At 37.5% G+C, this 43806-nt stretch carries 40 protein-coding genes, 1 rRNA gene and 2 pseudogenes; 27 read left to right on the forward strand and 16 right to left on the reverse strand.

Annotated elements, in window-relative coordinates; translation table 11 throughout:
* A partial coding sequence (locus tag C7Y47_RS22295) for an IS110 family transposase (protein ID WP_142510752.1) occupies positions 1–535 on the reverse strand: 535 nt, incomplete at its 3' end.
* Positions 536–1119: 584 nt separating this feature from the next.
* Positions 1120–2388: an MFS transporter gene (locus C7Y47_RS22300; protein WP_142510753.1), complete on the reverse strand. Its 1269-nt coding sequence runs from the start codon at positions 2386–2388 to the stop codon at positions 1120–1122.
* A gap of 156 nt (positions 2389–2544) precedes the next feature.
* On the opposite strand from C7Y47_RS22300, the gene C7Y47_RS22305 reads away from it, so the two are divergent.
* On the forward strand, positions 2545–3303 hold the full coding sequence (locus C7Y47_RS22305) for a TrmB family transcriptional regulator (protein ID WP_142510754.1): 759 nt from the start codon (positions 2545–2547) through the stop codon (positions 3301–3303).
* A 202-nt stretch (positions 3304–3505) separates the two neighbouring features.
* On the opposite strand, the gene C7Y47_RS22310 is transcribed toward C7Y47_RS22305, so the two are convergent.
* Positions 3506–4729: an IS110 family transposase gene (locus tag C7Y47_RS22310; RefSeq protein WP_142510755.1), complete on the reverse strand. Its 1224-nt coding sequence runs from the start codon at positions 4727–4729 to the stop codon at positions 3506–3508.
* A gap of 669 nt (positions 4730–5398) precedes the next feature.
* On the opposite strand from C7Y47_RS22310, the gene map reads away from it, so the two are divergent.
* The gene (map, locus tag C7Y47_RS22315) at positions 5399–6154 is read left to right on the forward strand and encodes a type I methionyl aminopeptidase (RefSeq protein WP_142510756.1); all 756 of its coding nucleotides are present in this window, start codon (positions 5399–5401) and stop codon (positions 6152–6154) included.
* 26 nt (positions 6155–6180) lie between these two features.
* Here map and C7Y47_RS22320 read toward each other — a convergent pair whose 3' ends face one another.
* Positions 6181–6894 (reverse strand): hypothetical protein, encoded by a 714-nt coding sequence (locus tag C7Y47_RS22320; protein WP_142510757.1) that lies wholly within the window; start codon positions 6892–6894, stop codon positions 6181–6183.
* A 200-nt stretch (positions 6895–7094) separates the two neighbouring features.
* Here C7Y47_RS22320 and C7Y47_RS22325 point away from each other — a divergent pair, with 200 nt between their 5' ends.
* Complete coding sequence (locus tag C7Y47_RS22325) at positions 7095–7925, forward strand: polyphosphate kinase 2 family protein (RefSeq protein ID WP_142510758.1); 831 nt, start codon at positions 7095–7097, stop codon at positions 7923–7925.
* 162 nt (positions 7926–8087) lie between these two features.
* The gene (locus C7Y47_RS22330; RefSeq protein WP_142510759.1) at positions 8088–8675 is read left to right on the forward strand and encodes a GNAT family N-acetyltransferase; all 588 of its coding nucleotides are present in this window, start codon (positions 8088–8090) and stop codon (positions 8673–8675) included.
* Between the two features lie 49 nt (positions 8676–8724).
* On the opposite strand, the gene C7Y47_RS22335 is transcribed toward C7Y47_RS22330, so the two are convergent.
* Positions 8725–9288 (reverse strand): beta-class carbonic anhydrase, encoded by a 564-nt coding sequence (locus C7Y47_RS22335; RefSeq protein ID WP_142510760.1) that lies wholly within the window; start codon positions 9286–9288, stop codon positions 8725–8727.
* 193 nt (positions 9289–9481) lie between these two features.
* Positions 9482–9616 (reverse strand): hypothetical protein, encoded by a 135-nt coding sequence (locus C7Y47_RS25915; protein ID WP_255505301.1) that lies wholly within the window; start codon positions 9614–9616, stop codon positions 9482–9484.
* A gap of 865 nt (positions 9617–10481) precedes the next feature.
* On the opposite strand from C7Y47_RS25915, the gene motA reads away from it, so the two are divergent.
* A complete protein-coding gene (gene motA, locus C7Y47_RS22340) occupies positions 10482–11285 on the forward strand; it encodes a flagellar motor stator protein MotA (protein WP_079562711.1) in 804 nt (267 codons plus the stop codon).
* Positions 11269–12039, forward strand: a complete 771-nt coding sequence (motB, locus tag C7Y47_RS22345) for a flagellar motor protein MotB (RefSeq protein ID WP_142510761.1) — start codon at positions 11269–11271, stop codon at positions 12037–12039. The genes motA and motB overlap by 17 nt, the downstream gene beginning before the upstream one ends.
* A gap of 67 nt (positions 12040–12106) precedes the next feature.
* Here motB and C7Y47_RS22350 read toward each other — a convergent pair whose 3' ends face one another.
* On the reverse strand, positions 12107–12328 hold the full coding sequence (locus C7Y47_RS22350; protein ID WP_142510762.1) for a DUF1128 domain-containing protein: 222 nt from the start codon (positions 12326–12328) through the stop codon (positions 12107–12109).
* 434 nt (positions 12329–12762) lie between these two features.
* Between C7Y47_RS22350 and C7Y47_RS22355 the strand changes: the two genes are divergently transcribed.
* Both C7Y47_RS22355 and C7Y47_RS22360 read left to right on the forward strand, forming a co-directional pair.
* A complete protein-coding gene (locus tag C7Y47_RS22355; protein WP_142510763.1) occupies positions 12763–13089 on the forward strand; it encodes a YtxH domain-containing protein in 327 nt (108 codons plus the stop codon).
* A gap of 23 nt (positions 13090–13112) precedes the next feature.
* Positions 13113–14051, forward strand: coding sequence for a YihY/virulence factor BrkB family protein (locus tag C7Y47_RS22360; RefSeq protein WP_142510764.1), 939 nt, complete (start codon positions 13113–13115; stop codon positions 14049–14051).
* A 55-nt stretch (positions 14052–14106) separates the two neighbouring features.
* On the opposite strand, the gene C7Y47_RS22365 is transcribed toward C7Y47_RS22360, so the two are convergent.
* Both C7Y47_RS22365 and C7Y47_RS22370 read right to left on the reverse strand, forming a co-directional pair.
* A complete protein-coding gene (locus tag C7Y47_RS22365) occupies positions 14107–16011 on the reverse strand; it encodes a heavy metal translocating P-type ATPase (RefSeq protein ID WP_142510765.1) in 1905 nt (634 codons plus the stop codon).
* A 509-nt stretch (positions 16012–16520) separates the two neighbouring features.
* The gene (locus C7Y47_RS22370; protein WP_142510766.1) at positions 16521–18062 is read right to left on the reverse strand and encodes a fumarate hydratase; all 1542 of its coding nucleotides are present in this window, start codon (positions 18060–18062) and stop codon (positions 16521–16523) included.
* A gap of 413 nt (positions 18063–18475) precedes the next feature.
* Here C7Y47_RS22370 and C7Y47_RS22375 point away from each other — a divergent pair.
* Positions 18476–19117 (forward strand): annotated as a pseudogene (locus tag C7Y47_RS22375) (YwqG family protein).
* Positions 19118–19302: 185 nt separating this feature from the next.
* Here C7Y47_RS22375 and C7Y47_RS22380 read toward each other — a convergent pair.
* Positions 19303–19488, reverse strand: coding sequence for an SE1561 family protein (locus C7Y47_RS22380; RefSeq protein ID WP_049668848.1), 186 nt, complete (start codon positions 19486–19488; stop codon positions 19303–19305).
* A 369-nt stretch (positions 19489–19857) separates the two neighbouring features.
* Between C7Y47_RS22380 and C7Y47_RS22385 the strand changes: the two are divergent.
* Positions 19858–21002, forward strand: a pseudogene (locus tag C7Y47_RS22385) (MFS transporter).
* Between the two features lie 413 nt (positions 21003–21415).
* On the opposite strand, the gene rlmD reads toward C7Y47_RS22385, so the two are convergent.
* Together rlmD and C7Y47_RS22395 are read right to left on the reverse strand one after the other, a co-directional pair.
* Entirely contained in the window at positions 21416–22795 is a 1380-nt protein-coding gene (gene rlmD / locus C7Y47_RS22390) for a 23S rRNA (uracil(1939)-C(5))-methyltransferase RlmD (protein ID WP_142510767.1), read from the reverse strand.
* Positions 22796–22839: 44 nt separating this feature from the next.
* Positions 22840–23658 carry a polysaccharide deacetylase family protein gene (locus C7Y47_RS22395; protein WP_142510768.1) on the reverse strand — a complete coding sequence of 273 codons (819 nt, stop codon included), beginning with the start codon at positions 23656–23658 and terminating at the stop codon, positions 22840–22842.
* Between the two features lie 259 nt (positions 23659–23917).
* Between C7Y47_RS22395 and recX the strand changes: the two genes are divergently transcribed.
* The 3 genes from recX to C7Y47_RS22410 are packed head-to-tail and all read left to right on the forward strand — an operon-like array spanning position 23918 to position 25317.
* Positions 23918–24721, forward strand: a complete 804-nt coding sequence (recX, locus tag C7Y47_RS22400) for a recombination regulator RecX (RefSeq protein ID WP_142510769.1) — start codon at positions 23918–23920, stop codon at positions 24719–24721.
* Entirely contained in the window at positions 24718–25047 is a 330-nt protein-coding gene (locus C7Y47_RS22405) for a YfhH family protein (protein ID WP_142510770.1), read from the forward strand. Before recX ends, C7Y47_RS22405 begins: the two co-directional genes overlap by 4 nt.
* Positions 25048–25317 (forward strand): YfhJ family protein, encoded by a 270-nt coding sequence (locus tag C7Y47_RS22410; RefSeq protein ID WP_142510771.1) that lies wholly within the window; start codon positions 25048–25050, stop codon positions 25315–25317.
* Between the two features lie 39 nt (positions 25318–25356).
* Here C7Y47_RS22410 and C7Y47_RS22415 read toward each other — a convergent pair whose 3' ends face one another.
* Positions 25357–26343, reverse strand: coding sequence for a metal-dependent hydrolase (locus tag C7Y47_RS22415; protein ID WP_142510772.1), 987 nt, complete (start codon positions 26341–26343; stop codon positions 25357–25359).
* Positions 26344–26551: 208 nt separating this feature from the next.
* On the opposite strand from C7Y47_RS22415, the gene mutY reads away from it, so the two are divergent.
* The 9 genes from mutY to nikC all read left to right on the forward strand — a co-directional run bounded on the left by mutY (position 26552) and on the right by nikC (position 36971).
* A complete protein-coding gene (mutY, locus tag C7Y47_RS22420; protein ID WP_142510773.1) occupies positions 26552–27586 on the forward strand; it encodes an A/G-specific adenine glycosylase in 1035 nt (344 codons plus the stop codon).
* Between the two features lie 84 nt (positions 27587–27670).
* Positions 27671–27850 (forward strand): gamma-type small acid-soluble spore protein, encoded by a 180-nt coding sequence (locus tag C7Y47_RS22425; RefSeq protein ID WP_142510774.1) that lies wholly within the window; start codon positions 27671–27673, stop codon positions 27848–27850.
* A 368-nt stretch (positions 27851–28218) separates the two neighbouring features.
* Entirely contained in the window at positions 28219–28764 is a 546-nt protein-coding gene (gene ntdP / locus C7Y47_RS22430) for a nucleoside tri-diphosphate phosphatase (protein ID WP_132363336.1), read from the forward strand.
* Positions 28765–28968: 204 nt separating this feature from the next.
* The gene (locus C7Y47_RS22435) at positions 28969–30714 is read left to right on the forward strand and encodes an ABC transporter ATP-binding protein (protein ID WP_142510775.1); all 1746 of its coding nucleotides are present in this window, start codon (positions 28969–28971) and stop codon (positions 30712–30714) included.
* 463 nt (positions 30715–31177) lie between these two features.
* A complete protein-coding gene (locus tag C7Y47_RS22440; RefSeq protein WP_142510776.1) occupies positions 31178–32191 on the forward strand; it encodes an ABC transporter ATP-binding protein in 1014 nt (337 codons plus the stop codon).
* Complete coding sequence (locus C7Y47_RS22445; protein WP_142510777.1) at positions 32166–33155, forward strand: ABC transporter ATP-binding protein; 990 nt, start codon at positions 32166–32168, stop codon at positions 33153–33155. The genes C7Y47_RS22440 and C7Y47_RS22445 overlap by 26 nt, the downstream gene beginning before the upstream one ends.
* A gap of 21 nt (positions 33156–33176) precedes the next feature.
* Positions 33177–34793 (forward strand): ABC transporter substrate-binding protein, encoded by a 1617-nt coding sequence (locus tag C7Y47_RS22450; RefSeq protein ID WP_142510778.1) that lies wholly within the window; start codon positions 33177–33179, stop codon positions 34791–34793.
* A 264-nt stretch (positions 34794–35057) separates the two neighbouring features.
* Positions 35058–36062, forward strand: a complete 1005-nt coding sequence (locus tag C7Y47_RS22455; RefSeq protein ID WP_142510779.1) for an ABC transporter permease — start codon at positions 35058–35060, stop codon at positions 36060–36062.
* A gap of 15 nt (positions 36063–36077) precedes the next feature.
* Positions 36078–36971 (forward strand): nickel transporter permease, encoded by an 894-nt coding sequence (gene nikC / locus C7Y47_RS22460; protein ID WP_142510780.1) that lies wholly within the window; start codon positions 36078–36080, stop codon positions 36969–36971.
* 195 nt (positions 36972–37166) lie between these two features.
* Here the strand turns inward: nikC and C7Y47_RS22465 are convergent, their stop codons facing one another.
* Together C7Y47_RS22465 and C7Y47_RS22470 are read right to left on the reverse strand one after the other, a co-directional pair.
* Entirely contained in the window at positions 37167–38255 is a 1089-nt protein-coding gene (locus C7Y47_RS22465) for an FUSC family protein (RefSeq protein WP_142510781.1), read from the reverse strand.
* A 194-nt stretch (positions 38256–38449) separates the two neighbouring features.
* Positions 38450–39736: a glutamate-1-semialdehyde 2,1-aminomutase gene (locus C7Y47_RS22470; RefSeq protein WP_142510782.1), complete on the reverse strand. Its 1287-nt coding sequence runs from the start codon at positions 39734–39736 to the stop codon at positions 38450–38452.
* 131 nt (positions 39737–39867) lie between these two features.
* On the opposite strand from C7Y47_RS22470, the gene bcp reads away from it, so the two are divergent.
* The 3 genes from bcp to perR all read left to right on the forward strand — a co-directional run bounded on the left by bcp (position 39868) and on the right by perR (position 41834).
* A complete protein-coding gene (bcp, locus tag C7Y47_RS22475) occupies positions 39868–40344 on the forward strand; it encodes a thioredoxin-dependent thiol peroxidase (RefSeq protein WP_142510783.1) in 477 nt (158 codons plus the stop codon).
* Complete coding sequence (locus C7Y47_RS22480; protein WP_142510784.1) at positions 40341–41285, forward strand: D-2-hydroxyacid dehydrogenase; 945 nt, start codon at positions 40341–40343, stop codon at positions 41283–41285. Before bcp ends, C7Y47_RS22480 begins: the two co-directional genes overlap by 4 nt.
* Positions 41286–41390: 105 nt before the next feature.
* Positions 41391–41834 carry a peroxide-responsive transcriptional repressor PerR gene (perR, locus tag C7Y47_RS22485; protein WP_142510785.1) on the forward strand — a complete coding sequence of 148 codons (444 nt, stop codon included), beginning with the start codon at positions 41391–41393 and terminating at the stop codon, positions 41832–41834.
* A 25-nt stretch (positions 41835–41859) separates the two neighbouring features.
* Here perR and C7Y47_RS22490 read toward each other — a convergent pair whose 3' ends face one another.
* Positions 41860–42210 (reverse strand): YgzB family protein, encoded by a 351-nt coding sequence (locus C7Y47_RS22490; protein ID WP_142510786.1) that lies wholly within the window; start codon positions 42208–42210, stop codon positions 41860–41862.
* 209 nt (positions 42211–42419) lie between these two features.
* Between C7Y47_RS22490 and C7Y47_RS22495 the strand changes: the two genes are divergently transcribed.
* Complete coding sequence (locus C7Y47_RS22495) at positions 42420–43313, forward strand: nucleotidyltransferase-like protein (RefSeq protein WP_142510787.1); 894 nt, start codon at positions 42420–42422, stop codon at positions 43311–43313.
* Between the two features lie 341 nt (positions 43314–43654).
* A 16S ribosomal RNA gene (locus C7Y47_RS22500) occupies positions 43655–43806 on the forward strand; the annotation flags it as partial.

Here is a 43806-nt window from a genome sequence, read left to right on the forward strand (position 1 = left end):
TTAATGAAATCTCTGCGTACAAATCACCAAAAACTCCTTTATACTCAGGGAAAACTTGATCTAATACAGCTTGAAATTGTAGCTTTGTTTGAACCATAATTCCTGTCATATTTTCGTGTTGCCTTGTCAGATGCCGAAGGTTTAAAAGCCGAATACCACGTTTTTTCTGAGGCTCTAAATCCTCTTTGTAATATAGTTCGCCTAAGTGATAAGCATCAATGGCATCTGTTTTGGTTTTTCGTAAGCTAGAACTTTTTGCTCGGTAAGATATTAGTGGATTTACGATAATGGCAACGTACTCTCTTGCTTCTAAAAACTGAACAACTGGGGCATGGTAGTGTCCTGTGGACTCCAAAACAACAGGTGGTTTCATCCCTGTTTGATGCTCTAAATCTATTAAATAAGAGTGTAACTCTTCAAGCCCCTCCACCGTATGTTCAACTTTCACACTATTTTTATAGGGCATTTTTTTATCCAAGAACATTTGAATCTGACTTTCACCTTTTGCGACATCCAGACCAACTACTGGATTCATGTTTATCTCCTCCTAAGGTAGTGTATTGACCGGTAACCTCTATCTAGCTTGTTATTCATATCTTCGCTTGTTATACGAGATCGTAATGTCCCAACCAGCCTAATCATGTGTTAACAAGTAGAGGGCGAACAGTTTAGTTGTCGGGATCTAGTCCCACGGGTGCTTCCGTTCGACCCCGGCTACTATCAATCTATAAATTGAATAAAAAATAGTCAACCAGATTACTCTGGCTGACCTTATAATACGAACGGGTGCTTTACTTCAAGATGGGATTAAACTGCGATCCCATCTTTTTCTTGTTCAACTCCCATGAAAGAACTTAATCATCTTTCATTTTCTGTGGTGAAGTGCTGCTTTTTGCACTTCATGGATGGCTAACGGGGCAGTTTAGTTGAACAAGAAGGTTACTTTAAACAGATATACCAATGCGGAATTTTAAATTCCATCACTACAGAATCCACCTAAGATTAGAGCGGAAACCTTTACTATAATATCCCACTTTTTAGGGTATATATAAAGAAGTCATCTAGTGCCACTAGATGACTTCTTTTAAAAAACAAGTTTAACTTAGAATAACTGATATTTTATTTATTTGCATTTAACTTATCATCAAAGTTAATTTTAGTAATCCCTGGTTCTAAACCTTGAACTTTCTTGTAGGCGGATTGTGAAAATTCAGGTCCAGCTTCATTTTTTTGAGTTTTCTTACCTTTAATCATAGTTAAAGACACAACAAAAAGAGAAAATAATGCAAATATTGCACCAACTATAGGATTAATTTCGATTCTAGAATATTCAATTACAACTCCACCAATCATAGAACCCAGTGCAATACCAAGATGTGTGGCTGAGTTATTTATACTCTGCTGAATATCAGAATTCTCTCGAGCAGTGACGATTAAGTAACTTTGTATGGCAGGTGTTAGTGCCCAACTTAGCATACTCCACATCATCAATACAACAATAAATAAAGGGAAAAACTTTATTGAAAATGGAATTGAAATAAGCGATATGGTGAAAAATATAATTATACCGATTATGCATCTTTGAGGGCCGAAGCGGTCAGATAAAAATCCTCCAAGGCCACCGCCAATGATGGCAGCTACTCCAAAAATCAATAAAATGATACTAATCCAGTTACCTTCTAATCCCAAAGTTGCTTCCAAGTATGGAGTGAGGTAAGCATATAGTATTAAATGTCCAGATATGAATAAAAATGACGTTAACTGTATCAATACAATTTTCCTGCTTTTCAATGAGCTCAGCTGTTCTTTTAGTTGTTTTTTTAATGGTATACCTGATTTAGGCTCAATTTTATCCATAGAGAAATAAATAAAAATAATGGATATGACAGTAAGGATAACTATAAGTAAGAATGGCGCATTCCAGCCAAAAGAATTACCAAGCACTAATCCCAACGGAACACCAAGCACTAATGACCCGGTTACACCCATAAAGACGACTCCTATTGCTCGAGCACGATATGCTTCCGATACGATATTTGAAGCAATAGTTACGCATAAAGAAATAAGTAAGGATGCGCTTATGCCCGACAACACTCGAGCAAGCAAAAGCATGCTATAGCCTGTGCTTAACCAAGCAATTACATTCGCAAAAAGAAATACAAGCAATGTAATCAATATGAGTTTTTTTCTTTCAACTTTAGAAGTTGTTGATAAAAGAATCGGTCCAGAAATGGCATACACAAAGGAAAAAATTGAAATTAACATACCTGCTCGTCCAAGTGAAACATTAAAATCTTGGGCAACTAAGTGAAGAATACCCCCTAAAATTAATTCTGCTAAACCAACAACAAAAGAAACTATTGTTAGTAAGTACACTCGCTTATCCATAAAACACCTCGTTATTTTTGATATTATGTTACCACCGCAAGGGTAACAACTTTTGTAAGTATATCATTTGGATTTATAAAAACAAGTGGAAATTACTTTGTAGATTGGTTTATGCTAGTTGAAGGAACTAAAATTATTTATAAAAGAGGAGATTTTATGCTTCAAAAATTTGGTTTTACACAATATGAAAGTCAAGTGTATACATCACTTATTACCGTTAATCAAGCTCTTGATGCGACGGCAATTGTAAAACGATCAGGCGTACCTCGTACAAAAATCTATGAAATTTTAAATAGGCTTGTAGTTAAAGGGATTTTGTTAGAAGCAACTATTGAGAAGAAGCGCTTATACACTGCATTGCCGATGGATGCATTAATTGAAAAATTAAAAATAGACTTTGATTCAGATATAGAAGAACTGAAAAAAATAGAAGTAGTGGAAATGGAAGTGGATGATCGAGTTTGGACATTAAAAGAGAATCAATCAATTACCTCTGTGATAAAGGAGTTATCACAGAAAGCGACAAAATCTATTTTAATCTTCATGTGGGGAGATGATTTACAAAATTATTTGCCTTTACTGGAGAAAAAATATCAGGATGGTTTGGAAGTAGTTATTCACGTAATTGGAAAAGTCAATACTATTATCCCAACTATCTACACTCTAATCCCAAATCAAAATCATAATATGTTGGAACGAGGCAGAATTTTAATTGTTGATGAGGTTGAAATGTTGTTTGCTGGAATGGAAGAAGACAGTTGGCAAGCAATTCGAACTCAATCGCCGCCACTCGTAAAGTTTTTTACAGATTTTTTCCATCACGATGTCGCTCTAACTAAAATCACGCAGCGCTATCATAACATTTTAATGGAAGATGAAGACATAAAAGAAGCACTTCTGAAACTTCGTTATTAAACAAATTTGGCAGCATTACTGTAAAAAAAGAAATTTTTTAGAGTGGGTTTCAATCTTAAAGAATAAACGAATTTTGTATTGTCTTATTCAACTCCCATGAAAATAAAATCTCTGGCACTAAAAAAATCCATGCTAAAACAAACGCGACCTTTATATTCAAAAAAATGGTAGCGCCTAAAATAAAGATCTGGTTTAGTTTGTATTAGGGAGCATCCGTTTCAGTGATGGTCACATCGTAACCCAAACTTTCAAGTCTCCGAACAGAATATCGAATAATAGATTGTTCTTTTTGTTTATCAAAGTAGTCTTCGCCCAAGTCTATATACATTTCTTTCCGTGTTAAAAGGTAATAAGCAATGCGTAAGATGGCATGAGCTACGGATATTCCTGCGCGTTTTTTACCCTTTCGGGTTGCAGTCCGTCTATATAATGCACCTAGATAGGTTCTAGATCCCCTGACAGAATGAGCTGCTTCAATTAGAGCCGATTTCAAATATTTATTGCCTTTCTTCATAGCGGAGGATTTCCTTTTTCCTGCACTTTCGTTGTGTCCAAGTACTAGTCCTGCCCAAGAACAAAGATGTGCTGCACTTGGAAATTGCTTTTCTACATTAGTTCCAATTTCAGCTAGGATTTGTTCCGCCATTCGAGTGGCAATTCCAGGAATGGAGTCCAATCTTTCGATATCTTCTTGGTGTGTGGAAAGCCGGCAAGTTACTTCCTGATTTAACAATTCAATTTGTGCAGTCAGAAAATCAATATGAGTAAGAATGGTTTTAATCATTAGTCGTTGATGTGGTTGGATATAGCCACGAAGTGCGAGTTCAAGCTCTGCTTTTTTCTTTTTCATTGAACGTCTAGCGAAACCAGCTAACTTTTCTGGATCATTTTCACCTTCGGCAATGGCACGAAGCATATCAAGAGAGGAAACCCCCATCACATCTGATACAACAGAACCAAGTTTAATATTCGCACCTTCGAGTACCTTTTGAATGCGGTTATGTTGTCTCGCTCGTTCTTCAATCATACTTCGACGATACCGAACTAATTCTCGTAATTCACGTTGGGTGCGATCTGGAATGAAGCTAGCTTTAAGTAATCCGTGACGAAGTAACTTAGCGATCCATTCCGCATCTTTAACATCAGTTTTACGACCAGGAACCGATTTGATATGTTGAGCATTTACAACTAAAAATTCGATATTCTCAGCCTCGAGTATGTTTACAATAGGCTTCCAAAATACACCTGTACTTTCCATAGCTACATGCGTACAACCGTGTTCTTTAATCCAATCAATTAACTGCAATAGAAAAACAGTTTTAGTAGAAAAGGTTTGAATCACTTTACCTTCTGGTGTCATAATACATGCGGTAATCGAATCCTTATGAATATCCATGCCACATGCACGTTCAATGATGACTTCCATTAGAAACATCCTTTCTACGGCCAATCAAATTAGAGGCTGGTGCAGCAACCTGAGTAGGATGAATCTCCCATGAGTGCTTCCCGTGAGGGAGCGACAGTCAGTGATACACCGTGGTCGTTGGAGTCAGACTAACGGAAGGGCTCAAGGCACCATAGTTTATCGACCTTCCTCTCCCAGCCGTAGTATTCAATACCCGTTCTGAGTACATTTTCATCTTCTGTGGTGTAGCGCTGGTTTTTTGCGCTACATGGATGGCTAACGGGTGCTTTAGTTGAAGAAGGTAGTCAAACCAGAAGCAACAATCTTTGAGAAAACAGCCTTTGTTTTTTAGCTAGCAAGGGATGACATTTGTTGAAAAGTATACATTGTATATTTGTTGATTGGAGTGGAGGATGGGCGACTCCTCGGGGATTAGCGTCACAGATGAGACCCTGCAGCGAGCATCGCGAGTGAAGCGGCTCATCGGACGCCCCCAGGAAACTCTGCTCTGCGCGAAAGCGGAGCGGCAGCAACAAAGCGCTCAGCCGGAATGGAAATCAACCTCACGTTATGGAGATGTCGGCACTTTACAATTTATAATGACATATAATATTTAAAGCGTTTAGCGGTTTATGCAAAGAAAGTTATGTTATATTAAGTTGTATACATTAGATGAAAGGGACGTTAAAAATGATTGTAAAAACGCAAGAAGAGATTGAAGCATTTAAAAAAATCGGCCGTATTTGTGCTGAAATTCGTGAGGCAATGAAGGCTGCTACAAAACCAGGTGTAACAACACTTGAATTAGATGAAATTGCAGGTCGTATGTTTGCTGAAGCAGGAGCAATTTCTGGACCTAAAGGGGAGTATGATTTCCCAGGCTACACATGTATTAGTGTGAATGAGGAAGTCGCACATGGTATTCCTAGTAAACGAGTGATTAACGAGGGAGATATCGTCAATATAGACGTATCTGGGTCACTAAATGGCTACTTTGCTGATACGGGCATTTCATTTGTAGTTGGCGAAGGCTATGAGGATAAAGAAAAGCTATGTCACGTAGCCAAAAGTGCTTTCGACCGTGCGATGACAAAAGTAAAAGCTGGATCAAAATTAAACCAAATCGGTAAAGCTGTTGAACGTGAAGCATATGCCAATGATTTAACAGTGATTATGAACCTAACAGGTCATGGTTTAGGTCGTTCTTTACATGATGAGCCAAATCATATTTTAAACTACTATGATGCTTGGGATTCAACAATTATGAAAGAAGGCATGGTGCTTGCAGTCGAGCCATTTATCTCAGCGAAAGCGGAGCATATTGTAGAATCTGGTGATGGCTGGACATTCATTACGCCAGACAAATCATTAGTCGCTCAAATTGAGCATTCAATTATCGTTACTAAAGACAAACCAATTATTTTAACTTCTCTAGATGAACAATAAAAAAGCTGAAAATCCTGCTAACCAATTTATTTTTGGTAGGCAGGACTTTTTTTAATAAATAATATACCGACAAGTAGCACTCCACATAAAAACAAGGCTGCAGTTGTCACAAGTAGCTCATCGAAACCATTATGTAATGCGACCCCGATATAGGACCAGATAAATACACTTGGGTAGATAATATCAAAATAATGGAATCGAATATGTAGCGCTATTGCTGCTCCAATGGTCAGTAAAATAACTGCCCAAAGTGGATCACTAAGGCCAAGACCATTCCATTGATAAGATGTTAGCATGAAGCTTACATTTGTCATTAGGCTAAATGTAATCCATGCTAAATAAACCGAGAAGGGTATACGACCTGTGAGTGAATTATTGCTAAGAGGGTACGCTTTGTACAACTTAAATAAATACAGTACTAAAACAAACGTACTGATAATTGACATGATAAATAGTTCGTGATGCCAAACAACAATTGCTAACGCCTGCATGATACATATGCTACTAAAGAGAACAGTCTGTTTAATAGATGTCTTTTTTAGGTTCATGACTAACCAATAACCAAGTAACATGTAAACCACAATCCAAATCATATAACTAACATTAAACGGTGCAAATATTACTGGAAAACGATTTAAGATCTCTAAAAAAGAATGATCGTTTATTTTCATGAAATAGGATGAAAAGGTTAGGATGAGTGAGACAATAAAAGTTATTGTCATCAAAAAAAATCGAGGCATGTTTTCTCTCCCTTCGTGTTAAATTGTATAGGGAAAAGACAAATAAGTATAGGACTGAACATTATATTTTCATTATAACGGAAATTTCCAACGATGTATCGCGTGTTTCGTTAAAAATATCTACAATTTACCATTTGGATAGTTATCCATATACTTCTTTAGTACAATGAAAATATTCAAATGTAAGGAGTGAAGTTTTAATGACTCAAAATTTAAATAATCTAGATTTATCAGTGAAACTGGATAAGAAAATGTATAAAAAGAAATTAAAAGTACTCCAATATGAAATGTTAAATGCTCAACAGTTTTTATTAAAAAATAAAATTGGATTAATTCTAGTATTTGAAGGTATGGATGCTGCTGGTAAGGGTGGCGCTATTAAGCGTCTAATTGAACGTGCTGATCCGCGTGGCTATGTCGTGCACCCAATTGCAGCACCTCAGCCTCATGAACTACGCTACAATTATTTACAACGTTTTTGGCGAAAGCTACCACAACATGGACAAATCGCTATTTTTGATCGCTCATGGTATGGTCGTGTATTAGTTGAGCGAATTGAAGGATTTGCAACAAATGAAGAGTGGTCTCGTGCATACGAAGAAATTAATAACTTTGAAAAGATTTTAACAGCAGGAGATTATATTGTTATTAAGTTTTGGCTTCAAGTATCTGATGAGGAGCAGCTTAACCGTTTTAGAGAACGTGAAGAGGATCCATATAAGTCTTGGAAGTTAACAGATGAAGACTGGCGAAATCGCGAAAAAACACCTCAATATATAGAAGCTGCAAATGAAATGTTTGCGAAGACCGATAAGAAAAGTGCTCCGTGGGTTCTAATACAAGGAGATGATAAAAAATATGCTCGTGTACAAGTGCTGCAAGAAACACTAGCACATATCGAATGTGAGGCAAAAAAACGTGGCCTACATTTAACGAATGTATTAGACACAGCACATTTAGAAGATGCGGAATCGTCTAGCCTTGAATTGCTAGAGGAGAAGCCTAAAAAACAAAAACAAAAAGTGAAATAATGTTATAGATGCTGTAACAACAAGACGAGATGTTTTAGTTGTAGCAGCATCTTTTTTTACATACAATAAAGTAAAACTGCAATTAGTGGGTGTTTTTTCCATTGGCAAATGGACGCAGGCATTAAAACGTATTGATAATTATCGGAAGGTTAGTGTGGAAAAATGGTGCTTAAAATTTGGAGATTATTAAGGAAAAAGGGTGAAAATGTGGTATCAATTCAAGGAGGGAAATGCTACATTCGCACATTTTATGAAAAAGATGCACAAAGTTTAACCGATCTCGTAAGTCGCAATAAATACTTTTGGTCTACACATGAGCCGTTACAACGCCCTGAATATTATACAATTAATGCTCAATATAAAAAAATTCAAGAATGCTTATACTTAATGGACTCAAAAAGGGAATTTTCCTTTGGTATTTTTGAGCCGGGTACAAATAATTTAATAGGACATATTGCTCTTTATGCAGTAAAACGTTTACCGTATTCTAGTGCGTTTGTTGGTTATGCGATGGATGAAATTTATATTGGAAAAGGGATCGTCACGGAAGCAGTTAATATGGTCGTGCAATTTGCGTTCGAGCAAGTAGGCTTACATCGAGTAGAGGCTTATGTTTCAACACAAAATAATTCTTCTATCCGAGTCTTAGAAAAGGCTGGATTCCAGCGTGAGGGTCTTTTGAGAAAGCTGCTGTACATTAATGGTAAATGGGTGGATCATTATATGTATGCACGTTTAGAGGGTCAATAAAAAGAAGCGTCTATCTTTCAGTATCGAAGGATAGACGCTTCTATTTTTATTATTGTTTGCTACCGTCTATGATTAAATCAAGGCGACCTGTATTTGGATCAATCACTAATCCATGAACAGGTACGTCTTTAACCATTAACGGGTGATTACGAATTGTATCAACGCTTTTCTTTACACTTGTTGCTACGTCACCAAAGCCACGTAAAAACTCTTTTAAATCAAAACCTGAATATTCGATCGTGTCGATAGTTTCAGGGGTAATCCCTCTAGCAACCATTTTATTTAACATGGCTTCTGGGTCAACTGCACTCATACCGCAGTCGTAATGTCCAACAACATACACTTCATCTGCTTGTAGTTCATAAACAGCTACAAGTAAACTACGCATAATTGCACCAAAAGGGTGACTAACTAATGCCCCAGCACTTTTAACGATCTTTACGTCGCCATTACGCAAATTCATAGCTTTAGGTAACAGCTCTACAAGTCGTGTATCCATACAAGATAACACAACGATGCGCTTATCAGGATACTTTGTTGTAATAAAAGGCTCATATTTCTTTTCTTGAACGAAATCTTCATTAAACTTAAGAATATCTTGTAACATTGTCATGGCTCCCTCCCTTACAGGAATTATTTTAGAGCAAAACTATAAATATGCAAATAATAATGACAATATTCACGCGACTTTTTACGAAAAAAAAAGAAGTTTAGTAATTTGTTTAGCAAATCGAAATAATTAAATAGCCGTAAAATCCGCCGGAAGATAAAAAAAACAGCTACTTATGTAGCTGTTTTCAACAAAATTAAAATTTTTCGTTTGGTTTTGGATCTACAGTTACTGAAGACTTAGAATCTAAACCAACTTGTAGGTAGTGGATGAAGAATGCCAAAGAGATTAATAAAACGACACTAAAGCCTAGTACAGTCGTTACGAACATAATAAAAGCCCCTCTCTACTAAAATAATCTACAATATTATCTAAAGTAATTATACAATAGGTTACTAGGAAAATCTAAGGAGAATTTATGACATCCACAACATACCTAGTTCAGACTAATATTAGTAGGGATAAATTACTTGAATTGTCCAGTTGATAATACGGAAAAGTGATTATTTTTACCTAATAGTAGTGGCGCTTTCTATATTCTGCCTAGAAATAATCTTAAAGTAATGTACTGAGCTTTGTGCATTTCGTCTGTTGAAATAATTGATTTTAAATTTTCTTGTCCGTGCTTAGCCGCGACGTTTTTTGTACCGAAAGCGTAGCGGCAGGTATAGAAGTCTCTCTGTCTTTAGTTGGTGAAAGAAGCTCTTTGTGCCAACAAAAAGCCGAATGATGCAATTATGCCGAGGCATAATTGATTAAATATGAGAAGAAATCAAATGAGTCTTTTGGAGTGTTTTCATAACGAGTGCGAAAAATGTATTTTGTCGGATAAATAGACATTAAACCGTTTCATACCATTTTTATGCGATATTTTAACAATTATTTGAGGTGGTTTTTTGTTTTCAGTCGAATTACTTATATGAACGCGTAGATTTTTTTGGATATTTAATCCTGATTTTATGACTAATCAAGCATTTTTTAGTAATTTTGTGTCGAAGAATAATAACAAATTCTTAACTTTTTTCAAATAAAGACAATTTAGTGTATTATTCTTAATTCAATATAATCAAATATGGTCGAAAGGTGAATAAAAAGTATTTATTTCATCGAAAAAAATGTGAAATACATTTATACTATATTAAAATTATGGAAAAAAGGACGAAATAAAGCTTAATAGGAGATTTGGAGGTTCTAGAATGGATATATCGTCGATTGTAGGGTTAATACTTGCGCTAGTAGCGCTATTAACAGGAATGGTGCTAAAGGGTGTAAGTTTAAGTGCGTTTTATAACCCGGCTGCCATTTTAATTATCATCTTCGGTACAATTTCCGCAGTAACAATTGCCTTCCCAATGAAGGAGTTAAAGCGTGTACCAAAGCTATTTAAAATTCTTTTTAAAGAAACAAAATTAGCAGATGATATTGAGATTATTAAGATGTTTTCACAATGGGCTGATTTAGCTCGCCGCGAAGGTCTATTAGCGCTTGAAAGTAAAGCTTCAGAGATTGAAGACCCATTTTTAAAAAATGGACTTACATTAGCAATTGATGGTCAGAATGCGGACTATATTCGTGATGTCCTAACGGAAGAAGTCGAAGCGATGGAAGAACGTCATGCTAGTGGTTCTGCAATCTTTACACAAGCTGGTACATATGCCCCGACTTTAGGGGTACTTGGTGCGGTAGTAGGGTTAATCGCCGCATTAGCAGATATGAATGACATAGAAAAGCTAGGACATGCTATTTCAGCTGCTTTCATGGCTACATTATTAGGTATTTTTACAGGTTATGTTTTATGGCATCCGTTTGCGAATAAATTAAAACGTAAATCAGCTATCGAAGTTAAGCAAAAAAGAATGATGATTGAAGGCATCCTTTCTGTCTTAGAAGGGGAGGCGCCACGTGTTATTGAACAAAAATTATCTTCTTACTTAACAATGGAAGAACGTCGTCAAATTTCTGATGAAAGCGGGGCGGGCGGCCTTGGCAAAGAAAGCTAAGAAAAAAAAGCATGATGAACATATCGATGAGTCTTGGCTAGTTCCGTATGCAGATATTTTAACACTGCTATTAGCAGTATTTATCATATTGTTTGCATCCAGTTCAGTAGACCAAGAAAAGCTAGAGAGAATGTCAGCGGTGTTTAATCAAGTATTTGATGGTGGAACAAGCTTTTTAGATCAGCCTTCACCGGTACAAAGTCCGAATGCGGATAGTGACCAAACACCACAAACGCAACAAAATTCAGCTTACTTGAAGGATCAGCAGGAGTTAGCTCAAATTAAAGATAGTGTTGATAATTTCATTGCTGTTCATGAGATGGAAGGTCAATTCGCTACAGCGATGACTGATGAAGGATTACTTGTTACAATTCGTGATAGTATCCTGTTTGATTCTGGGAAAGCGGACATTAAACCAGAGTATAAAACAATAGCAAAAGAGCTTGCAAATGTGTTGGTATCTAATCCACCACGTAGTATTGTTATTACTGGTCATACGGATAATGTTCCAGCTGGACCAAACTTCTCTTCTAACTTACAGCTCTCGGCGTTACGTGCGGTGAACTTCGCAGAAATTTTATTGCAGAGTAACTCGAAGTTAGATGGTCGAAACTTTAGTACACAAGGTTTCGGTGAGAACCGTGCTGTTGCACCAAATGATTCTAAAGAAGGACGTGCGAAAAATCGTCGTGTAGAAGTGTTAATACAACCACTTGTAACTGAGGATGGTTCTGCCGTAAAAAGTACAAAATAGAAAAAAGCTATTAGCAAACGGCTTTGGTGCCTTTATTGCTAATAGCTTTTTGTTTAGAAACTTCTATTTATTTGCGTAAAGCGCCTAATTCAGCAACGATTGCTTGCATCTCGCTCGGACTAAATGTATCGCGCTTCATGATCATTTCGTATAAATAGACTAGGTCATCGTAATTAGCCTCATCGAAATTTTCCGATTTCATCGCATCAACATTAACCATGCGAAGCTTGTCTTTCATTTGATCAATCATATAAATAACGTTTTCTTTTGACGGTACTGATAAATCCATTATTTAAACCTACCTTTCGTTATCCTCGAAAATATCATTTCATTGAATAAAAAAAATGTCAACACTGTATTTTGACATTGCTTTAAAAATAGACTGTTATTGGGTAGAATAAGGGCAGTAAGTAGTTTAACATCTGTCGGCAGGTGTTCAAACATCCGCTTAATTAGAGGAACTCAGTCTAAGAACGCCGCGTCCAGTGACAATTTATCTGTGCGAAAGCGAAGCGACAGCAACAACAACAACACACGACTGAGTGACCAACATCATACTATAGTTGTCTCTACGCTTTCGAGCAAAAACATCTGCCGCTGACGCTACGCTTTCGCGCAAAAAATATCTGTTGGCCTAAAGCCTCCGGACGTAATTATGCCGAGGCATAATTAATTTATTACTCTAAAAAACAAATACATTTACTAAAACAGGGGGTATTTAATATGGGACGAAGTAAATTATTAGCATCTATCGTAGTTGGTGCCACAGTTGGTGCTGCGTTAAGTATGTTGGACCGTACAACGCGTGAAAAAACAATAGCTTCAACGAAAAAGATGAAAGAAGCAATATCGTATTATGCAACCAACCGAGAGGAATTACAAGTTCTAGTTGAGGAAAAAGTATTGGCCACTAAAGTGCTATGTGAAAGTGTTTCAGAAAATGTCAACTCAATCATTGATAAAGTTGATGAGTTTAAAGATTTACCTTCCACGATCGAAGGCATGATTAATGACACGAAATCAGCCTTTTCTTTACCTAATAAAGAATAGTTGTCGTACAGGAGGGAATTTGTATGGAGAAGAAAAAAGCTTCGATACATTCAGCTGTCGGTGTGGTGAAATCATTTGTCTCACCGGATGAAGATACTGTAGATGTGATGACATCAAGAGGCTTTATGCAAGATTTACTACTACGCTTACGACGAGCAGAAATATCAGCTCTTGCAGCGCAATTGGCTTATTTCTTTTTACTGTCTTTTTTCCCGTTACTAATTTTTCTAGTTACATTACTACCCTATTTGAATTTAAAGTCGACGCAAGTGTATTCATTTCTAGTGAATATAATGCCGGACGAAGTATATAGGCTTATTGAAAGTACATTAGATGAAATTTTAACAAGCCGAAATAGTAGTTTATTATCTGTCGGGGTACTTGGAACAATTTGGTCTGCCTCCAAAGGAATTAATGCGTTGATTAGAGCCTTGAATAAGGCTTATGATACAGAAACTAGGGCGAGTCTATTAGATCGAGGGCTATCCCTTGTTTTTACCTTGGTATTTGTCGTTGTTATTGCTGTTGTTCTACTGTTACCGGTTTTTGGGCAACAAGTGGGGCATTTCTTATTTTCGATTGTTGGCATTGAGGAGCAGTTTGAAATAATCTGGCATAGAACACGTTGGTCGATCCCACCGCTACTTATTTTTATAGTTTTAATGGGGATATATAGATTTATTCCAAATACAATTCCTCGTTTGAAGTTAAGGGGAGTTTGGCCAGGTGCATTATTTTCAACTATTTCCTGGGTGGCAGTAACATATGCTTTCTCCTTTTATATTAATAATTTCGCGAATTATTCCGCTACATATGGCAGTATTGGTGGCGTTATTATTTTAATGCTGTGGCTATATTTCACGGGAATTATTTTAATTTTTGGTGGCATTTTAAATGCGACGATGCAGAAAAAAGTATTGCAAAAAGAACTTATGAAGCAGGAGACACTAGCAAATAGGTAGGAATATGAAAAGAATAGCCTCGTATCACGCTTTGTGATACGAGGCTGTTTGTGTTTTAGGCGTTTTTATTAAGCATACGTAAGCCATTTAAAATAACTAAAATAGTGCTTCCTTCATGTCCGATTACGCCAAGAGGTAAATCGACGACCTGTAAAAAGTTTGAAGCAATTAATAAAACGATAACGCCTATAGAGAAGAAAATGTTTTGTTTGATGATGCGTTGCATTTTACGTGATAAACGTACAGCATAGGCAATTTTTGATAAGTCATTTTTCATTAAAACGACATCTGCTGTTTCTAAAGCAACATCTGTTCCTTCTCCCATCGCAATTCCGGTAGTTGCAGTTGCTAATGCAGGTGCATCATTAATACCGTCACCGACCATCCCTACAAATTTATGTTCAGAAAGGAGTCGTTTCATCTCAGTCACTTTTGTTTCAGGGAGACATTCTGCAACGTATTCTGTCACGCCTGCTTCTTTGGCAATTACCTTTGCAGTCTTCTCGTTGTCGCCTGTTAACATGACAACATCAATGCCTAGCTCTTTTAGTAATGATATTGCTTTTTTTGCTTCACTGCGAACTGTATCTTTTAGGGCTGCCAATGCGACAATGCCATCTTTGTCACGAATGAAAATAACACTTTTTCCTTCTGAGGCAAGGCTTTCTGCTGCGCCATTTGCAAATTCGATTGCCTCATCTAGACCAACAAAGTCTGGTTTCCCGACAAGATATTCGACCTCATTAACGTTACCTTTGATCCCCCAACCTGGGATATCTTCAATAGTGGCTTGAGGAAACTGTGTGATACCTTCTTGTCTTGCAAATAAAGTAATTGCTTGTGCGAGTGGGTGGTTCGATTGTGCTTCAATACCTGCAAGGATTGTTATTGCATGTTCACGGTCTAATCCTTCTCGAACAATAAAATCAGTAATGGTTGGTTTACCTTGTGTTAAAGTACCTGTTTTATCTACTGCTAATGCACGTAATACACCTAGATGCTCTAAATGTAAGCCTCCTTTGAATAATACACCGTGTTTAGCACCATTTGAAATTGCTGCAAGTGTTGCCGGCATAATGGATGCCACAAGTGCGCATGGAGAAGCAACTACTAGGAGTACCATTGCACGATAGAAAGTTGTTGTCCAGTCCCAACCGAGAACGAAGTGAGGTAGAAACATCATAATGGCAACGGCGAGTAGCGCAATTTTTACATAAGTACCTTCGAATTTTTCTATAAACTGTTGAGATGGAGACTTTTCACTCTGAGCACTTTGTACAAGTTGGATAATTTTTTGGAAAAGTGTTTCTGAATTTGGTTTTGTCATTTCCATCGTAATGGCGCCATTTAAATTCACAGTACCTGCAAATACCTCGTCGCCTTCATGTTTTGCCACTGGGAGTGGTTCACCGCTTATTGCGGATTCATCGATAGAAGACTGTCCTTTGAAGATCACGCCGTCTGCTGGAATACGTTCACCAGGTTTTACGAGTAGGTGATCTCCAATTTGTAATGTAGAGATAGAAACTTTCATTGGTTCAAAGTTCCCTCGTACAAGCCAAGCTTCTTCGGGTTGTAAGTTCATGAGTGCAGAAATTTCACGATGACTTTTATTCATTGCGTATGTTTCCAGAGCACCACTTACGGCAAAAATGAAAATTAGAATAGCGCCCTCTGTCCAATAACCGATTGCAGCTGAGCCAACTGCAGCTAATACCATTAATAGTTCAACATTAAGTTCTTTATTTTCAATGGTTTCTTCGATGCCTTCTTTTGCTTTAGCGAATCCGCCGACACAAAATGCAACTATATATAAAATAATAGAAGCTGTCGTTTGCCCGCTAGTATCTAAACGCCATGCAAGCAAAATAAACAGACCTGCTATAAGGGCAGCAATTAATTCAGCATGCTCTTTTGTTTTCTCAATTAAATTATAATTTTCTCGTTTAGAGTGTTCCACTTTTATTCCTCCTGATAATGAAAATCAATATCAAAACCCATATAAATCAATGTATATAAACAATATCTAATTGAAAATCGCTATCGATTAGCTCCTCTCTAATTTAGAATTATTATAACAAAGGTATTTGGAAAAAGAAAGTAAGAAATTTGAAGGGATTTTTAAAGAGTGGGGATAAAAGCAGGCCGGGATTGAGATGGAGGCGATTTGAGGATTTTTAAAATAATTTTTGAACATAAGAAAAGCACAGTTATTCATAGGAATATTCTGTGCTTCTCAAACTTGTGCAGGCTTATCACTATAAAGTGGGGCTGATTTCCGGTCTGGCTAGGCACTTGGGCGTCTAGTCTTCACTTCAATCAACTGACATACGTTTTAATAAATGTCATACCTAACTTTTGGTGATGAGCCATAAATTATTAAGTTATAAATTCGTTTTTGCAGTATAGCTGATGCTATGTGTACTCCACAGTTTAAAAACTATTGTTACTATTCAACGTAAAAAGCTCTTATTGAAATACTCGTTCTGCGTGTAGGGCAAGTTTTTCTAGGGATGATTTGTCTACATCTGCGTGTAATGAGTTACCGTGAGAGTCCATTGTTACAACAGCCGTGAACTTCTCAACGTTTAAATGCCACATTGCTTCTGGAATACCGAATTCCATTAGGTCAACGCCTTCAACACCTTTAATGCAGTCTGCGTAGTATTGTGCAGCACCACCGATTGCATTTAAGTAAACGCCACCGTGCTCTTCTAATGCAGCAAGTGTTTTTGGTCCCATACCGCCTTTACCAATTACAGCGCGGATACCGAATTTTTTCATGATGTCACCTTGATATGGCTCCTCACGAATAGAAGTAGTTGGACCAGCTGCTTTTACTGTCCAGTTACCTTCTTCGTCTTTTGCCATTACAGGGCCACAGTGATAAATAACTTGTCCATTAAGATCAACTGGAGCATCATGGCTCATTAAATGATGGTGAATTGCGTCACGGCCAGTATACATACGACCAGTAATCGAAACAACGTCACCAACTTTTAGAGCGCGAATTTGCTCTTCAGTAATTGGTGCAGTAAGTTCCACTACATCTGTAGTAGTATCTTCTGTTGTTGCTGCAACTTCATCTTCTTTAAATGTAATTTTTTCGCCTTCTTGATAATGCCAGTTAATAATTTCACCAGTTTGAGGGTTGATGTCCACAGCCATACGACGGTATGCCCAGCAGTTATAAGCTACTGATACGTAGAATGATGCAGGGATACGGTGCATAACACCAATTTTACAGCCTAGTAATGTTGCTTCACCACCGAAGCCCATTGTACCGATACCAAATGTGTTTGCAGTTTTCACTACATACTCTTCTAATTTAGCAAGATCAGCATTTGGATTTGTATCTTCTACATGACGGAATAATTGTTCTTTCGCTAAGTCGTAACCAGAAGAGCGGTCTCCACCGATACCTACACCGATGAAGCCAGCTGAACAGCCTTGACCTTGTGCTTGGTATACTGAGTGAATGATACATTTACGGATACCATCTAAATCACGACCAGCGCGGCCAAGACCTTCAAGCTCACATGGTAGGCTATACTGAATGTTTTTGTTTTCACAGCCGCCACCTTTAAGGATTAACTTAATTGTGATGTAGTCTTTTTCCCATTGTTCGAATTTCATAACAGGAAGACCGTCACCAAGGTTGTTGCCGCTGTTTGCGCCTGTTAATGAATCAACCGCATTTGGACGTAATTTTGCATCGGCAGATGTATCACAAATAGCTTTTTTAATAGCTTCTTTAATTTCTAATTGGTTTACACCAACAGGAGTATAAATTTTGAATGTTGGTAGACCAGTATCTTGACAGATAGGTGATACATTATCTTCTGCCATAATAATATTAGTTGAGATTGTGTCTAAGCTCATTGCAGCACGAGTACCTGAATTCTCAGCTTCTTTAGCTTTCTTAATTGCACGACGTACGTCTTTTGGTAGATTAGTAGATGTTTCAGTAATTAAATCGTAAAGACTTTTCTCCAAAGTTTGGATATTCATTTAGTATTGCCCCCCATAGAAAATTTGATTATTTCCACGATACATTATACTCTTTTCAACTAATGAAAAAAAGAGTTCAACTCATTGTGGTCGGAATTAAAGGTCTATTCTCAAAAAGAGGTAATTTAAATATGAAATTATGTATCTATTGTTTAGGTGGGCGGATCACTTTTGAAGCCGAGCTGATCAAATCACCATAAAGATTGCTGGCGAAGAACGTTTGTTCTATAATAAATATAAAATTTCCTTTAGGAGGTAATATTATGAAGTTACTTAATTTACCTGAAGTATTTGAACAATATCGGACTATAATAGAGGAAACGATACAGCCTACTGTATTTATTGAAACGGAAGAACGAAAAACATCTTTATTTGAAAGTAAGTTTGCGGGTGATCCGTATTTTCCTCTTTCAATGGAATATCCGAAAAGTCCTGAGGGGCAACCATTAAAATTACTAGCACAAATTAATTTTGCAGATGTATCTAAGCATTTACCGAATTTCCCTGAAGAGGGGATTTTACAGTTTTTTATTGATGGCTATGATGATGTATTAGGGATGGACTTTGAGAATGGCCAAAATCAGGAGGGCTTCCGCGTCATTTTCCACGAACATATTGTCAGTGATGAGCTGCAATTAGTTCAAGACTTCTTATTTGTTGAAGAGAAAGAAAAAGAATTATTCTTTCCAGTTGAAAAAGAAATGGCATTGTCTTTTGGAACAAGCTACGAACCATTATCAGCACATGACTTTAGACGTGAAAAACTATATGCGAAGATCCTTGCTAATATAGAAGACAATGATATTTTAGTAGACTCATTTTATGAAACCTTAAATAGTTCAGGTCATAAAATTGGCGGATATCCATTCTTTACCTAAGAAGATCCAAGAGCATATGGCGACTATATAGATTCAACAATTTTGTTACTTCAGATTGATAGTGTAGGCGAACATATTGTGTGGGGGGATGACGGGGTTGGAAATTTCTTTATTACTGAAGATGACCTTAAACGAAAGGATTTTAGTAAAGTTCTATATAATTGGGATTGCTATTAACCGGAAATGGAACAGAAAAAAGCAAGTGGATATAGCACATCCGCTTGCTTTTATCTTCATCCAGCAAATCTTTTCTGTACAGTGAAGAGTCAGTTATAAAAGACTTCCTGAAGATAAGCCTCCGGCGGATGTCACTGGATTTTAATATTCGGACGCAATTACGCCAAGGAGAAATTGATTAGTAGTTATTGTTCACGAGCATTAAATTGCTCCATTTTGTCTTCTAAATCATCCATCATTTGAATTAAACGATCGATATCCTCTAATTCAGTTGTTTCAGGATCAATTGCATCTAAAACTTCTAAAAACATTTCAAGACGCTCTTTTAAGTAGTTCATTTGCTGTTTTTTATCAGTGATTGGATTTGACATAGATACACCTCATTTCATCCCCTTCATCTTAGCTGATTTGGGACTAAATTTCAATGTTTAGGTAAACACCTAGGACTAAGCGATTATTTTGCGAAAATCAATAGACCGAATATTTACAATATTGAGGGCGTGTGTTAAATTAATATTAAGAAAAAGTAAAGGAGCTGATTTCAAAAATCAAAAAAACTCTAACTCGAAAAGGAGGGAGTTTAAACAAGTACTCGGCCGATGTAAAAGCCGAAATTCGTGTTTATACAATTAAATGGAGATAAGTGTTAGTTAGGCCTTAGCGTAAAATCACATGTGGTGAGCGCTAAGGCTTTTTTGTATGCTGTTATTTGGAAAAACGACTTGATGTTGGAGGGAATGATGACATACTTCTCAGATTACAGCAAAAAAAGATTTGCCATTCTAGTGTTAATTGTATCTATTTAAGGCTTTTCACAAGGGATGCTATTACCGCTAATTTCAATTATTTTCGAACGTGATGGAGTATCCTCTGCGTTGAATGGATTGAACACAACAGGTCTATACATAGGAACTTTATTAATCTCACCATTTATCGAGCAGCCATTACGAAAATGGGGCTATTAATAGGCGATGCACTTGTCTTCGCTTCACTGCTTGCGTTTCCCTTATGGAAGAGTGTGACTTTTTGGTTTACCCTCCGCTTACTCATTGGGATAGGGGATCATGCATTACACTTTGCAACACAGACGTGGATTACAAGCACTACGGATCATAAAAGCTTAGGAAAAGGTATGGCCATTTACGGCTTGTCTTTTAGTACAGGTTTTGCGGTAGGTCCTTTGATGGTTAAACTTATACAAGTTTCAGAAGCATTACCGTTTATTGTGTCCTCGATTATGTGCTTATTAGCATGTGCTTTTGTCTTCCTTTTACAAAATGAAAAACCAGAGAGATTAACGGGAGACTTACATGCAAGGGGGTGGCATCGTTATAAAATGGCTATTGCATTCGGGTGGATTGCATTTTTAGGGCCATTTGTTTATGGGTTTTTAGAATCTTCTTTAAATGCCTTGTTCCCAGTTTATGCGTTACGAAAAGGTTTCGACGTGGATATGATTCCTATTATTTTATCAGTCTTTACATTTAGTGGGATTTTGACACAAGTACCACTTGGAGCTATAGGGGATAAAGTAGGACGACGCAATGTCTTGAAAGGTTCATTTGGTGGGACTGTTATTTTTGGCATTGCAAGTTTTGTAGAGCATTCACAAATCGCAGTAGCTGTAGCATTTTTCTTTACAGGTACATTAGTCGGTTCGATGTTTTCATTGGGTATTACTTTTATGGCTGACTTAACACCAAAGGAGTTACTACCAACAGGAAATCTGCTTTGCGGTATTGCTCTTAGTATCGGTAGTTTAACAGGGCCATTAGGAGGCGTTTATTTAGAATATGTAAATTACAGCTTCCTTTTATTAGTGGCGATGCTTTTGCTAGCTATAGCCATTGTTTTATTAGTCTTTGGGCGTTGTTTTTTGGAATGATTCTTGAAGCGGAAAAAAGAGAGTCAGCTCGGAGACTTTTGGGTATTTTAGACAAAATAAAAGAGCGGGGCTCATCTTCCCGCTCATAAAACAAAAAAACGCCCAGCAAATCCGTGCTGTTATGGCGTTCTTTGCGTGACAAGGATGTTCCGTCCAAGTCACATAGGTTTGGCACCTAGAATGATATTATACAGACAAGTTAACATAAAATCAAATAATATTTGTAGATAAGTAATATTTGGACTTTGGATCTCTATATAATAGAAGAACACTAACTCAGATGAATTATAATGAGGAGATATTGACACATCGCAGAATATAAAAAAAATCGATCGATCCACCGTGCATTAACAGAATTAAAGCTGCTAAGATTTTAAAGGGCGTCACTCATTTTTTGAGGACGCCCGTTTTCATTACATATTTTTCAATACTAGCTTCGCCACACATTCCACCTGTGCGGTTTGTGCAAACATATCCACCGGCTGAATATACTCCACATCATAAAACTTCGATAATTCGTTTAAATCCTTCGCTAAAGTTGATGGATTACACGATGTATAGACAAAGCGCTTCGGTTTTAGCTTCAACACCGTGCGGATGAATTCTGGTGCTAGACCTGTACGTGGTGGGTCAACTGTAATAACATCTGGTGTAAACCCTTCTCTGCGCCATTTTGCTAGGACACTTTCTGCTGTGCCGACTGCGTATTTTGTATGCTTGAAGCCATGGTTTCGAGCATTTTTACGTGCATCCTGAATGCTTTCTGGAATAACATCCATCCCACGAACTTCTTTTGCTTTGTCAGCCAGCCATAAGCCGATTGTTCCAACACCGCAGTAAGCATCAACAACTGTTTCTTTGCCTGTTAATGCTGCTGCTTTTTTTATTTCATCATAAAGATGGACCGTTTGTGTTGGATTCAGTTGGAAAAAGGCGCGAGCTGATAAATCAAAGGCTAATTCTCCAAGCTCCTCATGAATTGTTTCCTTGCCATCAAGGACAATTGTTTCATCGCCAAAGATTAACGATGTTTTCTCACGGTTAATATTTTGGGCAATCGAAACAATACTTGGGTCGATTTTTTTAATACGTGCAATGAGTTCCGCTTGATGTGGAATTTCCTTACGTGTTGTAACGAGCACGACTTGTGTTTCACCAGTACGAATTCCTGTACGTACAACAATCGTACGTACTAAGCCATCAAGTGTACGACCATCATAAATAGTAATATTCAGTTTTTGTAAAATTTTACGCGTTGCCACTGTGATTTTAGATGTAATCGGATGTTGAACAAGGCAATCATTGATGTTCAGTAACTTGTTACTACCTTCTGCAAATAACCCTGCATAGACACGCTTACCCTCTTTACGTACTTGATACTGACTTTTGTTACGATAATTCCATGGATTATCCATCCCTAAAGTTTTGCGAACTTCAACTGTATTAGCTAAAGGTTTAGCGTAACGTTCTAATGCTTGAATAACGATATCACGCTTTTCGATTAGCTGTTTTTCATATGTCATATGTTGAAGCTGACAGCCGCCACATTCGTTGTAAACTGGGCATGGTGCTTCCTGGCGATATTTTGAAACTTTGCGAATAGTTACTATTTCTGCTTCGGCAAAGTTTCGCTGTGTTTTAGTTATTTGTGCTGTAATTTCTTCACCAGGAATAGCGCCTTTTACGAATACCACATTACGCTTATAAAAGCCTACTCCTTCACCGTTAATACCAAGTCTTTTTATTGTTAGAGGAAATTTTTGTCCTACTTCCATTGTTGTTTGCTGCGTCAAGCGATCCACGTCCCTGTTCTTTTAATATCATCTCCCCATTATAACTAAGGAGTAGACGATTGCAAAGCGACAGGAGAATCTTCATATTCTAAAACTAAATCGTCAAGGGATAAAAATGTATAGCCTTGTTTTTTCGCTTCGGCAATAAACCTTGGGAGAGCTTCTGCATTATCTTGTGCAACTGTATGCATTAAAATAACAGCGCCTGGGTGAAGCTGTTCCATTAATGCATTATACGCATAATCTGCGCCACGACGGACATCCCTTTCCCAATCCTTAAAGGCAACAGACCAGAAAATATGACGATAGCCCTCAGCATTTGCTACCTCTAATAATTTCGCATTAAATGTACCTTCAGGTGGTCGGAAGTATGTTGTACGCTTTATACCAGTCAATCCCCGTAGTTTATCGTCAAATTTTTTCCATTCTGTACGCATAGCATCTGGCGTTAATCTCGCCATATTTGGATGTCCATATGAATGGTTGCCGATTGTATGGCCATCTTTAATCATGCGTTTCACTAAATCGGGGGCACTTTCTAAATAATGACCAGTTAAAAAGAAGGTGGCTGGTGCTTTTTCCTTCTTCAATGTATCCAAAATGCTTTCTGTAAACCCATTTTCATATCCGTTATCAAAGGTTAAATAAGCAATTTTTTTATCAGGCTTACCTTTATAAATAGCACCATATTTCTCAAGTAGCTGATCAAGCTGTGCTCCAGCTTCAGCTGGTTCACCGTTTTTTGCTTTCTTTAATCCCCAATGGTATTCATCAGAGCCAGAAGCTGAAAATGGATTAAAGCTAATCGCCGCGGCAATAATAAAAGTAGCGATGACCGCACCTACAATATGCTGTTTCCACATATAAAAACGCATCCTTTCTTTTTCATTAGAATGCGTATTTTTAAAAAAATTATCCTATTTAATTTAATGCAATAAATCTTGAAGAGGAAATTAAACGTAAAATGATGTTTTTCTAAAAGAATACCCGCGAAACTGGAAATTACTCGTGAAACGAGAGAATACCGAAGTAAAAGTAAATACCCACGCAAAACGGGAGTATACCTCCCACAGAGCAATACCCTCGAAAAATGTTATAATGGTCAGTAGTGAGGTGTTACAAATGCGTATTATTACGAAAATTGCACGTCAAAAAAACAACCCAGAACGTTATAATATATATTTGAACGAAGAATACGCTTTTCCTGTAGATGAGGCAATTCTCATTCAATTTGGATTAACGAAGGGAAAAGTACTTGAGGAATTTGACATTCAGGAAATTGCCTATGAGGATGAGATTCGAAAAGCTTTTAATAAAGGGTTAAATTTTTTGTCTTATCAAATGCGCAGTGAGCATGAGGTCAAGAAAAAGCTTCTCTCGTTAGAATTTGGGGAAGCGGTTATTTTAGAGGCTATCCAAAAGCTTAAATCATACGGCTTTTTAAATGATGAAACTTACTCCAAGGCATTACTCGATACGAAAAAAGCTACGATGAAAAAGGGACCTAAGGCAATTAGGCAAGACCTTATGAAAAAAGGAATTGATAAAAGCTTACAGGATGAGGTTCTTGCTACGTATAGTCATGCGGAACAGGTTAAGCTTGCCACACAATTGGCTGAGAAGGTCGTTCGATCAGAAAAAAAGAAAACCCCAACACAAATAAAAGCTAAAATTCAAGATTTTTTAATGCGAAAAGGTTATTCTTTTAGTGTTATAGATGATGTGCTCAGTCAAATAGAGATTGAGCAAGATGAAGATGAATGGCAACAGCTACTTGATGGACAAGGCGAAAAAGTTTGGAAAAAGTATTCATCGAAGTATACTGGTTATGAATTGAAAATGAAAATAAAGCAGGCTCTCTATCAAAAGGGGTTTCCTATAGAGGTTATAGATCGTTTTATAGAAGAGAAGGAGAATGAGGAATGAACGAAAAAAATTACGCTGCAATGTCAGAGCACGAATTACGTGAGGAAATAGCAATGATAAAGGAAAAGGCACGTAAGGCGGAACAGCTAGGTATCATTAATGAATTCGCAGTATATGAGCGTAAGGCTTTAATGGCGGCTGCTTATTTAGTAGATTTGGAGACAATAATTCCTGGAGAAATGTATCGTATTGACGGCTCTGAAAATGAATTTTTTCAAGTGGATTATTTAAAAGGTCGCTTTGCTTGGGGACATCGCTTGGGGGGCGAAAAATATCAAGAGGCTTTACCTGTTTCCATGCTATCTCCTGTAAAGGTGGGCAAATAAATGGAAGAAAAAATTGAAAAACTAACTGCTGAATTACTTGCAAAAAACCCGCAAATGTCAGTAGGACGTGCACGAGTATGGATTGAGCTTTTATGGAGTGATTTTGAATCGACTTCTGCAAAAGCAGGCTACTCCTATCGTGGTGCTGATTACACTGAAAATTTAGTGCGTCAATTAATTAACAGCTACGGTGATAAACTTCATGCATTTGCAGGACGCAACCCTAAATACGCACATTTACTCGATGCTAGTGATGATATGGTACAATAACAAAACCCTGACCAATATTTGGTCAGGGTTTGCTGATGTTTAATTACTTGCGCCAACCTGTAATTTTTTCTGGAGTTTATCTTCGGTAAAAATCCAGCCTGTGTATGAAGTGATAATCTCATTGTCATCGTTTAAATGAGCGACAGCAACAAACGGATAGCGATTATCACTACGATAACGCAGATCAATTAATCTTACTTCTGTTAAGCCATTATCGAGTTCTGAAATTTCCCAGCGATACAATGGTGAGAATGACACGAAAGCAGCGAGATTGCGATCTTTCAATGCTATTTCGATAAGAGGCGTTTTCGGTAAAGGTTTTATTTCGAATTTATCATAAATATTAACAGTTCGCCCATAAGCGCGCCCAACGTAATAATGCGTTTTGGATTTTGCTGCAATTCGCCAGTGGAAGAATCTCATTGTAGGGGCTACAATGACATACTCTTCATCTTGTATGGTATTATGCACAGCGTTCTTTACAGCTTTTTGGACTGTAAAGCGTAAAAAGTAGTAAACGATAATAATGAGATACATGATACTAAATGTCCAAACTGGATTTGCACCAAATGCCCAAAGTAAAATGCCAAGGCAATGTAGTGTAAAAATAATTGGATCAAACGTATTAATGACACCAAGTGCAACCCATCTTCTAGAGAATGGTCGAAGTGCTTGTGTACCATAAGCGTTGAAAATATCAACAAAGACATGAAGTGCTACGGCTAAAAATGTCCAAAGCCATAAATGAAACACATTTGCGTCTTGAATAATAAGTGCTAAAACCGCTGTAATTAATATGGGCCAAAGAGCTACTGCTGGTAGTGAATGTGTAATTCCTCGATGATGTCGAATATAAACGGCATTGTTGCGTAATTTTAACACTGTATCGACATCAGGTGCCTGTGAGCCAATAATCGTACCTGCCATTACTGCGGTAAAGGTCATTGAATGATCTGCTACAACGGGGTCGATTAAAGCAAGACCTCCGAGGGCAATACCCATAACGAAATGTGTACCTGAATCCAAAAATATCCACTCCTTGTATGCAACAAAAAAGAGTACAATTGCATACATGTATATTTCAATAATCCGTAATACGTGATATTTACAATTAAGAAAGTTGTTTTAAAGCTTGAAAAAATATGAAGTTTTTTGTCGTTTTTGACAGATAAGCTTTTCTTAATTGTATACTCTTTTTACTATAAATAAAATCGTAAAGACGCAGGAGGTCACTGTGAATTATCCATATGTAACAGAATTTCGACAATCTTTAGTCGAATGGTTTAATGTTGAGAAACGTGATTTACCTTGGAGACATACTACGGACCCTTACAAAATCTGGGTATCGGAAGTGATGCTCCAGCAAACACGTGTCGACACAGTTATTCCTTATTACAATCGTTTCATGGAAAGTTTTCCAACATTAGAATTACTCGCGGAAGCTCCGCAAGAATACTTATTGAAGCATTGGGAAGGCCTTGGCTATTATTCCCGTGCACGTAACTTACAAGCGGGTGTCCGTGAGGTATTAGAAAACTACGGTGGGATAGTCCCCGATAATCGCCACGAGATTTCAACATTAAAAGGCGTAGGCCCATATACTGCTGGAGCTATTTTAAGTATTGCCTATAATAAGCCCGAACATGCGGTTGATGGCAATGTTATGCGCGTTTTAAGTCGTGTGCTTACTATTCATGATGATATAGCAGTTCCAAAGACTAAAAAGGTTTTTGAAGCGGCTGTTGAAGAATTGATAGATCCCGAAAATGCATCGTCCTTCAATCAAGGCTTAATGGAGCTTGGTGCACTTATTTGTACGCCAACCTCACCAAAGTGTTTATTGTGTCCAGTTCGCGAATACTGTACCGCTTATAATGAAGGTGAGCCAGAAAAATTACCTATCAAATCAAAAAAAGTAAAGATGAAGTATATCACATACGATGTGCTTGTATGCCAAGATGACGAAGGTCGATTTTTATTAGAACAGCGAACAGCAGAAGGTTTACTAGCTAACCTATGGCAGTTTCCAATGCTTGAGCACGGTAAAGATTCAATAGATACATTTTTTAATGATTATGCTATGAATGTTCAATCGCAAGAAGATTTGCTAACATTTAAACATGTTTTTTCACATTTAACATGGCATATAAATAGCTATTTTATGAAATGCAATTCAGCAGTAAAGGGCGAATGGCTGACTCGAGAGCAAATAGAATTATTACCAATGCCCGTTCCAATGCTGAAAATTTGGCGAGAAATTAAGAGTTAATCAAGAAAATAAAATTTAAAAAAATTTATGAGCATAAAAGCATTCACCTCGGTACACAATAATGAGCGTGGAGGTGAATGAATAATGAAAAAGCAAAACAACAACCAAAATTTACAACCGAATAAAAACATGCAACGTCAAAGTCAAGAATTTGGTTATGAAACAGACGTTAATGAAGTGCAAAAGCAAAATGCTAAAGCAGAGCAAAACAAAGCTCAAGCTTCAGGTAACTTCAATAAAACTAACCAAGATCTTGGTGAATAACACTTTGTAATTGCATAATTGCATTTACCTCTTAGGAGCTGTCTAAAAATCGAAAAGATTAATAAAGGCAGCTCCTTTTTTTTTTATATAGTAAGATGAGAAAATTGATTGGGTAGCCGAGGAAACTACTCAGATAGAATGAAGAACTGATCGGAAGAAAGGCTTTGATTCAGAAAATCCGATTTGTTTATAAACACAAGCAAAAAAAATCTAATTGAAAGGTTGTTATGATCGAAATTTTGTACAAATTTAAAAGAGCGCAGGGAAATTTTGTGGTTTTCTAACTACACCTTTCGCGTACACATTGCTATAATATACTAGAGACTGCTAGATTTAGGTAGCATAAGACGAAAAGGTGGGCTTCAAAAATGGCAATACCGGTAGAAGGAGAAACGATACAAATACATAGTTATAAGCACAATGGCCGTATCCACCGTGTTTGGCAAGAAACAACGGTTTTAAAAGGGACGAAAAATATAATTATCGGTGCGAATGAACGGACACTTGTGACAGAATCCGATGGTCGTACTTGGCTAACGAGAGAGCCTTCTATTTGTTATTTCCATGCGGAGCACTGGTTTAATATCATTTGCATGCTACGTGAGGACGGTGTGTATTATTATTGTAATCTAAGCTCACCATTTGTTTTCGATAATAATGCCATTAAATATATTGACTATGATTTAGACATTAAAGTTTTCCCTGATATGTCTTATTCACTCTTAGATGAGGATGAATATGAGCTACATCGTAAGGAAATGTCTTATCCAGATGTCATAGATAAAATTTTAAAGCGCAATGTCGATAAATTAATTAGCTGGATTCAACAAAAAAGAGGACCCTTTGCACCTGATTTCATCGATGCCTGGACAAGTCGATATAAGTTTCAGCTCGATATGCAAGCAGATGATTAGTTGCACCTATTAGTTTTACTAATGGGTGTTTTTTTTTATGTCTTAAACAATCGAATTGTAAAATAGTTAGTAATAAAGCTAAATTAAATGTACTTAAAGCAAAATATTGCTATAATACGTTTGGGCATTCAATTTGTGGATGTCTATTTCTTTTTATGTGCTATTTACTTAAGAGAGTATTATTAATAAGGATGTGATAATCAATTGGGTAGTATTAAACGTTATATGAAATTTGTAAAACCATATACATGGGAAATTATTTTAACGATTATAATTGGTATAGTGAAATTTGCGATTCCGTTATTTATTCCATTACTCATAAAAATCGTGTTAGATGATATTATCGATGCAAAAAGTCTAACGGATGCAGAGAAGACAAAGGAATTGTTTTATTGGTTAGGTGGTACGATCATTGTATTCTTTATTATTCGACCACCGATTGAGTATTACCGTCAATATTTCGCTCAAAATGTCAGTAACAAAGTGCTTTTCGATATTCGAAAACAAATATATGCACATTTACAGCGATTAAGTTTAAGATACTATGCCAATACAAGAGCTGGCGATGTTATTTCAAGAGTGATTAATGATGTGGAACAAACAAAAAACTTTATCATGACAGGCTTGATGAATGTTTGGCTAGACCTTGCGACAATTGTTATTGCTATCGGTATTATGTTTGCCATGGATGTTAAGCTTACGCTAGTAGCATTAGTTGCGTTCCCATTCTATGCATTTAGTGTGAAGTACTTCTTTGGTAAACTTCGATCTTTAACACGTAAACGATCACAAGCGCTTGCAGGTGTGCAAAGTTATTTACATGAACGTGTAGCTGGAATGAGTATTATTAAAAGCTTCACGCTAGAAAAGCATGAGCAAAAATTATTCGATGAAGCAAATGGTGAATTTTTAGAAAAGGCACTAGACCATACGAAATGGAATGCTAAATCCTTTGCGGTGGTAAATACCATCACGGATGTAGCACCTCTCCTAGTAATTGCTTATGCAGGTTATCAGGTTATTAATGGTTCTCTTTCAGTCGGGACGATGGTGGCCTTTATCGCCTATATCGAACGACTTTATGGTCCACTTCGTCGTCTTGTAAGTTCATCAACGATGTTAACACAGTCAATAGCATCAATGGATCGAATGTTTGAATTAATAGATGAACCTTATGAAATAAAAAACAAGGCTAATGCCTTAGAGCTACCTCGAGTAAAGGGTGAAGTTCGCTTTGACAATGTGAACTTTCAATATGAAGAGGATGGCTCACAAATTTTAAACAACATCAATTTCACGATTAACCCTGGAGAGACAGTTGCATTTGTAGGAATGAGTGGTGGAGGAAAATCAACTATTATTAGTTTGATCCCTCGCTTTTATGATACTACTAGTGGCGCGGTGCGTATTGATGGAAATGATGTACGAGACGTAACTTTACATTCTTTACGCTCACAAATTGGAATCGTCCTACAGGATAATATTTTGTTCAGCGATTCGGTAAAAGATAATATTTTAATGGGCAAGCCAGGTGCTTCTGATGAAGAGGTAATTGCTGCAGCACAAGCGGCAAATGCACATGATTTTATTATGAGCTTGCCAAATGGCTATGATACAAAAGTCGGGGAGCGCGGTGTGAAGTTATCAGGTGGACAAAAGCAACGAGTAGCAATCGCTCGTGTATTTTTAAAAAATCCCCCTATTTTAATACTGGATGAAGCAACTTCTGCGTTGGATTTGGAAAGTGAGGCACTTATTCAAGAATCATTGGATGTACTTGCACATGAACGCACAACTATTATAATTGCTCACCGACTTTCTACGATTACACATGCAGATAAAATTATTGTTATAGATCATGGACAATTAATTGAAAGTGGAACCCATGAGCAATTAATGCAAAAAGAGGGAACTTACTTTAATTTATTCCAGGTGCAACATTTAGATTGATATACCACGTTATAATAAAAAAATCCTGGCTCACCATAATGTGGGGTTGATTTCCGTTCCGGTCAGGCGCTTTGTTGCTGCCGCTTCGCTTTCGCTACAGAAAACATTTGCCGCTGCCGCTTCGCTTTCGCGCAGAGCTTCCTGGGGGCGTCTGATGAGCCGCTTGGGCAATAAGATGTTTTTTGTGCGAAAGTGAAACGACGTCAACCCTATCTAATAATCTAAAAATAGCTTTCCGTTTAAATATAAACAGAAGGCTATTTTTTTGTCTTATTTATAAAATATTATCGATTATTAAGACATTATTAATATAGAACTCGAACGATGTAGAAAATCTATGTTAATTGCAGAATAATTATGATTGAAAGAGCAATGTTTTTTGGTTAGAATTATCTGAAAATAGGGAATTGAGTGACAGAGAATGTGATTAAGTAAAAATATAGGTAGGATGGGGCGATTGATCATGAGAAAAAAGCTGCTAGAAATAAAAGGTTTAAAGACAACCTTTTTTACAGATGATGGACAAATTCCTGCCGTAGATGATATCGATTTTTCTGTTCGTGAGGGAGAAATATTAGGGATTGTAGGGGAATCGGGAAGTGGAAAAAGTGTCACATCACTGTCCATTATGGGGTTAATACCATCGCCACCAGGAAAAATAACAGGTGGAGAAATACTATTAGATGGCAAAAACCTCGTCACATTATCTGATAAACAAATGCAAAAAATTCGTGGGAAAGATGTGGCGATGATTTTTCAGGAGCCTATGACATCCTTAAATCCTTTGTTTACAATTGGAGATCAGCTAAAAGAAGCGATTTTAATTCATCATCCAAAATGGTCTAAAAGGGAAGCATTTGCAAGGGCAATTGATATTATGAAACTAGTAGGTTTACCACGAGCTGAGGAATTATTAAAAGATTACCCACATCAACTATCAGGGGGGATGCGACAACGGGTTATGATTGCGATGGCACTTGTCTGTGATCCGAAGGTATTGATTGCTGATGAGCCGACTACTGCATTAGATGTTACGATTCAAGCTCAAATCTTGCAGCTTATGAAAGATTTAAATAAACGTTTAAATACAGCCGTATTATTAATTACACATGATTTAGGCGTTGTAGCAGAAACATGCGAGCGGGTTATTGTGATGTATGCAGGCCAAATTGTAGAGGAGGCACCTATTCAGGAGATATTCGTAAATCCAAAGCATCCTTATACACAAGGGCTTATTAAATCAGTACCGGATATGCGTTATAAAAAGGACAATCTTTACTCTATACCAGGTAGTGTACCTAAGCCTGGTAGTATTCAGGAAGGTTGTCGTTTTGCAGCGCGTTGCGAATTTGCGATGGACCGCTGTGTACAAGAAACACCACCTTTATATGAAGCGACAGAGCGGCATAAATCGAGATGTTTTTTACTAGAGAAACAGGAGGTGAAGCAACATGTCGAAAGTGTTATTGAAAGTTGATGGTTTAAAAAAGTATTTCCCTATTCGGAAGGGTGCCTTGAATACACAGGTTGGAGACGTAAAGGCAGTGGATGATGTTTCCTTTGAAGTTTTTGAAGGAGAAACATTAGGTATCGTTGGTGAATCAGGGTGCGGTAAATCAACGACTGGTCGACTTTTAATGCGATTGCTTGAGCCAACAGAGGGCGAGATTGAATTCGCAGGTAAAATGATTTCAGACTTTTCGAACAATGAAATGCGCAAAGCTCGTAGAGACATTCAAATGATTTTCCAAGATCCTTATGCTTCTCTTAATCCTAGGCATAATATTGGAAAAATATTGGAGGAGCCTCTTATTGTTCATGGAATGGGCAACGCAAAGGAACGGAAACAGAAGGTATTAGAGCTTCTCGAAATTGTTGGGTTAAATGAATATCATGTGAAACGGTATCCACATCAATTTAGTGGTGGTCAAAGACAGCGTATCGGCATTGCCCGTGCTCTGATGACGAATCCACGTTTGATTATTGCCGACGAGCCCGTTTCTGCACTCGATGTGTCAATACAGGCTCAAGTATTGAATTTATTGCAAAACTTACAAAAGGATTTAAAGCTAACTTATATTTTTATTTCCCACGATTTAGGGGTTGTACGTCATATTAGTAATCGTGTAGGTGTCATGTATTTGGGGAAATTAGTGGAGCTGACAGCAAGTGAGGATTTATATGCTGAGCCACTTCACCCATATACACAGGCATTGCTATCCTCGGTACCTGTTCCAGATCCTACGTTTGAACGTGAACAGCTCATTATTTCTGGAGATATCCCAAGTGCTTCGAATCCGCCAAGCGGGTGCACTTTCCATACAAGATGTCCATTTAAAAAGGAAGAATGCTCTCAAGTAGTTCCAAAAATGCAAGAGGTGAAACCGGGTCATTATGTTGCGTGCCATCTATATGATGTAATTCAACATTCAATGATATAAAAAAACTTAGGGGGAAAATCAATGAAGAAAAAGAAGCTTTGGACTTTGGGTGTAATGCTTATCCTTGTTCTTTCGACGATGTTAGCAGCTTGTGGCGGCTCAGATACTAAGGATACGGGTAGTAAAGATACTTCAAGTGGTGGCGATAAAGCTAGCGGTGGGTCAAAAACATTAGTATATGGTCGTGGTGGTGATTCCACTGCTCTCGATCCAGCGACAGTAACAGAAGGTGAATCATTTAAAGTAACGGTTAACCTCTATGAGACTCTAATTAACTTTGGAGAGCAAGATGTAACATTGCAGCCAGGACTGGCAAAATCTTGGGAACCGTCAGCAGATGGATTAACGTATACGATGCAACTTGAAGAAGGGGTTAAGTTCCATGACGGTACTGATTTCAATGCTGAAGCAGTCGTGAAAAATTTTGAGCGCTGGAAAGCTGGTGGTGCTGATAAATTCCCATACTACGCCTCTCAATATACGGTAGATGACAAGCAAGTAATTGAGTCGATTACTGCTGATGGTGATTATAAAGTTATATTTAAATTATCCCAACCACAAGCAACATTCTTGAAAAATTTAGCGATGTCTCCATTTGCTATTGCTTCACCAACAGCTTTTGAAAAAGATGATGAGGCACTTAAAGATCATCCAGTAGGTACTGGTCCATTTAAATTTGTTGAGTGGAAACGAAATGATTCCATCACAATAGAGAAAAACCCAGATTACCGTATTGCAGATTTGCCGAAATTAGATAAAGTTATTTTCCGTTCTATTCCAGATAACTCCGCACGATTCAATGCATTAACTAACAATGAAGTTGATGTAGTGGATGGCTTAAGTCCATCTGATAAAGCTTCAATCGAATCAAATACAGATTTACAACTAATCGAACGTCCATCTATGAATGTTGGTTATCTTGGATTAACAGTAACTCGTCCACCATTCGATAACGTAAAAGTTCGTCAAGCAGTAAATTATGCAATCGATAAGCAAGCATTAGTAGACGCATTTTATGAAGGCCTAGGCGAGCCAGCGAAAAATCCAATGCCTCCATTAGTTGCAGGCTACAACGATGCCATTAAAGGCTATGAATATGATCCGGAAAAAGCAAAAGCATTATTAGCAGAGGCTGGCTATGATGGTAAAGAAATTGAACTATGGGCAATGCCTGTGCCACGTCCGTATATGCCTGATGGTCAAAAAATTGCGGAAGCCATTCAGAAAAATTTAGCAGATGTTGGTATGAAATCTAAAATTGTAACGTTTGAATGGGCTACGTATTTAGATAAGGCGGAAAAGGGAGAGGCAGATGCATTCTTACTTGGTTGGACAGGTGATAACGGTGATGCGGATAACTTCCTTTACACTTTACTAGACGGAGATAATATTCATTCTAACAACTATACATTCTATGACAACAAAGAAGTGCACAAACTATTAGTTGCAGCACAAACTGAAATGAATGAGGACAAACGTAATGCCCTTTACAAGCAAGCACAAGAGATTATCTCTAAAGATGCACCGTGGGTTCCGCTTGCTCACTCTACCCCAATTTTAGCTGCTAACACTAAAGTTACAAACTATATTGCACATCCAACAGGCTCTGACCGTTTAGAGTCAGTAGATATGAAGTAGGAAACAGGTTTTAATTTAAGAGGGAACTATTTTAAAGAATCTGCTTGCTTTCTGCGGGTAAGCCGTAGGAATCTAGCGGATTCTTTTTACAAGCTAGAGGTTTTTTTCTGTATGAAAGAACAATCATCTAAACGATCAATTATGCCTCGGCATAATTGCGTCCGGAACCGTTTGGTGAAGGCTGACCCTTTCTACAGTATGTGTAAAGACTTCAATGCTTTTCATACAAAAGTATATTTTGAAAATAACAGAGGGGTGAAGAAAATGCTTCACTATATGGGAAGACGTTTATCTCAATTAATCCCAGTTTTGCTTGGAATGACTTTTATCGTTTTCATGTTAATTCGTGCAATTCCTGGTAATCCAGCACAAGTAATTTTAGGGCAGCAGGCAACGAAAGAAGCGGTCGAAGCGTTAAACGCAAGTTTAGGATTAAATAAGCCATGGTATACACAATATTTTAGTTATTTAGGTGGCATTTTCCAGGGGGATTTAGGAGTATCGTTACGTACTAAATTGCCCGTATCGGAGGAAATTTTCCCGTATTTAGCGGCAACAGCTGAACTAGCGCTATTTGCCATGATTATCGCAGTGATTGTTGGCGTGAATGCAGGCATTATTTCTGCATGGTTTCAAAATTCTTGGTTTGATTATGTGGCAATGGTAGTTGCTTTAATCGGAGTATCTATACCCGTTTTCTGGCTCGGCTTAATGGAACAATGGGCTTTCAGTAATCAGCTTGGCTGGTTCCCGACGTCTGGGCGAGAAGATGTGCGAAATCCAATAACCACCATTACTCATTTTTATTTACTGGATACGTTAATACAAGGCCGCTTTGATCAATTTACTGAAGTATTAAAGCGATTAGTATTACCGGGCATAGCTCTTGCGACAATCCCAATGGCGATTATTGCAAGAATGACTAGGTCGTCTATGCTTGAAGTAATGCGCTCTGACTATGTACGCACCGCTAGAGCAAAAGGGCAAAAAATGTTTATTGTTGTTTATAAGCATGCATTGAAAAATGCAGTTATTCCGGTATTAACAGTAATTGGTTTGCAAACAGGGTTACTGCTAGGTGGCGCCATTTTAACAGAGACAATTTTCAGCTGGCCTGGAATAGGCCGTTATATTTATGATGCTATTGGCTTCCGAGACTATCCTGTTATACAATCAGGTATTTTAGTAATTGCTTTTATTTTTATTATGATTAACTTAATTGTGGATTTACTATATACGGTGATTGATCCACGGATTAAATACAAATAGAGGGGAGAAGCAAAAATGACTGGAGCGATAAATATAAAAACAGATGTAGCACCAAGTCGTGAACGAGCGGTAGGTCCTTGGAGAGAAGGCTGGCGTAGCTTTAAAAAGAGCAAAATCTCCCTAGTAGGTGCAGGCATTGTACTATTTTTTATTATACTTGCTATATTTGGCTCGATGATTGCTCCTGAAGGAATGAATGAACAAAATCTTTCGAATCGGTTATTAGCACCGTCAAGTGAGCATTGGTTTGGAACAGATGACTTTGGGCGGGATATTTTCTCAAGAGTTATACATGGAGCTAGTATTTCTTTGAAGGTAGGTTTTTTTTCGGTTATTCTTTCTGTAATTGTAGGTAGTTTCCTTGGCATTATTGCGGGTTATTATGGAAGATGGATTGATACGATAATCTCGCGTATTTTTGATATTCTGTTAGCATTCCCTAGTATTTTACTAGCTATTGCGATAGTAGCAGTACTTGGACCATCATTACAAAATGCATTGCTTGCCATTGCCATTATTAACGTGCCGAATTTCGGGCGCTTAATTCGTTCGAAAGTATTGAGTGTTAAAGAAGAGGAATATATTGTAGCGGCAAAGGCCATCGGAATGCGTGATTCAAGAATTTTGTTCTCGCATATTTTGCCCAACTCGATGACGCCAATTATCGTTCAAGGAACGTTAGCGATAGCGACAGCGATTATTGAAGCGGCAGCACTAGGCTTTCTTGGATTAGGAGCTCAAGCGCCAGCGCCAGAATGGGGTAAAATGCTAGCGGATTCCCGTATTTATTTAATAAAGGCTCCGTGGACTATGATTTTCCCAGGTCTAGCTATTATGTTAACGGTACTCGGTTTTAATCTAATGGGGGACGGCCTACGTGATGCGCTTGACCCGAAAATGAAAAGCTAATAAAAAAGGGCGAAGGGGTGGATATAATGCCAACCCTTCGCTCTTTTACATGCTTTAACTAAGCAATTATCCCGCCGGAGGCTTTACTTCTGTCAGCGGATGTCTTTTGTACGGAAAGTGTAGCGACAGGGACAGATGTTTGGACACCTCGCTAAAAACACCACCTATGAAGATGGGAGACAATTACTTAAGAAGTTAAATAAACTCTTCTTCAAACTCCACATTGATCTCTTGGCCATGATGAGTTTGGTACGAAACGATGAGCGTATCTAAATGCTCTAGGTTTTCTTCATAATCTAAAATACGCGATAAAATATAAAGCAAGTGATAGCTCGAGAATTCTGTGTCGCCTTCATCATGCGCATAACTGATCTGCTTGATGAATATTTCCATTAACTCGTTACGCTGAACATAATCGATGTTTTTACTCCACTCTGAATGTTCGGGCTTTAACTTCCCAGTATATTTTAACAGTAGCTGTTCATGGTAAGTTAGCAGGAAATCAAGTCGCTCTTGAATCATTAAATGAAATTGTGTCGGTAGCTGGGCTATTTCGTTTTCATGATTATGAAGACGATGAAGCAGCTCTAAACTTTTCTTTGATGTTGTGATCATTTGACGATAAACAACTAATTTACGTGCTTTTACAAACTTTTTATTTTTAAAATAATTACGCTCTTCCTTATAAAAATCATACAGTGTGTCAACTCGTTGCATACGAGCCTTAAATTTGCTTAATGCCTCTTTTGTAGATGTATGCTCAGATGCCTGGCGAACAGCAAGTCGCGTCCATCGAATAATATCATCCTGTAAAAAGTAAATTTTACGGAAAAGCTTTACTTCATACTTTGGCGGTAGGAAGAACAGATTGACAACAAATGCTGCTAACACCCCAACTAATATGGTGAAAAAGCGAATAAGACCAAATGTAAGAAAGTCATCTCCTTGAAACTCCATAATAGCTACAACTGTAACGAGTGCTAGAGACAATGATTTTTCAAGTTTGAATTTTAACATGATACCGATCGCAACAATGACTGCAATGCCGATGGCTACTACATGGTGACTAAAAAGCAAGCCAAAAATGACCGCGATGGTAGCTCCTATAATATTGGCTTGTACTTGCTCAACAATTGTTTGATAGGAACGATAAATAGATGGCTGAATCGCGAAGATCGCTGCAATTCCTGCAAAAACAGGTGAAGGTAGCTCTAGCAGCTCAGCAATAAATAGTGCAAACACGATGGCGACACCAGTTTTAAATACACGGGCACCTAATTTCATAGAAAATGGATGTCCTTTCTGTCTAAAATTTTAAGCTTCTTTACATTATAGAAGGAAGTGCTCATAAAATACATAGATTTGTATGTCATTTACAGAAAAAGACGACTCACAGGGGAGTCGTCTTTAAAAGTTAACCTTAGAAACTGTTCTATATTGCTCTTCTCACTAAGCGTTTAGCCGTTACATTTTACAAATTACAATTGTGAAAATGCAATATCTACCGCTTTGATTGTTTCAAGAATATCGGCTTCTGTATGCGCTGTTGTTAAGAACCATGCTTCATATTTTGATGGTGCTAAATTAATGCCTTGTGCAAGCATTAATTTAAAGAAGCGACCAAAGATTTCACCGTCTGAGTTTTCAGCTTGCTCATAGTTTTCTACTGTCACATCTGTAAAGTAAATTGTAAGAGCTCCTTTAAGACGATTAACAGTAATTGTTACATCATGTTTTTTTGCTGCAGCCAAGATACCTTCCTCTAAAATGGCTCCAAGACGGTCCATTTCATCATAAATACCTGGAGTTTGTAATACTTCTAGGCAGGCAATACCAGCTTGCATGGATGCAGGGTTTCCTGCCATTGTGCCTGCTTGATAGGCAGGTCCAAGTGGAGCCACTGTATCCATAATCTCTTTACGACCACCGTATGCACCGATTGGTAAACCACCGCCGATTACTTTACCAAGGGCAGTTAGGTCAGGTGTTAAGCCTAATAAGTTTTGAGCACCGCCGTAGTGGAAGCGGAAAGCAGTGATAACTTCATCGTGAATTGTTAACGCACCTTTTTCCTTTGCTGTAGCATGCACTAATTCTAGGAAGCCAGGGTTTGGCTCTACAATACCGAAGTTACCAACGATAGGCTCGATTAAAATAGCAGCGATTTGATCGCCCCATTTATCCATTGCTTCTGTAAATGCTTCAGGGTTGTTAAATGGTACAGTTATTACTTCCTCTGCAGTAGAAGTTGTAACACCTGCTGAGTCAGGAGTACCTAATGTCGCAGGTCCTGAACCAGCAGCTACTAGTACTAAGTCAAAGTGACCATGGTAGCAACCAGCGAATTTCATAACTTTTGTACGGCCAGTATAAGCACGTGCAACACGAATTGTTGTCATGACAGCTTCTGTACCAGAGTTATTAAAGCGTACTTTATCCATAGATGGGATTGCTTCTTTTAGCATTTTAGCAAAAGTAACCTCGTATTCAGTTGGAGTCCCAAACAAAGTTCCATTTTCAGCTGCATGTGTAATAGCCTTTGCGATATGTGGATGACCGTGACCAGTAACGATTGGACCGTAAGCTGCTAGATAGTCAATATAACGGTTGCCGTCAACATCCCAAAAATAAGCACCTTTCCCACGAGCCATTGCAACAGGTGAACCTCCGCCAACTGCTTTATAAGAACGAGAAGGGCTATTTACACCACCAACGATATGCTGTAGCGCTTCTGTGTGTACTGCTTCAGATTTTGTGTGATTCATATATATTGCCTCCTAAATCTTTATACTTCATCTATTGTAGACCTATCGGTGTAAGAAATCCAAAGAAATTAAGGGATATGATTTGTTTTACTATTTAGAGTAAAATAGAGCGTACAGAGGAGGAGATTGATATGGCTTTAATAGAAGGTGAAAAAGCACCTGATTTTTCCCTTATAAATGAAACAGGAGAAACAGTAAAGTTAGCGGATTACAAAGGACAAAATGTTATTTTATATTTTTATCCTAAAGATATGACACCAGGCTGTACGACGGAAGCTTGTGACTTCCGTGATAAGCACGAGGATTTTAGTAAATTAAATGCAGTTGTACTTGGGGTTAGTCCTGACGATGCAAAAAAACATACCAAATTTATAGATAAACACGGATTACCATTCTCGCTATTAGTGGATGAGGATCATGCTGTAGCAGAAGCGTATGGCGTGTGGGTGCTGAAGAAGATGTATGGACGTGAATATATGGGGATAGAACGCTCGACATTTTTAATTGATACAGCAGGAAACCTAATAAAGGCTTGGCGTAAAGTACGTGTGAAAAATCATATTGAAGAAGTATATACATATTTAGCAGAATGGGAGGCGAAGCAATGAGAATTTATTTTACGTTTGAACCAAGACCGGATTTACGTGAGCCACTAGTAGCTGAATTTCCACAAGTTGATTTTATTTTTGAAAATGGCTTATCCAACGATGAGCTACAACAAGCGGATGTACTTGTCACATACGGTGAAGATTTACATGATGAAAATATACAGTATGCGACAAAGGTTAAATGGATTTTTGTAGCTTCGGCGGGGATCGAAAAAATGCCAGCTCAAGCCATTATAGAACGAGGGATACTCGTTTCGAATGTGCGTGGCATTCATAAAACGCCAATGGCAGAATCAATGCTTGCCCATATTTTAGCGATTAAGCGTGCGTTGCCTTGGATGTATGAACAGCAGAAGAAAAGTGAATGGTCAAAAAAAGCGAAACAAACCGAGTTGCGGGATAGTACAGCACTTATTTTAGGACCTGGGGCTATTGGCTCGGAAGTAGGTCGCTTATTGCAAGCTTTTGGTATTGCGACAATTGGCTGTAACCGTTCGGGGAACGAAGCAGCATATATGAATGAGATAGTGAGCTTTGATCAATTAGCCGAAGCTTTACCAAAGGCTGATATTGTCCTTTCTGTATTACCTAAAACAGAAGAGACGACGCATTTATTGAAAGAAGACCATTTTAAAGCGATGAAAAATGACGCAATTTTCATGAATTTTGGTCGTGGAAACTTAGTAGAGGGAAATGTTTTGATACATGCCATTCAAGCAGGTGAAATTGGTTACGCTGTTTTAGATGTATTTGAACAAGAGCCTTTAGCTGCTGATCATCCTATATGGACTTTACCGAATGTCATTGTATCTCCGCATATTTCAAGTCACTCATCTCGTTATGTTGAACGTAGCCTAGAGATTTTTAAGCCAAGTTTAGAGAAGTGGTTACGTGGTGAAACGGATGTAGAAAATAGGGTGGATTTATCACGAGGTTATTGAAGCTTAAACTGAAATGTGTATGATTGTTGACAGAAGTAAGCTTAATTCGATACACTAATTATAACTATTATCAATTAATAATCTTTATGGAAGAGGTGCATGACGATGTCTGAAACGCATTTACAGGATGCACTTGACACGTTAAAAACAACTGGTGTTCGTATTACTCCTCAGCGTCATGCTATTTTGGAATATTTAATTCAAACAATGGCACATCCAACTGCCGATGAAATTTATAAAGCACTTGAAGGGAAATTTCCGAATATGAGTGTAGCGACTGTCTATAATAACCTTCGCGTATTTCGTGAAGTTGGTCTAGTGAAAGAACTAACTTTCGGTGATGCTTCAAGTCGCTTTGACTTCGTTACAAACGATCATTATCATATGATTTGTGAATGCTGTGGAAAAATAGTCGACTTCCATTATCCTGGTCTCGACGAAATTGAACATTTTGCATCACAAGTAACAGGCTTTGATGTGCATTCGCATCGTTTAGAAATTTACGGCACTTGTCCATCGTGTAAAGATGTATCTGCAAAAGTACAATGAAAAAATCCTAGCTCTTATCGAAGGGCTAGGATTTTTTTGCCTTATTATAAGATTGGTCGAACTCTTTTCCTTCTAGAGTTGGATCCAGTGTTAATGGTTCATTGCAGTACATACACATATCTACACGGCCTAATACTTTTGTGTGCTTATGGCAATTAGGGCATTCCACTTGAACAGCTTTTGTTGAGAGCAGTCCAATCCATGCATATACGACTGTACTACCAATAATACAAAGTACACCAAGGGTCATGAAAATTAATACTAGAATAGGATAGTTTTTAAAGAAGATGCCCCCATACATAACTACAAAGCCGATAAAAATAAGTGCTAATGCAAATGAACGGATTTTATTAATTTTACTTTTGTAAGGTTTCATTTATCATCTTGCCTCCCAATCTAAAATCTACTATAACATATAAGAACAAAGTATTTTAGCTTTGATAACGTGGAAAGAAGGAATACTTTTAGAGTATGTCGAATTTTTAACGAAATCAATTTCGCATTGGTGTAATTGAATACGGTGAAAATCCGTGACATCCATTGAATGAAGTAAAAAGGTAACAAGTAAATAGAGGGGGACTGAACATGGAACAAGTTTTGCGTCCGATATACCAGGAACGTGCAAGTCAGTCGAATACGTTAGGCGTTATTTTAGTGGAAAAACGCGAGGAAAAAAGTAATGTGACAGATACATTTGATACAGTCTTACTTATTATTGTAAAGGAAGCAGAAAAGCCAGTCTTTTCAAAGCATTACTTATATGAAGGAAATAAAGTAGCTTTACATACTGTTACTGAGAAAATAATACGAAAATGGCTACTCATTGGCTCAAATAAAAAAGTGGTCGATTGGATTTTCTTTGGTAAAGTATTATTTGATCGTAATGAATTTCTTCATAAATTAAAAATTGAATTACAGGAGTTTCCGTTTTGTGGTCGTAAAATCAAAACTGGTATTCAATTTTCAAAGTTAATTCGACGTTACTTAGAAGGAAAAGAATACTTTGATAAGGGTAGCTATCTCGATGCTTATAATCATGTAGTAGATTCATTACATCATTTGGGGCGTTTATCCATTATTGATAGTGGACTTTACCCTGAAGTAACTGTTTGGGCGCAGGTGAAAAAAATAGAACCAGCGATTTATAAATTATACGAGGAGCTCGTTACAAGTAATGAGCCGATAGAAAAACGTTTAGAGCTATTATTTTTAGCAAGCGAGTTTTTAATACATTCACGTACTCGAGACGGCGCTCAACATATTTTAGAAGTAATGCAAACAAAAGAGACTTGGACAATTCAGGAATTGCACGATCATAATGAGCTCATGAACTACTCAGTAGATTTAGAAGTGTTTGTCGAATATTTAGTGGACAAAGATTATATTCAAATTGAACCTATCGTTGCGAAAAGTGACATGATATTCCACCGTCATTATAAGGTAAATAAAGAAGCTCTAGAAATGGAGCAAGGACTGTAGTATGCTAGTTATCGAGGTATGAAAAATACCTCGATATTTTATTATAAAAAGTTATTGACTTTTAATTCATTGATATTGTATTATATTAATTGTCGCTAAGACATAACAAAATAACTCAACGAACGGAAATACTTTTTAAAAAAGTTGTTGACATGAAATGAGTTAAATGTTAATATAAAGAAGTCGCTGAAAACAACGACATCAACATGAACCTTGAAAACTGAACAAGCAAAACGTAATCAATAAAGTTTTTACTAGCTAACCTCGAGTTAGTGAACAAAACAAAAATTTGGACATCAAACATGATGCCAGCAAAACAATTTGAGCTAATCAAATTTCTTTTTATGGAGAGTTTGATCCTGGCTCAGGACGAACGCTGGCGGCGTGCCTAATACATGCAAGTCGAGCGAACAGAAAAGGAGCTTGCTCCTTTGACGTTAGCGGCGGACGGGTGAGTAACACGTGGGCAACCTACCTTATAGTTTGGGATAAC

This window comes from Lysinibacillus sphaericus, from assembly GCF_006864135.1.
In the GTDB taxonomy this organism is placed as follows: domain Bacteria; phylum Bacillota; class Bacilli; order Bacillales_A; family Planococcaceae; genus Lysinibacillus.

Excerpts from the sequence above, each read along its gene's own strand:
- C7Y47_RS22300 (WP_142510753.1), bottom strand. The coding sequence starts at position 2,388 with ATGGATAAGCGAGTGTACTTACTAACAATAGTTTCTTTTGTTGTTGGT.
- C7Y47_RS22305 (WP_142510754.1), top strand. The coding sequence starts at position 2,545 with ATGCTTCAAAAATTTGGTTTTACACAATATGAAAGTCAAGTGTATACA.
- C7Y47_RS22310 (WP_142510755.1), bottom strand. The coding sequence starts at position 4,729 with ATGGAAGTCATCATTGAACGTGCATGTGGCATGGATATTCATAAGGAT.
- map (WP_142510756.1), top strand. The coding sequence starts at position 5,399 with ATGATTGTAAAAACGCAAGAAGAGATTGAAGCATTTAAAAAAATCGGC.
- C7Y47_RS22320 (WP_142510757.1), bottom strand. The coding sequence starts at position 6,894 with ATGCCTCGATTTTTTTTGATGACAATAACTTTTATTGTCTCACTCATC.
- C7Y47_RS22325 (WP_142510758.1), top strand. The coding sequence starts at position 7,095 with ATGACTCAAAATTTAAATAATCTAGATTTATCAGTGAAACTGGATAAG.
- C7Y47_RS22330 (WP_142510759.1), top strand. The coding sequence starts at position 8,088 with ATGGTGCTTAAAATTTGGAGATTATTAAGGAAAAAGGGTGAAAATGTG.
- C7Y47_RS22335 (WP_142510760.1), bottom strand. The coding sequence starts at position 9,288 with ATGACAATGTTACAAGATATTCTTAAGTTTAATGAAGATTTCGTTCAA.
- C7Y47_RS25915 (WP_255505301.1), bottom strand. The coding sequence starts at position 9,616 with ATGTTCGTAACGACTGTACTAGGCTTTAGTGTCGTTTTATTAATCTCT.
- motA (WP_079562711.1), top strand. The coding sequence starts at position 10,482 with ATGGATATATCGTCGATTGTAGGGTTAATACTTGCGCTAGTAGCGCTA.
- C7Y47_RS22350 (WP_142510762.1), bottom strand. The coding sequence starts at position 12,328 with ATGGATTTATCAGTACCGTCAAAAGAAAACGTTATTTATATGATTGAT.
- C7Y47_RS22355 (WP_142510763.1), top strand. The coding sequence starts at position 12,763 with ATGGGACGAAGTAAATTATTAGCATCTATCGTAGTTGGTGCCACAGTT.
- C7Y47_RS22360 (WP_142510764.1), top strand. The coding sequence starts at position 13,113 with ATGGAGAAGAAAAAAGCTTCGATACATTCAGCTGTCGGTGTGGTGAAA.
- C7Y47_RS22370 (WP_142510766.1), bottom strand. The coding sequence starts at position 18,062 with ATGAATATCCAAACTTTGGAGAAAAGTCTTTACGATTTAATTACTGAA.
- C7Y47_RS22380 (WP_049668848.1), bottom strand. The coding sequence starts at position 19,488 with ATGTCAAATCCAATCACTGATAAAAAACAGCAAATGAACTACTTAAAA.
- C7Y47_RS22395 (WP_142510768.1), bottom strand. The coding sequence starts at position 23,658 with ATGTGGAAACAGCATATTGTAGGTGCGGTCATCGCTACTTTTATTATT.
- recX (WP_142510769.1), top strand. The coding sequence starts at position 23,918 with ATGCGTATTATTACGAAAATTGCACGTCAAAAAAACAACCCAGAACGT.
- C7Y47_RS22405 (WP_142510770.1), top strand. The coding sequence starts at position 24,718 with ATGAACGAAAAAAATTACGCTGCAATGTCAGAGCACGAATTACGTGAG.
- C7Y47_RS22410 (WP_142510771.1), top strand. The coding sequence starts at position 25,048 with ATGGAAGAAAAAATTGAAAAACTAACTGCTGAATTACTTGCAAAAAAC.
- C7Y47_RS22425 (WP_142510774.1), top strand. The coding sequence starts at position 27,671 with ATGAAAAAGCAAAACAACAACCAAAATTTACAACCGAATAAAAACATG.
- ntdP (WP_132363336.1), top strand. The coding sequence starts at position 28,219 with ATGGCAATACCGGTAGAAGGAGAAACGATACAAATACATAGTTATAAG.
- C7Y47_RS22440 (WP_142510776.1), top strand. The coding sequence starts at position 31,178 with ATGAGAAAAAAGCTGCTAGAAATAAAAGGTTTAAAGACAACCTTTTTT.
- C7Y47_RS22445 (WP_142510777.1), top strand. The coding sequence starts at position 32,166 with ATGTCGAAAGTGTTATTGAAAGTTGATGGTTTAAAAAAGTATTTCCCT.
- C7Y47_RS22450 (WP_142510778.1), top strand. The coding sequence starts at position 33,177 with ATGAAGAAAAAGAAGCTTTGGACTTTGGGTGTAATGCTTATCCTTGTT.
- C7Y47_RS22455 (WP_142510779.1), top strand. The coding sequence starts at position 35,058 with ATGCTTCACTATATGGGAAGACGTTTATCTCAATTAATCCCAGTTTTG.
- nikC (WP_142510780.1), top strand. The coding sequence starts at position 36,078 with ATGACTGGAGCGATAAATATAAAAACAGATGTAGCACCAAGTCGTGAA.
- C7Y47_RS22465 (WP_142510781.1), bottom strand. The coding sequence starts at position 38,255 with ATGAAATTAGGTGCCCGTGTATTTAAAACTGGTGTCGCCATCGTGTTT.
- C7Y47_RS22470 (WP_142510782.1), bottom strand. The coding sequence starts at position 39,736 with ATGAATCACACAAAATCTGAAGCAGTACACACAGAAGCGCTACAGCAT.
- bcp (WP_142510783.1), top strand. The coding sequence starts at position 39,868 with ATGGCTTTAATAGAAGGTGAAAAAGCACCTGATTTTTCCCTTATAAAT.
- C7Y47_RS22480 (WP_142510784.1), top strand. The coding sequence starts at position 40,341 with ATGAGAATTTATTTTACGTTTGAACCAAGACCGGATTTACGTGAGCCA.
- perR (WP_142510785.1), top strand. The coding sequence starts at position 41,391 with ATGTCTGAAACGCATTTACAGGATGCACTTGACACGTTAAAAACAACT.
- C7Y47_RS22490 (WP_142510786.1), bottom strand. The coding sequence starts at position 42,210 with ATGAAACCTTACAAAAGTAAAATTAATAAAATCCGTTCATTTGCATTA.
- C7Y47_RS22495 (WP_142510787.1), top strand. The coding sequence starts at position 42,420 with ATGGAACAAGTTTTGCGTCCGATATACCAGGAACGTGCAAGTCAGTCG.